51 protein-coding genes and 4 tRNA genes (1 of these 55 cut by a window edge) are annotated in these 54,958 nt (G+C 73.6%); 24 read left to right on the top strand and 31 right to left on the bottom strand.

Annotated elements, in window-relative coordinates; translation table 11 throughout:
* The 12 genes from AB0J53_RS04760 to AB0J53_RS04705 form a co-directional block, all read right to left on the bottom strand.
* Positions 1–1,443, bottom strand: partial view of an FAD-dependent monooxygenase gene (locus tag AB0J53_RS04760; RefSeq protein WP_364168630.1) — the 5' portion only. The gene continues 138 nt to the left of window position 1, outside the view; 1,443 of the gene's 1,581 nt are visible here — the first part of the coding sequence; it begins with the start codon at positions 1,441–1,443; its stop codon lies beyond the left edge, outside the window.
* Positions 1,440–2,039: a 2OG-Fe dioxygenase family protein gene (locus AB0J53_RS04755; protein ID WP_364168629.1), complete on the bottom strand. Its 600-nt coding sequence runs from the start codon at positions 2,037–2,039 to the stop codon at positions 1,440–1,442. The genes AB0J53_RS04760 and AB0J53_RS04755 overlap by 4 nt, the downstream gene beginning before the upstream one ends.
* On the bottom strand, positions 2,039–2,791 hold the full coding sequence (locus AB0J53_RS04750; RefSeq protein WP_364168627.1) for a cyclase family protein: 753 nt from the start codon (positions 2,789–2,791) through the stop codon (positions 2,039–2,041). The genes AB0J53_RS04755 and AB0J53_RS04750 overlap by 1 nt, the downstream gene beginning before the upstream one ends.
* Positions 2,788–3,276 (bottom strand): aromatase/cyclase, encoded by a 489-nt coding sequence (locus AB0J53_RS04745; protein ID WP_364168625.1) that lies wholly within the window; start codon positions 3,274–3,276, stop codon positions 2,788–2,790. Before AB0J53_RS04745 ends, AB0J53_RS04750 begins: the two co-directional genes overlap by 4 nt.
* 21 nt (positions 3,277–3,297) lie before the next feature.
* A complete protein-coding gene (locus AB0J53_RS04740; RefSeq protein WP_219509739.1) occupies positions 3,298–3,618 on the bottom strand; it encodes a hypothetical protein in 321 nt (106 codons plus the stop codon).
* 53 nt (positions 3,619–3,671) lie between these two features.
* Positions 3,672–3,914 carry an acyl carrier protein gene (locus AB0J53_RS04735; protein ID WP_219509741.1) on the bottom strand — a complete coding sequence of 81 codons (243 nt, stop codon included), beginning with the start codon at positions 3,912–3,914 and terminating at the stop codon, positions 3,672–3,674.
* Complete coding sequence (locus AB0J53_RS04730) at positions 3,911–5,224, bottom strand: ketosynthase chain-length factor (RefSeq protein ID WP_364168623.1); 1,314 nt, start codon at positions 5,222–5,224, stop codon at positions 3,911–3,913. Before AB0J53_RS04730 ends, AB0J53_RS04735 begins: the two co-directional genes overlap by 4 nt.
* Before the next feature lie 4 nt (positions 5,225–5,228).
* The gene (locus AB0J53_RS04725) at positions 5,229–6,494 is read right to left on the bottom strand and encodes a beta-ketoacyl-[acyl-carrier-protein] synthase family protein (protein ID WP_219509743.1); all 1,266 of its coding nucleotides are present in this window, start codon (positions 6,492–6,494) and stop codon (positions 5,229–5,231) included.
* A gap of 108 nt (positions 6,495–6,602) precedes the next feature.
* Positions 6,603–7,442, bottom strand: a complete 840-nt coding sequence (locus tag AB0J53_RS04720; protein ID WP_364168621.1) for a hypothetical protein — start codon at positions 7,440–7,442, stop codon at positions 6,603–6,605.
* Positions 7,439–8,368 (bottom strand): ATP-binding cassette domain-containing protein, encoded by a 930-nt coding sequence (locus AB0J53_RS04715; RefSeq protein ID WP_364168619.1) that lies wholly within the window; start codon positions 8,366–8,368, stop codon positions 7,439–7,441. The genes AB0J53_RS04720 and AB0J53_RS04715 overlap by 4 nt, the downstream gene beginning before the upstream one ends.
* 95 nt (positions 8,369–8,463) lie before the next feature.
* Positions 8,464–9,132, bottom strand: a complete 669-nt coding sequence (locus AB0J53_RS04710) for a response regulator transcription factor (RefSeq protein WP_364168617.1) — start codon at positions 9,130–9,132, stop codon at positions 8,464–8,466.
* The gene (locus AB0J53_RS04705; protein ID WP_364168615.1) at positions 9,110–10,177 is read right to left on the bottom strand and encodes a histidine kinase; all 1,068 of its coding nucleotides are present in this window, start codon (positions 10,175–10,177) and stop codon (positions 9,110–9,112) included. Before AB0J53_RS04705 ends, AB0J53_RS04710 begins: the two co-directional genes overlap by 23 nt.
* Before the next feature lie 450 nt (positions 10,178–10,627).
* Here AB0J53_RS04705 and AB0J53_RS04700 point away from each other — a divergent pair, with 450 nt between their 5' ends.
* Entirely contained in the window at positions 10,628–11,413 is a 786-nt protein-coding gene (locus tag AB0J53_RS04700; protein WP_364168613.1) for an AfsR/SARP family transcriptional regulator, read from the top strand.
* Between the two features lie 153 nt (positions 11,414–11,566).
* On the opposite strand, the gene AB0J53_RS04695 is transcribed toward AB0J53_RS04700, so the two are convergent.
* Complete coding sequence (locus tag AB0J53_RS04695) at positions 11,567–12,265, bottom strand: response regulator transcription factor (protein WP_364168611.1); 699 nt, start codon at positions 12,263–12,265, stop codon at positions 11,567–11,569.
* A 139-nt stretch (positions 12,266–12,404) separates the two neighbouring features.
* Between AB0J53_RS04695 and AB0J53_RS04690 the strand changes: the two genes are divergently transcribed.
* The 3 genes from AB0J53_RS04690 to AB0J53_RS04680 all read left to right on the top strand — a co-directional run bounded on the left by AB0J53_RS04690 (position 12,405) and on the right by AB0J53_RS04680 (position 14,850).
* Positions 12,405–13,379, top strand: coding sequence for an acyltransferase domain-containing protein (locus AB0J53_RS04690; protein WP_364168609.1), 975 nt, complete (start codon positions 12,405–12,407; stop codon positions 13,377–13,379).
* Positions 13,376–14,467: a hydrolase gene (locus AB0J53_RS04685; protein WP_364168608.1), complete on the top strand. Its 1,092-nt coding sequence runs from the start codon at positions 13,376–13,378 to the stop codon at positions 14,465–14,467. The genes AB0J53_RS04690 and AB0J53_RS04685 overlap by 4 nt, the downstream gene beginning before the upstream one ends.
* Positions 14,468–14,776: 309 nt before the next feature.
* Positions 14,777–14,850 (top strand) — tRNA-Leu (locus AB0J53_RS04680).
* 66 nt (positions 14,851–14,916) lie between these two features.
* On the opposite strand, the gene AB0J53_RS04675 is transcribed toward AB0J53_RS04680, so the two are convergent.
* Positions 14,917–15,618, bottom strand: coding sequence for an SDR family oxidoreductase (locus AB0J53_RS04675; RefSeq protein ID WP_364168607.1), 702 nt, complete (start codon positions 15,616–15,618; stop codon positions 14,917–14,919).
* A gap of 79 nt (positions 15,619–15,697) precedes the next feature.
* Here AB0J53_RS04675 and AB0J53_RS04670 point away from each other — a divergent pair, with 79 nt between their 5' ends.
* A complete protein-coding gene (locus tag AB0J53_RS04670; RefSeq protein ID WP_364168605.1) occupies positions 15,698–16,066 on the top strand; it encodes a MerR family transcriptional regulator in 369 nt (122 codons plus the stop codon).
* A gap of 87 nt (positions 16,067–16,153) precedes the next feature.
* Positions 16,154–16,402: a hypothetical protein gene (locus AB0J53_RS04665; protein ID WP_364168603.1), complete on the top strand. Its 249-nt coding sequence runs from the start codon at positions 16,154–16,156 to the stop codon at positions 16,400–16,402.
* Between the two features lie 75 nt (positions 16,403–16,477).
* Here AB0J53_RS04665 and AB0J53_RS04660 read toward each other — a convergent pair whose 3' ends face one another.
* A complete protein-coding gene (locus tag AB0J53_RS04660; RefSeq protein ID WP_364168601.1) occupies positions 16,478–16,777 on the bottom strand; it encodes a hypothetical protein in 300 nt (99 codons plus the stop codon).
* A 16-nt stretch (positions 16,778–16,793) separates the two neighbouring features.
* Positions 16,794–18,029: a glucose-1-phosphate adenylyltransferase gene (gene glgC, locus AB0J53_RS04655; protein ID WP_219509755.1), complete on the bottom strand. Its 1,236-nt coding sequence runs from the start codon at positions 18,027–18,029 to the stop codon at positions 16,794–16,796.
* 167 nt (positions 18,030–18,196) lie between these two features.
* Between glgC and glgA the strand changes: the two genes are divergently transcribed.
* Together glgA and AB0J53_RS04645 are read left to right on the top strand one after the other, a co-directional pair.
* A complete protein-coding gene (glgA, locus tag AB0J53_RS04650) occupies positions 18,197–19,369 on the top strand; it encodes a glycogen synthase (RefSeq protein WP_364168599.1) in 1,173 nt (390 codons plus the stop codon).
* A 55-nt stretch (positions 19,370–19,424) separates the two neighbouring features.
* Positions 19,425–20,903: an Nramp family divalent metal transporter gene (locus AB0J53_RS04645; protein WP_357587642.1), complete on the top strand. Its 1,479-nt coding sequence runs from the start codon at positions 19,425–19,427 to the stop codon at positions 20,901–20,903.
* A 7-nt stretch (positions 20,904–20,910) separates the two neighbouring features.
* Here the strand turns inward: AB0J53_RS04645 and AB0J53_RS04640 are convergent, their stop codons facing one another.
* Positions 20,911–21,315: a nitroreductase family deazaflavin-dependent oxidoreductase gene (locus tag AB0J53_RS04640; RefSeq protein ID WP_364168596.1), complete on the bottom strand. Its 405-nt coding sequence runs from the start codon at positions 21,313–21,315 to the stop codon at positions 20,911–20,913.
* A 156-nt stretch (positions 21,316–21,471) separates the two neighbouring features.
* Here AB0J53_RS04640 and AB0J53_RS04635 point away from each other — a divergent pair, with 156 nt between their 5' ends.
* On the top strand, positions 21,472–27,657 hold the full coding sequence (locus AB0J53_RS04635; protein WP_364168594.1) for a CHAT domain-containing tetratricopeptide repeat protein: 6,186 nt from the start codon (positions 21,472–21,474) through the stop codon (positions 27,655–27,657).
* A 40-nt stretch (positions 27,658–27,697) separates the two neighbouring features.
* Here AB0J53_RS04635 and AB0J53_RS04630 read toward each other — a convergent pair whose 3' ends face one another.
* On the bottom strand, positions 27,698–28,156 hold the full coding sequence (locus tag AB0J53_RS04630; protein ID WP_364168592.1) for a hypothetical protein: 459 nt from the start codon (positions 28,154–28,156) through the stop codon (positions 27,698–27,700).
* A gap of 61 nt (positions 28,157–28,217) precedes the next feature.
* On the bottom strand, positions 28,218–29,174 hold the full coding sequence (locus tag AB0J53_RS04625; protein ID WP_364168590.1) for a YafY family protein: 957 nt from the start codon (positions 29,172–29,174) through the stop codon (positions 28,218–28,220).
* A gap of 43 nt (positions 29,175–29,217) precedes the next feature.
* Here AB0J53_RS04625 and AB0J53_RS04620 point away from each other — a divergent pair, with 43 nt between their 5' ends.
* Complete coding sequence (locus AB0J53_RS04620) at positions 29,218–30,345, top strand: epoxide hydrolase family protein (RefSeq protein ID WP_364168588.1); 1,128 nt, start codon at positions 29,218–29,220, stop codon at positions 30,343–30,345.
* Between the two features lie 6 nt (positions 30,346–30,351).
* Here AB0J53_RS04620 and AB0J53_RS04615 read toward each other — a convergent pair whose 3' ends face one another.
* The 3 genes from AB0J53_RS04615 to AB0J53_RS04605 all read right to left on the bottom strand — a co-directional run bounded on the left by AB0J53_RS04615 (position 30,352) and on the right by AB0J53_RS04605 (position 33,248).
* The gene (locus AB0J53_RS04615; protein WP_357587633.1) at positions 30,352–30,900 is read right to left on the bottom strand and encodes a GNAT family protein; all 549 of its coding nucleotides are present in this window, start codon (positions 30,898–30,900) and stop codon (positions 30,352–30,354) included.
* A gap of 59 nt (positions 30,901–30,959) precedes the next feature.
* Entirely contained in the window at positions 30,960–31,727 is a 768-nt protein-coding gene (locus tag AB0J53_RS04610) for a hypothetical protein (protein WP_308125981.1), read from the bottom strand.
* A 213-nt stretch (positions 31,728–31,940) separates the two neighbouring features.
* The gene (locus tag AB0J53_RS04605) at positions 31,941–33,248 is read right to left on the bottom strand and encodes an MFS transporter (protein ID WP_364168586.1); all 1,308 of its coding nucleotides are present in this window, start codon (positions 33,246–33,248) and stop codon (positions 31,941–31,943) included.
* A gap of 90 nt (positions 33,249–33,338) precedes the next feature.
* On the opposite strand from AB0J53_RS04605, the gene AB0J53_RS04600 reads away from it, so the two are divergent.
* From AB0J53_RS04600 to AB0J53_RS04590, 3 genes are all read left to right on the top strand, one after another.
* Positions 33,339–34,019 (top strand): GntR family transcriptional regulator, encoded by a 681-nt coding sequence (locus AB0J53_RS04600; protein WP_308125982.1) that lies wholly within the window; start codon positions 33,339–33,341, stop codon positions 34,017–34,019.
* 9 nt (positions 34,020–34,028) lie between these two features.
* Entirely contained in the window at positions 34,029–34,487 is a 459-nt protein-coding gene (locus AB0J53_RS04595) for a DUF2203 domain-containing protein (RefSeq protein WP_364168584.1), read from the top strand.
* 101 nt (positions 34,488–34,588) lie between these two features.
* Positions 34,589–35,224 carry a hypothetical protein gene (locus AB0J53_RS04590; RefSeq protein WP_364168582.1) on the top strand — a complete coding sequence of 212 codons (636 nt, stop codon included), beginning with the start codon at positions 34,589–34,591 and terminating at the stop codon, positions 35,222–35,224.
* An 85-nt stretch (positions 35,225–35,309) separates the two neighbouring features.
* Here the strand turns inward: AB0J53_RS04590 and AB0J53_RS04585 are convergent, their stop codons facing one another.
* Entirely contained in the window at positions 35,310–36,080 is a 771-nt protein-coding gene (locus AB0J53_RS04585) for a VOC family protein (protein WP_357587627.1), read from the bottom strand.
* 141 nt (positions 36,081–36,221) lie between these two features.
* On the opposite strand from AB0J53_RS04585, the gene AB0J53_RS04580 reads away from it, so the two are divergent.
* Positions 36,222–36,842 (top strand): alpha-ketoglutarate-dependent dioxygenase AlkB, encoded by a 621-nt coding sequence (locus AB0J53_RS04580; RefSeq protein ID WP_364168580.1) that lies wholly within the window; start codon positions 36,222–36,224, stop codon positions 36,840–36,842.
* 78 nt (positions 36,843–36,920) lie between these two features.
* On the opposite strand, the gene AB0J53_RS04575 is transcribed toward AB0J53_RS04580, so the two are convergent.
* From AB0J53_RS04575 to AB0J53_RS04550, 6 genes are all read right to left on the bottom strand, one after another.
* Complete coding sequence (locus tag AB0J53_RS04575; RefSeq protein ID WP_364168578.1) at positions 36,921–38,033, bottom strand: oxidoreductase; 1,113 nt, start codon at positions 38,031–38,033, stop codon at positions 36,921–36,923.
* A gap of 213 nt (positions 38,034–38,246) precedes the next feature.
* Positions 38,247–38,990 (bottom strand): hypothetical protein, encoded by a 744-nt coding sequence (locus AB0J53_RS04570; RefSeq protein WP_357587623.1) that lies wholly within the window; start codon positions 38,988–38,990, stop codon positions 38,247–38,249.
* Between the two features lie 134 nt (positions 38,991–39,124).
* Positions 39,125–39,199: transfer RNA gene (locus tag AB0J53_RS04565), tRNA-Val, on the bottom strand.
* Position 39,200: 1 nt separating this feature from the next.
* Positions 39,201–39,274, bottom strand: a tRNA-Cys gene (locus AB0J53_RS04560).
* A 17-nt stretch (positions 39,275–39,291) separates the two neighbouring features.
* Positions 39,292–39,363: transfer RNA gene (locus AB0J53_RS04555), tRNA-Gly, on the bottom strand.
* 46 nt (positions 39,364–39,409) lie between these two features.
* Positions 39,410–40,048 (bottom strand): ACT domain-containing protein, encoded by a 639-nt coding sequence (locus AB0J53_RS04550; protein WP_219509773.1) that lies wholly within the window; start codon positions 40,046–40,048, stop codon positions 39,410–39,412.
* 82 nt (positions 40,049–40,130) lie between these two features.
* Here AB0J53_RS04550 and dusB point away from each other — a divergent pair, with 82 nt between their 5' ends.
* Positions 40,131–41,240, top strand: a complete 1,110-nt coding sequence (gene dusB / locus AB0J53_RS04545; protein WP_364168575.1) for a tRNA dihydrouridine synthase DusB — start codon at positions 40,131–40,133, stop codon at positions 41,238–41,240.
* A 67-nt stretch (positions 41,241–41,307) separates the two neighbouring features.
* Here dusB and AB0J53_RS04540 read toward each other — a convergent pair whose 3' ends face one another.
* Positions 41,308–42,096, bottom strand: a complete 789-nt coding sequence (locus tag AB0J53_RS04540) for a phytanoyl-CoA dioxygenase family protein (protein WP_219509774.1) — start codon at positions 42,094–42,096, stop codon at positions 41,308–41,310.
* Positions 42,097–42,152: 56 nt separating this feature from the next.
* Between AB0J53_RS04540 and AB0J53_RS04535 the strand changes: the two genes are divergently transcribed.
* Positions 42,153–43,247 (top strand): AraC family transcriptional regulator, encoded by a 1,095-nt coding sequence (locus AB0J53_RS04535; protein ID WP_364168573.1) that lies wholly within the window; start codon positions 42,153–42,155, stop codon positions 43,245–43,247.
* 112 nt (positions 43,248–43,359) lie between these two features.
* Here AB0J53_RS04535 and AB0J53_RS04530 read toward each other — a convergent pair whose 3' ends face one another.
* The gene (locus AB0J53_RS04530) at positions 43,360–44,514 is read right to left on the bottom strand and encodes an ROK family protein (RefSeq protein ID WP_364168572.1); all 1,155 of its coding nucleotides are present in this window, start codon (positions 44,512–44,514) and stop codon (positions 43,360–43,362) included.
* 166 nt (positions 44,515–44,680) lie between these two features.
* On the opposite strand from AB0J53_RS04530, the gene AB0J53_RS04525 reads away from it, so the two are divergent.
* From AB0J53_RS04525 to AB0J53_RS04490, 8 genes are read left to right on the top strand one after another with little or no spacing between them, the layout of a single operon-like run.
* Positions 44,681–45,988 (top strand): glycoside hydrolase family 36 protein, encoded by a 1,308-nt coding sequence (locus tag AB0J53_RS04525; protein ID WP_364168570.1) that lies wholly within the window; start codon positions 44,681–44,683, stop codon positions 45,986–45,988.
* Positions 45,985–46,860, top strand: a complete 876-nt coding sequence (locus AB0J53_RS04520) for a sugar ABC transporter permease (protein WP_364168568.1) — start codon at positions 45,985–45,987, stop codon at positions 46,858–46,860. The genes AB0J53_RS04525 and AB0J53_RS04520 overlap by 4 nt, the downstream gene beginning before the upstream one ends.
* Before the next feature lie 7 nt (positions 46,861–46,867).
* Positions 46,868–47,677, top strand: coding sequence for a carbohydrate ABC transporter permease (locus tag AB0J53_RS04515; protein WP_219519362.1), 810 nt, complete (start codon positions 46,868–46,870; stop codon positions 47,675–47,677).
* A gap of 12 nt (positions 47,678–47,689) precedes the next feature.
* Entirely contained in the window at positions 47,690–49,006 is a 1,317-nt protein-coding gene (locus tag AB0J53_RS04510; protein ID WP_364168566.1) for a sugar ABC transporter substrate-binding protein, read from the top strand.
* A 15-nt stretch (positions 49,007–49,021) separates the two neighbouring features.
* A complete protein-coding gene (locus AB0J53_RS04505) occupies positions 49,022–50,566 on the top strand; it encodes an alkaline phosphatase D family protein (protein WP_219519367.1) in 1,545 nt (514 codons plus the stop codon).
* A gap of 10 nt (positions 50,567–50,576) precedes the next feature.
* Positions 50,577–52,523: an NPCBM/NEW2 domain-containing protein gene (locus tag AB0J53_RS04500; RefSeq protein ID WP_364168564.1), complete on the top strand. Its 1,947-nt coding sequence runs from the start codon at positions 50,577–50,579 to the stop codon at positions 52,521–52,523.
* Positions 52,524–52,536: 13 nt separating this feature from the next.
* Positions 52,537–54,141: a beta-N-acetylhexosaminidase gene (locus AB0J53_RS04495; RefSeq protein ID WP_364168562.1), complete on the top strand. Its 1,605-nt coding sequence runs from the start codon at positions 52,537–52,539 to the stop codon at positions 54,139–54,141.
* A 28-nt stretch (positions 54,142–54,169) separates the two neighbouring features.
* The gene (locus AB0J53_RS04490; RefSeq protein WP_219519214.1) at positions 54,170–54,739 is read left to right on the top strand and encodes a hypothetical protein; all 570 of its coding nucleotides are present in this window, start codon (positions 54,170–54,172) and stop codon (positions 54,737–54,739) included.
* Positions 54,740–54,958: the final 219 nt, after the last annotated feature.

Here is a 54,958-nt window from a genome sequence, read left to right as displayed (position 1 = left end):
GGTGACGACCGCGACCCGGTCGGCCCACGGCGCCGCCGCGGCGCGCACCTCGGCGCGGTCCGCCTGGTCGAGCAGGACGCCGCGGCCCCGGCCCAGGTGGTCGAAGAGCCGCTTGCCCGTCGACAGCTCCAGGTCCGGCAGCAGCGTCCCGGCCAGCGGATGCTGCTCGCCCAGGTCGTAGCGGACGGACAGGCCGGTCACCATGTCGTAGACGCGCCGGTTGACCACGTCGAGGCCGAGCACGCCCGCGAACAGCTCGCGCAGCGCCCGGCTCTGCGGGTCCGGCCGCATGAGCGCCGTCTGGGCGCGGGTGTTGTCCAGGAGCCGCGCCGCCACCGGGTGCCGCTCGGCCGTGTAGGAGTCCAGCAGCCCCTCCGGGGCCCGCCCCTGGACCTGCGCGGCCAGCTTCCAGCCCAGGTTCGCGGCGTCGACCAGGCCGACGTTGAGCCCCTGGCCGCCGAACGGCGGGTGTACGTGCGCGGAGTCGCCCGCCAGCAGCACCCGGCCCAGCCGGTACGTGGCCGCCTGCCGGGTGTGGTCGGTGAAGCGGACCCCGGACAGCAGCCGGTCGACGGCCGCCTCGGTCCCGCTCACCCGGCGCACGCTCTCCTGGAGCTCCTCGGCGGTCAGCGGCGCGTCGCGGTCCTGCGGCGGGCCGTCGAACTCCACGGTCGCCACCCGGTTGGCGCCGAAGGCGGCGAACAGGTAACCGCCCCGATCGGTCAGGTTGAAGCCCGGCCGCAGCCCGCCCGCGCCGGCCATGCGGACCAGGCCCTGCCTGCCGGTGAGGGTCGGATCGGTGCCGTCGAAGGCGAAACCGGCCAGCTTGCGCACGGTGCTGCGGCCGCCGTCGCAGCCGGCCAGGTAGGCGCAGCGCAGCCGCAGCGCGCCGCCCGGGGTGGCGACCTCGACGCTCACGCCGTCGCCGTCCTGGGACAGGCCGGTGACCGTGTGCTCGTGCCGCACGTCCACGCCGAGCCGGCCGGCGTGCTCGGCGAGGATGCGGTGCAGGGTGAGCTGGTCCACCCGGACCCGGCGGCGGCCGGGGTCGGACGACAGCGCCGCGTCGAGGGGCAGCCCGGCGAAGTGCTCCGGCGGCCCCGCGTGCCCCGGCGCCCGCCCCCCGGGAGCTCCCGGGGGCCCACCCCCCGGCGGGCCACCGCCCGGCCGTCCGGCCGGGGCGGCGGACAGGAGCTTGGCCAGGATCTCCTCGTCGCGCCTGATCGCCTCGGCCTCGGCCTCCATCAGCGCCTCGCCCAGCCCGAGCCGGGCGACGGCCTCGGCCGCCAGCGGCCCGATGATGCCCGCCTTCGGCATCGGGTCCGGCTCGGGATCGCGTTCGAGGACGAGCACCGGCACGCCCGCCGAGCGCAGCTCGCAGGCCAGCATCATCCCCACCGGCCCCGCGCCCGCGATCACCACCTCGTGGAAGCCCCCGGTCATGACCGCCCCTCGCCGTCCGTGCGGGTCAGCGACACGACGAGCACGTCCCGCTGCGCCCGGCCGCCCGCCTTGGGGGTGAACGGCGTGCAGTGGTGGGTCAGCGCCCGGTCGTCGAGCAGCAGTGTCTCGCCCGGGTTCAGGCGGCGCTCGAAGACCAGCGAGGTCTCGTCCTCGGCGGTGGCCAGCATGTGCACGGCCCCGTTGACGTTCTCCTCGGCGACGACGGTGACGAGCACGTGGTCGCCGCCGCCCTGGTGGAAGCCCTGGGACGGGCGCGCGTTCTGCTGGTCGTCGGCGTAGTTGCGGACCTGGAAGACGGTCAGCGCGAACTCCTCGCCCGGCAGCCACGCGCGCACGCGCGGGTCGCCGACCTGGGCGGCGACGAAGCCGCGCACCGCGGCCCCCAGCGGGTCGTACGGCGAGCCGCCGTCGCCCTCGTGCCAGGTGACGGCGGTGCCCTTGACCTGGCCGGTGCCGGTCGCGACGTGGCGGACCACCTCGTCGTCCTTGAAGCCGACGTTGGCCGACAGGCCGGAGAAGCTCGCCACGAGCCCTTCGGTGATCTTGTCGATGCTGCTGAACGTGCGATAGAACATCAGCTCTCCTCCATGATGGCGACCACCCGGGTCCAGCCGGCTCCCGCGCCCGCGATCGACACCGGGAAGCACGAGACGTCGAACCCGGTGGCGGCGGGCAGCGTCCCGAGCCCGGCCAGCTTCTCCAGCTGCAGATACTCCTTGCGCCGCCCGTAGACGTGGGCGGGCCACAGGCACGCCTTGTCCCCGGTGCGCTTGTAGTCCTCGACCATCGCGCGCATCGGCCGGTCCAGCCCCCACGCGTCGATGCCGATGACCCGTACGCCGCTCTCGACCAGGAACTCGGTGCCCTCGCCGGACAGCCCGGCGTAGTCGGTCAGGTAGCGGGCGCTGCCCCACAGCGCGTCGGCGCCGGTCCACAGCAGCACGATGTCGCCGGGGGCGAGCCGGTGCCCGGCCGCGTCGAGCGCCGCCGTGAGCCGTTCGACGGTGACGGCCTCGCCCGCGGGGACGTCGCGCACGTCCAGGCGGACGCCGGGCCCGTGACACCACTCCAGCGGCACCTGGTCGATGCTCCTGGCGGGCCGGCCCGCCGTCAGCGGGCCGTAGTGCAGCGGCGCGTCCATGTGCGTGCCGGTGTGGGTGGTCAGCGTGACCGTCTCGTTGGAGATGGCCATCCCGTCGGGGAAGTCCTCGGGGCTCAGCCCGAGGACGATCGCGCCCGTACGGTGGTCGAGCAGGTCCACCGTCACCGGCGTGGCCTCGCTCGGCGTGTCGCGGGTGGCGACGCTCAGGTCGTAGAACCGCTTCATGCGACCGCGCCGGCGGCGAGCCGCTCGGCCTCCGACTTGACCGCGCCGAGGTCGGCCACGCTGTTGCGCTCGACGGCCGCGCGCAGCATCGTGTCGGCCTCCTCGGGCGTGAACCGGCCCGCGACCTTGCCGCCGACCGGCTCGCGCGCCTCGAAGTCGTGCGTCAGCACGAGCTGGGTGCGGTCCTCCCCGAACGGGAAGGCCCGCCACTCGCCGCCCATCCGCCCGACGATCGGCGCGGTCTCCAGCTGCCGGTAGGCGATGACGCGCCGCCCGGCGTCGATGTCCCTGCGCGACACCCAGGTCGCAAGCTCCCCGCCGACGTCCACCAGGAACCGGGCGATCTGGTACGTGTCGTCGCCCTCCAGGATCGTGACCTCCTGGGTGGGCGGGAAGATCCTGGCGTACCCCTCCACGTCGACCAGCAGGTCCCAGACGACGCTGACGGGGGCGTCCACGGTCACGGTGTGCTCGGCGTACGGCATGGCGCTTCCTCCTTCGCTGGGTCAGACCGACAGGGGCTCGTGGTTGGCGTAGGCCGCCTCGAACCGGAGCTTCTGCTTCCACTGCGTGGTGAAGTCGTAGACCTCGGGGATCTCGGAGAACGTCTTGAGGTCCTCCAGCGTCTCGGTGGTGAACTGGGCGATCTTCGAGGCGGTGATGCCCCGGGAGCGCTCGTCGGCGGGCAGCCACAGGTGCGGCCGGTAGTCGAAGCCCTTGACCAGCGGGTTGCGGTCGAGCAGCTCCTTCATCGCGGTGAAGAACTCCTCCTGGTCGCCCTCGGTCGCGGAGGCGGGGAAACGGTAGATCAGGGTGTGCACGATCATGACGTGGTCCTTCCGGAGGTCAGCGGAACAGGGACGGAACGGGCGGCGCGCGGTCAGGGGACGGTCACGCCGGAGACGAAGTCGAGCAGGGCGCGGGGCGTGGTCAGCTCGGCCACCTGCTCGTCGGGGATCCGCACGCCGAACTCGGTCTCGATCCGGGCGGCGGTCTCCATCAGGGCCAGCGAGTCGTAGCCCAGGTCGGTGAAGAGCTCGTCCAGGATGTCGCCGCCGAGGTCGACGTGCTCGTCCTCGCCGGCGCAGGCCACCATGATTCTGCGAAGGTCGTCGAGAGTCATTTCTCCTCTTTCCGAGGTACGGCTTCCGGATGTTCGGGCTTGCGAAGGACGACGGCGGCGTTGAAGCCGCCCTTTCCGCGCGCCAGGACCAGCGCGTGGGTGAGCGCCGCGCTCCTCGGCTCGGCGCCGCGCACCAGGTCGATCCGGTACGCGGCGGGCACCTCCCCGGCGTGGGGCACGGGCGGGATGACCCCGTCGCGCAGCGCCAGCAGCGCGCACACCACGTCGAGCGGCCCGCTCCCGGCGTACAGGCGGCCGGTCAGCGCCTTGGGCGCGGTCACCGGGACGCCCCCGGGGCCGAAGACGGCGGAGATCGCCGCGGCCTCCTCCCGGTCCAGGAACGGCACCCCGGCGGCGTCGGCGAAGACGACGCCGATCTCCCCGGGCTCGGTCCCCGCGTCGGCGAGCGCCTTGCGGATGGCCTGCTCCAGGCCGGGCGGCCGACCCGAGCCCGGCCGCGGGTCGAAGGTGGCGGCGTACCCGGCGACCTCGCCGTAGACCTTGGCCGCGCCGCGCCGCAGCGCCGCCTCCCGGTCCTCCAGGACGAGGATGGCCCCGCCCTCGCCGGGCACGTAGCCGTCCGCCTCCCGGGTGAAGGGCCGGTAGGCCAGCTCGGGGACGGGCTCGCGGCTGAGCCTGCCGCTGGCGATGTGGCTCACCCAGCCCCACGGGTCGAGCGAGGACTCCACGCCGCCCGTCACGATGTGCGGGGTGCCGCGGCGCACCGCCCGCCGGGCGTGGCCGAGCGCGTCCAGGCCGCCCGCCTGCTCGGCCACCAGCACCCCGCCGGGGCCGCGCATGCCGTGCCGGATGGAGATCTGGCCGGTGTTGACCGCGTAGAACCAGGCGAAGGACTCGTACACGCTGACCGTCTGCGGGCCCTGCGTCCAGAGCTTCTGGATCTCCCGGTGGGTGAACTCGAAGCCGCCGGAGGCGTTGGAGGTGACCACGCCCATGCTGTACTCGGGCAGCTCGGCCGGGCGCAGCGCGGCGTCCTCCAGCGCCCACTCGGCCGCCGCCAGCGCGAGCCGGGTCACCCGGTCGGTCTGCGGCATCAGCCTGGAGGGGATGTGCTCCTCGGCGACGAACCCCCTCACCTGCCCGGCCAGCGTCACCGGGTAGCGGGGGCCGCCGCCCCGGGGGTGCCCGCCGGCGTGCAGCGGCCGGATGCCGCTCTCCCCGCGCAGGGTCGCCGCCCAGAACTTCTCGGCGCCCAGCCCGTTGGGGGCGATGACGCCCAGGCCGGTGATGACGGCCGTGGCCGGCCCGCCGGTCCGCTCGCCGGGCGCGGCGATCGTGGTCTGCGTCATGGCGTCAGCTCCCGTTCCCGGCGCGGCTGAGCAGCATGGCGCTCTGGAAGCCGCCGAAGCCGCTGCCCACCGACAGCACCGTGTCCACCCGCTGGTCGCGCGCCTCGATCGGCACGTAGTCGAGATCGCATTCGGGGTCGGCCTCCGTCAGGTTGGCGGTGGGCGGCACCATGTCGTTCTCGATGGCCAGGGCGCAGGCGACGAGCTCGATCGAGCCGATCGCGCCCAGCGAGTGGCCGATCATCGACTTGATCGAGCTGACCGGCGTGCGGTAGGCGTGCTCGCCGAGCGCCCGCTTGAACGCGGCGGTCTCGTGCCGGTCGTTCTGCTTGGTGCCGGAGCCGTGCGCGTTGACGTAGTCGACGGCGTCGCCGTCCATGCGCGCCTCGGCCAGCGCCGCGTTGATCGCCTCGGCCATCTCGCGGCCGTCGGGCTTGAGCCCGGTCATGTGGTAGGCGTTGCAGCGGGTGGCGTACCCGTTGATCTCGGCGATGATCCGCGCGCCTCGCCGCCGCGCGTGCTCGTACTCCTCCAGCACCAGCATGGCCGCGCCCTCGGCGAGCACGAAGCCGTTCCTGGTCCGGTCGAACGGGCGCGAGGCGTGCTCGGCGTCGTCGTTGCGCGGCGTGGTCGCCTTGATCGCGTCGAAGCACGCCACGGCGATGGGGGAGATGGGGGCGTCGGTCGCGCCGGCGAGCACGACGTCGGCGCTGCCCTCCTTGATCAGCTGGTGGCCGTACCCGACGGAGTCGAGGCCCGAGGTGCAGCCGGAGGAGACGATGGCCGCCGGGCCCTCCGCGCCGGCGATCCAGGCGACCTCGGCCGCGATGGCGCTCGGCACGAAGTAGTCGAACAGGTGTGGCGAGGCGTACCCGGGGTCGACGAACCAGTCGTGGCCCGTGTCCGACAGCACCAGGTACTCGCGTTCGAGGCTGGTGGTGGCGCCGACGGCGGTGCCGACGCTGACCGCCACCCGGCCCGGGTCGAGGCCGGCCGCCTCCAGCCCGCTGTCGGCGACGGCCTCACGTCCGGCCACCACCGCGAGCTGGGTGGCGCGGTCCATCCGGCGGATCTCCCGGCGCGTCAGCCCGGACGCCTCGGGATCGAAGTCGCACTCGGCCGCCACCTGGGACCGGAAGGGCGAGGGGTCGAAGAAGGAGATCCTGCGGGTGGACGTCCGCCCGGAGGACAAGAGCTCGAAGAAAGACTTCGTCCCCGCACCACCGGGCGCGCGCACGCCCATTCCGGTGATCACGGTTCGTCGGTCCATGAGACGCACACGCTCCTTTTGCGACATCGGCTGTCGCAGGTGAACATGTGCGACGGTCCTCGAGCGCCGCTCGAGGACCGTTGGGGTCCCAGCCTGGCGTTCCGCCGGTCAGGCGTCGCGCCGGCGCAGCGTCCAGGCGGCGAGCCCGAGCAGCGCCACGAGGTACGCGCAGAACACGAGGAAGCCCGGCAGCGGCGCCAGCACCCCGTCGGCCTGCGTCTCGGCCATGAACGCCTTGCCCGCGGTGGCCGGCAGGTAGGGCGTGACCGCGTCGGCGACGCCCTCCGGCAGCAGCATCCCGGCCAGCGAGTCGAGCAGGAAGACGGCGAACGACACGACGGAGACCGCCATCGCCGTGCTGCGCATCAGCGTGGCCAGCGCGATCGCCATCACCCCGACCCCGGTCAGGTACACCGGCGCGGCCAGCACCGCCCGCAGCACGCCCGGGTCGCCCAGCGACGGCGCGACGCCGTGCGCGCCGAGGAGCGCCGACCCGGCCAGGAACGACACCAGCGAGGAGAGGAGCATCAGGGCGAGCACGACCCCGGCGAAGACCACGCACTTGGCCCACAGCACCGGCAGCCGCCTCGGCACCGCCGAGAACGTGGCGCGGATCAGCCCCGTCGAGTATTCCGACGACACGTACAGCACGCCGAGCGCGCCGATGAGCAGCTGGGCGAAGGCGACGCCGCCGAGGGTGGCGCCGGTCGGGGTGCTCGGCTGGAACGGCGGCCCGTCCGGCTCCAGCGTGCCCGCCGCCAGCGGCTCGGCCATGGCGCCGGCGGTGATCAGCCCCACGCCGACGAACACGACGACCGACAGCAGCAGGGCGACGGTGGTCGAGCGCACCGACCTCAGCTTGATCCACTCGCCGTTGACCGCGCGGGCCAGGCTCACGCCGGGCACCGCCGCCGCGGCGCTCGCGGGATGACTCACGGGCCGGCTCATGACGCGATCCCCACGCCGGTGGGCGCGCGGAACTCCACCGACAGGCCCGTCAGCTCCATGAACGCCTCCTCCAGCGAGGCCCGCGCGGTCGTCAGCTCGTGCAGCGGCAGGCCGCACGCCGCCGCCTCGTCGCCGATCCGCTCCGCCGGGACGCCCTCGATCTCCAGCAGGTCGTCGTGCCGCCGGGTGATGGTCACGCCCGCGCGCTGGATCAGGTTGCACAGCCGCACCGGGTCCGGAGTGCGCACCAGCACCCGCATCCGGCGCTCCGACACCGACCTGATCAGCTCGCCGACCGGCTCGTCCGCGATCAGCCTGCCCTGCCCGATGACCACGACCTGCTCGGCCGTCTCGGCCAGCTCGCCCATCAGGTGCGACGACAGGAACACCGTCCGGCCCTCGGCCGCCAGCCCCTTGAGCAGCCTGCGGATCCACACGATGCCCTCGGGGTCCAGGCCGTTGACGGGCTCGTCCAGCACGACCGTCGCGGGGTCGCCGAGCAGCGCCGCGGCGATGCCCAGCCGCTGCGCCATGCCGAGGGAGAAGCCGCCCGCCCGCCGGTGCGCCACCTCGCTCAGTCCGACCAGCTCCAGCACCTCACGGACGCGCCGCCGGGGGATGCCGTTGGTCGCCGCCAGCGCCGCCAGATGGTTGAACGCCGACCTGCCCGGGTGGGCCGCCTTGGCCTCCAGCAGCGCGCCGATCTCGCGCAGCGGCGCCGTGTGCTCGAGGACGGGCCGCCCGTTGACCAGCGCCACGCCCTCCGTGGGCGCGTCCAGGCCGAGGATGAGCCGCATCGTGGTGGACTTGCCCGACCCGTTGGGCCCCAGGAACCCGGTGACGACGCCGGGCCTGACAGTGAAAGTCAGGTCGTCGACCGCCAGCGTGTCCCCGTAGCGCTTCTTCAGGTTGGTGACCTCAATCATGGTCCCACGATGCAGCAGCCGCGACCTCGTCCGCGTCGTCCGATCGCAGTATCCGCGAGATCATGCGTCCGTACGAGACGGCCTTGACAGCGGTGTCAGGCGCTCGCCACCGTTACCAGGCCGGCCTGGTAGGCGGTCACCACGAGCTGCGCCCTGTCCCGCGCGCCCAGCTTCGCCATCGCCCGGTTGACGTGCGTCTTCACCGTGTAGGGGGACAGGCACAGCTCCTCGGCGATCTCCTCGTTGGAGGCCCCGGTGGCCACGTGCACGACGATCTCCAGCTCGCGGGCCGTCAGCGCCTCCAGTACCCCGCCCGCCTCGGTGTCGGCCTTCACCGGCTGGTTGAGGAAGCGGGTGATCAGCCCCTTGGTGGCCTTCGGCGACAGCAGCGCCTCCCCGGCCGCCACGACGCGGATCGCGGCCAGCAGCTCGCCCGGCTCCACGTCCTTGCCGAGGAAGCCGCTGGCGCCCGCCCGCAGCGCCTGGAACACGTACTCGTCGATCTCGAACGTCGTCAGCACCAGGATGCGCACCCCCGACAGGCTCTCGTCGGCGGTGATCTCCCGGGTGGCCGCCAGCCCGTCCATCTCCGGCATCCGGATGTCCATGAGGATCACGTCGGCGCGGGTCTCGCGGGCCAGCCGCACCGTCTCCAGCCCGGTCTGCGCCTCCCCGACCACGCACAGGTCGGCGGCCGTCTCGATGAGGGAGCGGAATCCCTTGCGGATCAGGGTCTGGTCGTCAGCGAGCAACACGCGGATCATCCTGGTTCCTCTCGGTGAGTTGGCTTCCCGTCAGCGGCAGCCGGGCCACCACCGCGAACTCCCCGCCCCGGGCGGGCCCGGCGCTGAGCACGCCGCCGACGGACGCGACGCGCTCGCGCATGCCGATCAGGCCGTGCCCGGTGCCAGGATCGGCGGCCCCGGCGGTCCCGGCCCGCTGGTTGCGCACGTCGATGGCCAGCTCGCCGGCGGTGTAGGCCATCGTCATCCGGACGTGGCCGCGCCCGTACTTGCGGGCGTTGGTGAGCGACTCCTGGATCGTCCGGTACGCGCACAGGTCGACCGCCGGCGGGAGCGGCACGGCCAGGCCCGAGACGGTCCGGTCCACCTTGAGCCCGGTGCGGGCGAACGACTCCAGCAGCGGGTCCAGGTCGGCGAGCCCCGGCAGCGGCTCCAGCGGCGCCCGCGCGTCGCCCGACCCGCGCAGCACGTCGAGCACCGCGCCGAGCTCGTTGAGCACGGTGCGGCCGGCCGCCCGGACGTGCGCCAGCGCCTCCTCGGCCGCGTCGGGCCGGTGCCGCAGCAGGTGGGCGGCCACCCCGGCCTGCACGTTGACGACCGAGATGTGGTGGGCGACCAGGTCGTGGACCTCGCGCGCGATGTGCATGCGCTCCTCGACGACCCGCCGCCTGGCCTCCTCCTCCAGTGCCAGCTCCGCCCGCCGGGCCCGTTCCTCCAGCGCGGCGACGAGCTGGCGCCGCGTCACGGCGGCCTGTCCCACCGCGCCGCCCGCCAGCGTCGCGGCGATGAACGGCGGCGGCCCGCTCTGCGCGTCCGGCCAGGTGGTCCCCTGGACGAGGAAGTGCACCGCGACCAGCAGCACCGACCCGCCGGCCGCCACCGCCACGGCGGTCCCGCGCTCACTCACCGCCCCCACCGTGTACGCGGTCAGCAGGATCGCGGCCATGGCCGGCTCCACCACGTCGAGCGGGTCGGCCAGCGCCGAGGCCAGCAGGGTGAGGAACAGCGCGGGCACCGGCACGACCCGCCGGACGGCGACGGCGGCGCCCATGAGCACGGTCAGCACCGGTAAATGCCGGGCCGCTGGTTCGGGCGTGTCCAAATACGGTGCGAGAAGCGCCGAAATACTCACCGCGGCGCCGGCGATCGCGTCGACAACGAGAGCGGGGAGTCGGGGAATATGGCGCCTTATACCTCGTTGTCTCACGTCGCCACAATAACGGGTGCGCCGCCAATCGGCCTACTGCAATTGCAGTAGGTGGCGGTTACCGCGCATGCGGTAGCGTGCGCTTACCACATGTAGTGATAAGACATTAAACGGTTGCGAAGTGAACCATTTACCTGCCCGTCCATCAATGTCCGCCTCGTCGCAGCGGCGAATTACATGCGGGCGGCTCACCTTCGATGGAGCATACCTCTTTAGAGGCACGACATTCGAGACATGTTCCATCTTGCTATATTCTCGCCGGGTATTAGGGGTCGCCGCATGTCGTGTTCCATCAACTGACGGGGAGACATGATGCCCAAAACCAATTTCTCGGTGCTTGGACCGATGGAGGTGGTGCATGCCGGCCGGGCCTGCACGCCAAGTGCGCCCAAGGTTCGCCAGGTGCTCGCGCTGCTGCTCGTTTCCGCCAATCGCCTGGTGCTGGTCGATTCCATCATCCGCGAACTGTGGGACGACAACCCGCCCAAGAGCGCCCTCACCACCACCCAGACCTACATCTACCAAATACGCAACCTGATCCAGCGCGAGCGCCTCAGCGGCTCCGGGCGCGAACTGCTGCTGACCAAGCCGTTCGGCTACACGCTCCTGGTCGACCAGGACCAGCTCGACCAGGACCGCTTCGACCACCTGGTCACCCGGGCCGAGGGCTTCGCCCGCGCCGGGCAGCACGAGGCCGCCGCCGCCGACCTGCGCCAGGCGCTGGGGCTGTGGCAGGGGCCGCCCCTGGCCAACGTGACCCAGGGCCCCCTGCTCCGCTCCCACGTCGTCCACCTGGCCGAACGCCGCACCCACGCGCTGGAGCTGCGCATCGAGGCCGACATGCACCTCGGGCGGCACCGGGAGCTGATCGGCGAGCTGCGCAGCCTGATCGCCGAGAACCCGCTGCACGAGTGGCTGCACGCCCAGCTCATCACCGTCCTCAGCCAGGCGGGCCGGCGCGGCGAGGCGCTGGCCGCCTTCCAGGGCCTGCGCGAGGTCCTCGACCGCGAGCTGGGCCTGGACCCGTCGCCGGCGGTCCAGCGCCTGCACCGCGAGGTCCTGCGGGGCGGCCGCGTCCTGGCCATCCCCGCCTGACCCGCCCGGGCCCATCCACCGGGCCCATCTGACCCGGCCCGTCCACCTCAAGGCCCGTTCACTACAAGGCCCGCCCCACTCAAGGCCCGTCCACCCCGGCCCGCCCAGCGGCTGCGGCGGACCGACGGGCCCCGGCGCGGCCGGCCGGGCGGTTCAGCGGGCGCCGAGGCAGTGGGCCTGCCCGGAGGACGCCGCCCGCGCGGTGGGGAGGCCGGCCGCCTTGTTGACCGCGTCGATGCGCGACACCGCCCCGAGCTTGCCGTAGATGTTGCGCAGATGCCGCTTCACCGTCCCCTCGGTGATCGACAGCCGGGCGCCGATCTGCGCGTTGCTCAGCGCCTGGGAGACCAGGTCGAGCACCTGCCGCTCGCGGACGGACAGGCGGGCCGTCCAGCGCGGCCCCGCCTCGGCGTCGGCCTCGCGCCGCCGCTCGCACCCGGGCCGGCGCGGCGACGGGCCGGGCTCCAGCCGGGTGAGGTTGCGCAGCACCAGCACGAGGTCCGCCCGCGTGCTGGTCGCCGGCAGGCACCAGTGCGCGCCGTGCCCGGCCAGCTCGCCCAGGTCGACGGTGTGGCTCAGCGCCACCACCACGATCTTGACGTCCGCCAGGTGCCGACGGACCTGCCGCAGCGCCCGCCACTCGGCCTCCTGCGGGCCGCCGCCCGCCCCGGCCAGCACCACGTCCGGCCGCACCCGCGCGGCCACCTGCGGGACCTCGGCCGGCGAGCGCGCCTCCCCGACGACGCTGATGCCGTGCAACCTGCCGATCCAGTCCCTCAGGCACTCCCTGAAGATCACATGATCCGTACCGAGAACGACGCCGATCCCCCCGGCCGCGTCCGTACCTTCCACGGAATCCACCCCCTTCTTGCCGACGTGCGGTTCCGACCCTGCTGGACGGACCTGTCATGGCCCGCACACGGCTCTGTCATCGACTACGTATCGAGGCAGCCTCGAGCCCGGCTCAAGATCGGTCACGCACGCTGGCGGCATGCGACAGACCGAGAGGCGCACGGTGCTGCTCCTGCCGGGGCAGGGCGCCCAGTACCCGCGCATGGCCGCCGAGCTCTACCGCGAGCAGCCGGCCTTCACGGCGGCCATGGACGAGTTCTTCGACGCCTGCGGCCGCCGGGGCTGCGAGCTGCGCGACGACTGGCTGTCGGCCGCGCCCCGGGTGCCGATCGACGACGTCACCCGGGCCCAGCCCCTGCTGTTCGCGGTGAATCTGGCGATCGGCCGGGCCCTCGCCGACGCGGGCAGGCCGGTTGACGCGCTGCTCGGGCACAGCGTGGGCGAACTGGCCGCCGCCGCGCTCGCCGGCGTGTTCAGCCCGGCCGACGGCGCGGAGCTGATGTGCCGCCGGGCCGACGCGGCCCGCCTGATGCCCCCGGGCGGCATGCTCGCCGTGGCCGCCACCCCGGACGACATCGCCCCCCACCTGTCCGGCGGCCCCGGCGGGGAGCTCGGCGGGGTCGTGGTGGGGGCCTGGAACGCGCCCCGGCAGTGCATCGTGTCCGGGCCCGATCCGGCGCTGGAGGCCGCCGAGGAGACGTTGCGCGGCAAGGGCTTCATGTGCCGCCGGGTCCGGGCGCTCCAGCCGTTCCACAGCCCGGTGCTGCGGCCGGCCGCCGAGGAGCTGGTCCGCTGCCTGGAGGGGATGCGCCTGAGCCCGCCCCGCGTCCCGGTGCGCTCGTGCCGGACCGGGCGGTGGGTCACCGACGAGGAGGCGGTCACGCCCGAGTTCTGGGCGCTGCAACTGGCCGAGCCGGTGCTGTTCTGGCCCGCACTCGACGGCCTGCTCACCGACCGGCCCGAGGGCGGCTGGACGCTCGTCGAGGCCTGCCTCTCCCAGCTCGCGCCCCTGGCCAGGCGGCACCGCGCCGTGGCCCGGGGCGACGCCGAAGTGATCACGATCGGCCCCGGTGAGTTCCCCATGACGGCATCCGTACGAAGGAGTGGATCATGACCGACCACGAGGCCACGGGCCTGCTCGAAGCGGCGGACGCCGTCGCCAAGCTCGCCGGCGAGCGGGCCGCCGAGGCGGAGGCCGCGCGGCGGCTGCCGGAGGACGTCGTCGCGGCGATCCTCGACGCCGGGTTCGCCCGCCACTTCGTCCCGCGCGGGCACGGCGGGCACGAGGCGGCGTTCACCGAGCTGCGGCGGGCCCTCGCGACGGTGGGGGAGTCGTGCGCGTCCGCGTCGTGGTGCGCGCTGATCGTGGCCACCTCGGGCCGCATGGCCGCCTACCTCCCGGCCGAGGGGCAGGCGGAGGTCTGGAGTGAGGGGCCGGACGCGGCGATCTCGGCGGCGCTCGTCCCGTCGGGCACGGCCGAGGAGACGTCCGGCGGGTGGCGGCTCTCGGGGGAGTGGCACTTCCTCAGCGGCGTCGACTTCTCCGACTGGGCGCTGCTGTGCGCGCCCGCGCCGGACGGGCCGAGGTTCTTCGCCGTGCCGCGCGGCGACTACCGGATCAGGAACACCTGGTTCACGCTCGGCATGCGCGGCACCGGCAGCAACACCGTGGTCGCCGACGGCGTCCTGGTGCCCCGCCACCGCGCGGTGGCGCAGGGCGCGGTGTTCCGGGGGCACAGCGAGCACTCGGCCGCGCCGTGCCACCAGACGCCGCTGGCGGCCGTGGCGGGCGCGCTGTTCGCCGCGCCCGCGCTCGGCTCCGCCACCGCGATGCTGCGCGCGTGGACCGCGCAGCAGACGGCCAAGGGGCCCGGCCTGCCGCCGCCCGCCCAGCTGGAGCTGGCCCGCTCCAGCGCCGAGCTGGACGCGGCCCTGCTGCTCACCGAGCGGGCCACGGCGATCGCCGACCTGGGCCGCGTCGCGCCCGCGACGGCCGCGCGCAACGCCCGGGACGCCTCGCTCGCGGCCCAGCTCGTCCGCGCCGCCGCCGCCCGGCTCTTCGAGTCGGGCGGCAGCCAGGCCCAGCGGGACGACAGCGACCTGCAGCGCTACTGGCGGGACGTGCAGAGCGCCACCTCCCACGCGGCGCTGCGCTTCGAGCGCACCAGCGGCCCGTACGCGCAGTCGCTCGGCGCGGGCTGACCGGATATTCGGTGGCGTCCCGCACGATCTCCGGGCTACCTTGAAGCTGTCCGGAACGACGTACGAGAAGGAGGCGAGCGGTGACATCCCTGGCACTGGCGCCTCCGGCCTCCGGGTGACCTGACGAGGACACCAGGACGGCCGCCCGGGCTCGACCCCGAGGCGGCTTTTTCATGCGCGTCACCAGGATCCAGCGGCCCTGAAGGGATAGGCGCCGCGAGCAAGGCCTGCGCGGCGGGGCTGGCGGCCCCCGGGCGGACCGAGCTCATGCCCCGGCCCGGGCCTCCCGCCGGCCCGTCCGGGGCCCACGCCGCTCTGGCCCAACTGGCAGAGGCGCCGCCCTCAGGAGGCGGAGGTTCGGGGTTCGAATCCCTGGAGCGGCACCGGGTTCAACTGCACCGGGTTCAACAGCACCGGGTTCAACAGCACCGGGTTCAACAGCACCGGGTTCACAGCACTCCCGGGTAGAGGGCGGCGGGGTCGGCCGACAGGGCGGCCTTGATCCGGGCGGTGCCGTCGTCGGCGACGACCTCCGCCCGTCCGGCCTCGACGCCGTCCAGCGCGGCCCGCACGACGTCGGCCGGGTCGTTCTTGGGCACGTCGTAGCCGGCCATCATGTCGGTGTCGGTGCTCGCCATGAGCAGCCCCGTCACCTGGGTGCCCTGCCCGGCGAGCTCCAGCCGGGCGCCGTTGGTCAGGCTCCACGCGGCGGCCTTCGACGCGGCGTACGCGCCCGACCCGGGGTAGGACACCCACGACAGCGCCGACAGCACGTTGAGCACCGCGCCGCCCCCGTTGGCGGCCAGCACCGGCGCGAAGGCCCGGATCATGGCCAGCGGGCCGAAGAAGTTCGTCTCCATCTCCAGCCGCACCCGGTCCGGGTCGCCGCCCACCAGGTCGTGGCCGGTGGAGACGCCCGCGTTGTTGACGAGGAAGGTGACGTCGCGGGCGGCCCGCGCCGCCGCCGCGATCGTGCCGGGGTCGGTGACGTCGACGCGCAGCACCTCCGCCCCGGGGACGTCGGCGGTGCGCGGGTCGCGTACGGCCGCGTACACCTTGGCCGCTCCCCGCTCCAGCAGCTGCCGGGCGAAGTGCCGCCCGATGCCCCGGCCGGCCCCGGTGACGAGGGCGACGGAACCCGTGATCTTCATGATGTGCCTCCGATGTCGTCGGTCGGGGCTACGCTAAAACCTGACGTTGACGTCAGAGGCAAGCCGGAGGGGAGCGGGCATGCGCATCGGGGAGCTGGCCGCCGCGACCGGCGTGAGCGTGCGGGCGCTGCGCTACTACGAGGAGCAGAGCCTGCTCGCCGCCGCGCGCAGCGCCTCCGGCCAGCGCCACTACCCGACCGCCGCCGTGGAGCGCGTCCGCCTCATCCAGGAGCTCTACGCCGCCGGGCTGTCCAGCCGGACGATCGTGGAGCTGCTGCCGTGCATCGAGTCGGAGGAGGTCAGCGAGGGGCTGCTCGACCGGCTCGCCGCCGAGCGCGACCGCATCGACCGGCAGATCCGCGACCTGACCGGCACCCGCGACCGGCTCAACGCCGCCATCGCCACCGCCTCGCTCGCCCGGGAGGCGGGCCGCCCCTGCCCGCGCTGAGCGCGGCCCGCGTGGCGTTCCCCCGCCCGGCGGCTGGCTCCGTATAGTGATGCAGCGATGACACTTCGTGATCACGGGGGGAATATCATGAAAGCCATCCTTGCCGCCGCCGGCGGCGCCGTCCTCGCCGCGGCCGCCCTGACCGCGACCCTCGCGAGCCCGGCCGCCGCCGACAAATGGCCGGGCTGCGACGGGAAGAGCGCCACCTGGCAGAAGATCCACGACGACGACACCGTCTCGTCCGGCACGTACGACGAGACCGACTGCGACGACCACCACGGCTGGTGGGGCAGCGACTACCACCGCAGCGGCTGGCTCTACACGCTGGCCGACTGACCCGGCGTCACCACGGTCCCGGAGCTCGCCCGCCGAGCCCGGGGCCTCGCCATGTCCGCCCCGACCGGCTGCCGGTCAGCCGCCCGCCTCCCACACGGCCTCGAACGCCGGAGCGCTGATCTCGGCCAGCTCCCAGATCTCCAGCGCCTGATCGGTCAGGAAGCCGTGCTCGTCCTGCAGGTGCCGCCACCAGTAGCGGTGCACCTGACGCCCGGCGCGGATCTCGATCTGCCGGATCGCCCACTGCTCGCCGTCGCCCTCGACGCTCTCGAACAGCCACACGCCGCCGTCCTCGTCGTCGCCCCGCCAGTGCCGGCGGGGCAGGTCGGACTCGCTCAGGTCGCGGATCAGCGGTTGGCGGAGATCAGGCTGCACCCCCACACTCTACGGCTCACCGGTCGACGATCTCGTTCTTGCCGATGACCACGACGCCGCCGCGGGTCAGCGCGAACCGGGTGCGGTCGTAGTCCAGGTCGAAGCCGATGCGGGCGCCGTCGGGGATGACGACGTTCTTGTCGATGATGGCCTTGCGCACGATCGCGCCGCGCCCCACCTTGACGTTCTCCATCAGCACCGAGTCCTCCACCAGCGAGTGGGAGTGCAGCACGACCTTGGGCGACAGGATCGAGCGGTAGGCGGTGCCGCCGGAGACGATGACGCCGGGCGAGACCAGCGAGTCGATGGCCCGGCCGACGCGGTCGCCGTCGTTGTGCACGAACTTGGCGGGCGGCAGCGGGTCGTGCCCGGTGTGGATGGGCCACTTGTCGTTGTAGAGGTTGAAGACCGGATGCGCGGCGATCAGGTCCATGTGCGCCTCGTAGTAGGCGTCGAGCGTGCCCACGTCGCGCCAGTAGCCCCGGTCGCGCTCGCTCGAACCGGGCACCACGTTGTTGGCGAAGTCGTACACGTCGGCCCCGCCGGACTTGACCATCATCGGGATGATGTTGCCGCCCAGGTCGTGCTTGCTGGTGGGGTCGAGGGCGTCCTCGCGCAGCGCGTCGATCATCGCCTGCGTCTTGAACACGTAGTTGCCCATCGAGGCGTAGACCTCGTCGGGCGAGTCGGCCAGCCCGACGGCGTCCTTGGGCTTCTCCCGGAACGCCACGATGCGCCGGCCCTCCGGGTCGGTCTCGATCACGCCGAACTGGTCGGCCAGCGACAGCGGCTGCCGGATGGCGGCCACGGTCACGTCGGCGCCGGAGTCCTCGTGCTGGTCGACCATCTGCCGCGGATCCATGCGGTAGATGTGGTCGGCGCCGAACACGATCACGTGCTCGGGCATCTCGTCGTAGATCAGGTTCAGGTTCTGGAAGAGCGCGTCGGCCGAGCCGGAGAACCAGCGCGGGCCCAGCCGCTGCTGCGCGGGCACCGGCGTCACGTAGTTTCCGAGCATGGCCGACAGCCGCCAGGTGCGCGAGACGTGGCGGTCGAGGCTGTGGTTCTTGTACTGGGTCAGTACGACGATCTTCAGATAGCCGCCGTTGGCGAGGTTGGACAGCACGAAGTCGATGAGCCGGTACATCCCGCCGAACGGCACCGCCGGTTTCGCCCGATCCGCCGTGAGAGGCATGAGCCTCTTTCCCTCTCCACCTGCCAGCACGACCGCAAGCACCCTCCGGGACCTCATGTCCTGGACGCTACCCTCAATCGGCCGATCTATCGACGAATGCGCGTCCGGCTCCCTCCCGTCGTGTCCCGTTCTCTCGGGTTATGTACGCCATACGACGGGCGGTCGTTCCGCATGTCGGGCTTGTCGCCGTGTCGCGGGGAGGCACTTCCTCGTATGGTCGTGTCATGCGTGTTGATCTGCTGAGCAGGGAGTACCCACCGGAGGTCTACGGCGGGGCCGGCGTGCACCTGGAGTATCTGGCCAGGGAGCTGCGCGAGCTGGCCGACGTGCGGGTCCGCTGCTTCGGCGCGGACCGGGACGAGCCGGGCGTGTCGGCATACCGTACGCCCGCCGGGCTGGGGGCGGCGAACGCGGCCCTCCAGGTGCTCGGGGTGGACCTGGAGATGGCCGCCGCCTGCGCGGGCGCGGACGTGGTCCATTCGCATACCTGGTACGCCAACTTTGCCGGGCATGTCGCGAAGCTGCTCCACGGCGTGCCGCACGTGGTCACCACGCACAGCCTCGAACCGCTGCGGCCGTGGAAGGCCGAGCAGCTCGGCGGCGGCTACGCGATCTCGTCGTGGGCCGAGCGCACCGCGCTGGAGGCGGCCGACGCGGTGATCGCGGTGTCGGAGGGCATGCGCCGCGACGTGCTGTCGGCCTATCCGGGGATCGACCCGGCCAAGGTCACGGTGATCCACAACGGCATCGACACCGCCGAGTACGCCCCGGACACCAACCAGGATGTCCTGAAAAAGTATGGGATAGACCCCGACCGGCCGTACGTGATCTTCGTGGGCCGGATCACCCGCCAGAAGGGGCTCGTCCACCTCCTGCACGCGGCGTGCGCCCTCGACCCCGGCGCGCAGCTCGTGCTGTGCGCGGGCGCGCCCGACACGCCCGAGATCGAGGCCGAGGTCACCGCGCTGGTGCGCGGGCTGGACCGCGAGGGCGTGTTCTGGATCTCCGAGATGCTGCCCAAGCCCGAGGTCATCCAGCTCCTCACCCACGCGGCCGTGTTCGTGTGCCCGTCGGTCTACGAGCCGATGGGCATCGTCAACCTGGAGGCGATGGCCTGCGAGACCGCCGTGGTCGCCACCGCCACCGGCGGCATCCCCGAGGTCGTCGCCGACGGCGAGACCGGCCTGCTCGTCCCGATCGACCAGGGCCCCGACGGCACCCCGCACGACCCGGAACGCTTCGCCGGCGACCTGGCCGCGCGCGTCAACGCCCTGCTCGCCGACCCCGCCCGCGCCGCCGCCCTCGGCCGGGCCGGCCGCGCCCGCGCCGTCGAGCACTTCTCCTGGGGCACCGTCGCCCGCCGCACCCTCGCCCTGTACGACTCGCTCACGCGCTGATTGGGCCTTGCCGACCCTCCTGCCCCGGCTCACGCTGGGGGCAGGAGGCGAGGACATGGCGCACCCACTCGGAGTCAGCCGCCCGGATCTCGGCGTCACCGACCTGCCCACGCCGGAGGAGGTCTTCAAGGTCTCCCGGATCGGCCCGGCGCAACTGTTCAAGTACGCGGTCGGGCCCAGCCTGATCGCCCTCGGCATCTCGATCGGCAGCGGCGAATGGCTCCTCGGCCCGCTCAGCGTCGGCCAGTACGGCTTCGTCGGCGTCGGCTGGGTGATCCTCGTCTCGGCGCTGCTCCAGACGTTCTACAACGTCGAGTGCTCCCGCTACGTCGTCGCCACCGGCGAGGCGCCGGTCGTCGCCTGGGGGCGGGTGCCGCCCGGCCGGCGGCTGTGGGTGCCGCTGTCGGTGCTGATCGTCCTGTTCTCCTTCATCGCCGGCGGCTGGGCCGCCTCGGCGGGACAGGGCGTGTACGCGCTCGTCCACGGCCGCATCCCGCCCGCCGGGGCCGAGGAACCCCGGCTGTGGGCCATCGCGCTGCTCGTGGTCGTCTTCCTGATCACCGCGCTGGCCCGCCGGATCAGCCGGGCGCTGGAGCTGGCCAACTGGCTGCTCGTGTCCGTCATCCTGCTCGCGCTGCTGGCCATCGACCTGCTCGTGGTGCCGTGGGAGCTGTGGTGGGAGGGCATCCGCGGCTTCGTCACCCCCGCCGCCCCGCCCGCCGGCATCACCGCCACCCAGCTCGGCGCGCTGGCCGGCTTCACCGCGCTGGCCTCCGGCCTCAACTGGTACGTCATGGGGCACTACCGGGACAAGGGCTACGGCATGGGCCACCGCACCGGGTTCATCTCCGGGCTGCGCGGCGACCGGCGCGAGATCCTGGCCAGCGGCGTCACCTTCCCCGACGACGAACGCAACCGGGGACTGTGGCGGCGCTGGTACCGGCTGCTCATGGTCGACATGTGGGGCGTGTTCTTCGTCGGCGCCATCCTCGGCATGCTGCTGCCCACGATCCTCATGTCCCAGGCCGTCGCGCTCTCCGGCGAGCGGCCCACCAGGGCCGACGTGCCCACGTTCGTGGCCGTCGCGCTCGGCGACGAGTACGGCGGAGCCATGTTCGCCGTCGCGCTCGTCCTCGGCGTGCTCGTGCTGTTCTCCACCCAGCTCGGCATCTTCGAGGCCATGGTTCGGGTGACCACCGACGCCGCCCACGCCACCAGCCCGCGCCTGCGCCGGCTGGTGGAGGGCGACCCGCGCCGGTTCTACTACCCGTTCATGATCGTCCTGCTGGTGGTGATCTCCGTCGTCATCCACCTCAGCCTGCCCGTCGCGCTGGTGGAGTGGTCGGCCAACATGTCGAACCTGGGCGCGCTCATCTACCCGTTCTTCCTCATGTACCTCAACAGCAAGCTGCCCAGGCCCGCCCGGCCCCGCCCGTGGCACTACGCCGTGCTCGGGCTCAACGTCGTCTTCTTCGGGTTCTTCTTCGTCAACTTCATCGCCGACTTCCTCGGCGACCCGCTGGTGACTTTCTGACCCCCGATCAGCGGGTGCGCTCCAGCACCACGATCGGGATCTCCCGGTCGGTCTTCTTCGTGTACTCGTCGTAGTCGGGCCACGTGGCGGCCATCAGCCGCCACAGCTCCGGCCGCTCCTCAGGGGTGGCGGTACGGGCCCGGGCCTTGAACCGGTCACCCTTGACCTGCGCCTCCACCTCAGGCTCGGCCAGCAGGTTCTTGTACCAGTCGGGATGGTCCGGGTCGCCGCCCTTCGAGGCGACGAGCACGAGGTCGTCGCCGTGCCGCTGGTAGATCAGCGGCGTCGTGTACGGGTCGCCCGACGTGCGGCCCTTGGTGGTCAGCAGCAGCACCGTCGTGCCGTTCCAGTCGTGTCCCTCGGCGCCGTCGGTCTCACGGTAGCGCCGGACGTGTTCCTTGCCGTAGAGCATGCCTGCATGCCTACCCCCCGGACAGGCTTCTCACCTGGGCCTGTACGACAGTGGAAGTCCCGTGGCACACACCAGAACTGTAAGCGCTTACCTACCGGCGCCCCCCGGCAGGGGCGGTCCTGTACGCCGGCGCGCACCAGTGAGAGTGTTGCCTTCATGAACGATCCGGCCTGGGCTCTCGCCTCCCGCATCGCGGCGTTCGACCGGGACGCCGACCCCGGGCCGGTGCGGGACGAGACGGCGCTCGCCGAAGCCGAACGGGCCATGCTCGCCTGCGACGGCGGCCCCGCCGACGCCGTCACCTGGCGGCTCATCGGCATGCTCCACCTGGCCCGCTACCGCCTCGACCCCGGAGAGGGCGCCGAAGCCGCCGTGGCCGGCGTGTTCTTCGCCGCCGTGGCCGTCGTCGACCCGCGCGGCCTGCCCGAACGGCTGCGCGGCCCCGGCGCCGCCGACACCCCCGAGACCTGGGCCCGGCTCGTCGAAGAGCTCTTCCGCCACGTCGACCCCGGCGCCCACCCCCATGTCGCCCTCCTCCTGCACACCCTCGTCCGCCGCGCCCTCGCCGAACCGACCCCCGAGGTGTGCGACCGGCTCGCCCAGGTCCTCCTCCAGGAGGCCGACGGCGCCTGGGCGCCCCACGCCCTCGCCCTCCTCGGCGACGGCCTCACCCGCCTGCACCGCGCGACCGGCCGGCCCGAAGCGCTCGACGACGCCGTCCACGTCCTCTTCCGCGCCGCCCTCGGCGACCCCCGCCACCTCGGCGCACTCGCCGCCGCCCTCGGCCGCGCCATGCCCGGCGACGACGAGCTCACCCGCGCCCACCTCACCGCCGCCTGGCGGCCCGACGGCCCGGAACGCTCCCAGGCGCTCCTCGCCCTCCTGGAGCTCGCCGGACGGCGCGCCGCCCAGTCCGCGCACGACGCCGACCTGCTCGCGTTCATCCGCACCGGGCAGGCGGCCCTCGACTTCTGGCACGAGCCCCGCGCCGCCCACCCCCGCGTCCTCGCCGCGTACGCCTCCGGGCTCGTCGAGTGGTACGCCGTCACCGGCGACGAACGCTCCCTGGAGGCCGCCCGCGAAATGCTCGCCGCCCTCGGCGAACCGCCCGGCGACATCCCCGCCGAGCTCGGCCGCGACCCCATCGCCCGGCTCGACCTCCTCGCCGGCCGCCGCTGGCGCCGCTACCGCGCCACCGGCCACCCCGCCGACCTGGACACCGCCCTGCACGCCCTGCGCCACGCGGCCACCCGCGCCTATCCCGGCCACCCCGACCGCCCCCGCCTCCTCGCCAACCTCGCCAACGCCCTCACCCACCACGCCACCCCTGAACCCGCCCTCAGGGGCCCGAGCGGCCCTCTCAGCGAGGACGCCACTACGGCGACGGGCTCCGGCGGCGTATCCGCTTTCGGGCGGCAGAGCGGCACCCCGGGCGGCGCGCCCGCCGCTGGAGGGCGGGGCGACGTGGGTTCTCGTGGGGCGGCCCCTGAACGGGCGGCACGTCCGTACGGTGCGGTGGGGCGGCCTCACGGTCAGGACGCCATCGGGGTCGTGGGAGGGGAGCGGGACGCCCGGGCGGACGAGGCGATCACGGCGGCGCGGGAAGCCGTGGCGGCGTGTTCCGGCGCCGACCCGATGCGGCCCCGGGCGCTCCTGCTGCTCGCCCGGGCGCTCCGGCTCGACCCCGGCCTGCCCGCCGCCGACGAGGCGGTGACCGCCTTACGGCAGGTGATCGACGCCGGTGAGGAACCGGCGGAGGCGTACGCGCTGCTGTCCCTCATGCTGCGCCGCCGCGCTCTGGCAGGCCAGGGATGCCAGGACCTCGACGACGCCGTGCAGGCCGCCCGCCAGGCCGCCGAGACGGCCGCCAAGACGCTGCCCGACCAGCCCGCCGTCCCGGCCCCGCTGGCCGAGGCGCTGCTGCTGCGGTTCGGCGTGCTCGGCGACCCCGCCGACCTGGCCGAGGCCCTGACCGTGCCCGCCACCGCCCTCGACCCCGCCCTGCACGCCCACCTGGCCCGCACCCTCGCCCGGACTCTCGCCCGCCTGCCCGAGCAGCCGTCGCCCCCGGCCGCGGCGGGGCCAGAGCTGGCGGAGGCCGCCGCGCGGCTCGCGCTGGACGTCGACGACGACCTGACCCGCGCCCTCCTGCCCCTCGCCGAACGGCCCGGCCCGGCCCCCGCCGAAGAACCGGACAGCCTGGCGACCCGGCTGCTCGGCATCGCCGGCCTGTTCGCGGACCGGGGCAGGCATCGCATCGCCGCCGAACTGCTCGTACGTGCCGAACGGGCATTCACCGACGCGGGCGCCCCGGCCGGCGCCGCGCGGGCGCGTTCCCTGATCGGCCGCTGCCACGAGGAGCTGGGCGAGTGGGAGGCGGCGCTGCGCTCGTACGAACAGGCCGCGATCACGTACCGCGACCTGGGCGACGCGCACGCGGAGGCGGCGGAGACCGGCCGGATGGGCGCGGCGGCGAGCGGCGGGAACGATCCGGCCCGCGCCGCCGCCCTGCACCTGCGTGCCGCCGACCTCTGCCGCCAGGCGGGCCTGGCCGAGGCGGAGGCGTCCCAGCAGGAACAGGCCGCCGCCGCGCACCTGGCCGCGGGCGACCCGGAGGCCGCGCTGGAGCGTTCGGGCCGCGCCCGCGAGCTGTACCTGGCGCTCGGCGAGAGCGTACGCGCCGCCCGCGTCCTCATCGTCAGCGCCCGGTGCGGCGCCGAGCTCGGCCATCTGCCCGCCGCCGCCGAGGTGATCACCACCTGCGCCGCCGAGCTGGAGGCGCACGGCTCCTGGGACGACGCCTGCCAGGCGCTCGACGCCCACGCGCGGCTCCTTCACGCCCTCGGCCACGCCGGCCACGCCGCCGCGTGCGAGACGGCCATCGTCGAGATCGTCCGCCGCCGGGGGAACCGGCGCGACCCCGCCGACGAGTGGTACCGGATCGCCCGCCGCCGCCGCGCCCGCGGCGACCTGCCCGCCGCCCGGCAGGCCTTCGAACGGGCCGAACGCGCGTACAACGCGATCGGCCACCAGGACGGCCTCGCCGCCGTCCGCCACCAGCTCGGCACCCTCGCCTACGCCGAGGGCGACCCGGACCAGGCCGCCCAGGACCTCGCCACGGCCGCCGACGCCTACGCCCGCCTCGGCGCCCCGTCCCGCGAGGCCGCCGCCCGCACCCTGCGCGGCGCCTGCCTCGGCGGCCTGAACCGGCCTGACGACGCCCGTACGGAACTCGCCCGCGCCTTCGAGCTGGCCGCCTCCGAGGGGGACCTGGAGGCGCTGTTCTCCGCCACGCTGGCGCAGGCCGACCTGGCGCTCCACCCGGCCTCGGCATCGACCGGCACCCCTTCCCGCCCCGAGGCGGGGGGAGGCCGGTCCTCGCGAGCAGCGGCGGAACTGGCTGCCGGGTTCGGGAACGCGCCGGGCGCCGCTTTCGAGGATCGCGGGGGAGCCGGTGACGGGTGGCTCGCCGAGGTGCGGCGGGGGCTGGCGGCCAAGGCTCCGGACAGTGCCGGGGCCCGGGGCGCGTGGGCGGTCGCGGCGGGGGAGCTGCTGGAGTCGGCCCTGGGGATGGCAGCGGGTGACCCGGTGCGCGAGGCGATCGTCCAGGACCGCCTGGCGGTGCTGGCCGCGCGTACCGGTGACGCGGACGGGGAGATCGAAGCGCTCGAACGGGCGGCGGCGGGGCTGCGTCACACGGGCCGTCCCGGCGCGTTCGCTGCGGTACGGCTCGGGTTCGCGCTGGAGGCGCGCGGGGCGCTGGTGCGTGCCCGTTCCGCCCTGGAGGAAGGGCTGGCGGCCCTGGCCGACGACCCGGCCCCCCAGCCGGCCGAGCCGTCGTACGGCCATCGCGCCCCGACGGAGGGCACGGCGTGTTCAGGCGATGGGCCGGCGGGGGCAGAGGCGCCGTACTGGCTGATGGCGGGGCAGGTCGAGGCGGCGGCGCTGATCCGGGTGGCGGAGCTGCAGTTGGCGCTCGGGGAGCGGGCGCGCGGGCGGGCGGCGCTGGCGCGGGCGGTCGCGGGGCTGCGGCGGGAAGGGGACCCGGCGGAGGCGCCGGCCGAGTGGCTGCGCATTGAGGAGGCCGAAGCGGCGGCAGACCTGGCCGGGGCGCTCGCGCCGGCCCGGCAGGCGCTCCAGGTGAACGACGACCCGGGACGCCGCTCGCGGCTGCTGGCGAAGCTGGCCGAGCTGGCGCTGGAGGCGGAGGAGCCCGCGGTGGCGCACGACTACGCCGCCCAGGGGTGCGAGCTGGGTGACGCCCGTCTGGTGGAGCATCTGCGCAACCTCGGCGCGGCGGCGCTGGCGCAGGGGCGGGCCGCCAAGGCGGTCGATCACCTGACCCGGGCCTCCCAGCTCGCCCGCGAGCCCGTCCGGGCGACCCAGGCGGCAGGCACGGCAAGCACGGCCGGCTCGGCGGGGGCGGCGTTGCCGGTGCGGCTGGTGCGGGTGCTGGCCGTGCTGGGGGCGGCGCTGGTCGAGGCGCGGCGGCTCGCGGAGGCCGGAGCGGTGCTGGCCGAAGGGCTGGCGCTGACGGGCGGGCCGGCGTGGCGGGTGCCCAGGGCCGAGCTGCTGGTGGCGCGGTCCCGGCTGCGGCTGGTGCAGGGCGAGCCGGGGGAGGCGGTCACGGGCTGCCTGGAGGCCCTGGTGCTGGGCGAGGCGGCAGGCGACGACAGGCTCGTCGGGGCGGCCTGCGACGGCCTCGCGGAGGCGTACCGGGAGCTGGGGGAGACGGCGCGGGCGCGGTCGTTCGGGGCGCGGGCGGTGGAGATCGACCGGGCCCGGGGGCGGCGGCGGGCCGTGGTGCTGAGGTTGATCCGGCAGGCGACCTTGCCAGCCCAGGGGCTCGGGGCGGGGGAGTCGGAGGCCGTGGCGGGGCTGGAGGAGGCGCTGGGGCTGGCGCGGCGGATCGGGTTCGCGGCCGGGGAGGGGCTGGCGCTGGGCAGGCTGGCCGCGCTCGACGTGCGGGCCGGGGAGCACGCGCGGGCGCGGCAGCGCGCCACGGAGGCCATCGCGCTGCTGCGCGGCACCGGGCAGGAGGAGGCGCTGGGCCGCGCGTACCAGGACAGGGCGGTCGCCTCGGAACGGCTCGGTGACCTGGCGGCGGCGCTGGCGGACGCCGAGGCGGCCGGTGAGCTGTCCGAACGCGCCGGCGACGGCGCCGCCGGGGCGCTGCGTGACAGGGCCGTCGAGCTGGCCGTGCGGCTGGGGCGGGGCCGGACCGCGTGGGCGCACGCCGAGCGGGCGAAGGCCAGGCTCCTGGCCGTCCAGCTCGACCCCGTGGGCCGGGCCGACGGGCCAGGCGCGGGGTGGCGTGACGAGGGCGCCGTGGCCGAGGCCGTGGAGGCGATGGCCGGAGTGCTCGGGACAGCCGAAGCAACCGGGGCAACCGGGGCAACCGGGGCAGCCGAAGCAGCCGGGGCGCGCAGGGGCGCGGGGGCGACCGGCGTGCTGGGGTTCTACCTGAGCGGAGGCCGGGTGCTGGTGCTCGCGCACCGGACCGGGTGGGCGCAGCCGAGGGCGTTCGGCACCCGGGTGGGAACGGAACTGCTCGCGGCGGCGGGCGGCGAGGGCCGGTGGGGCGACGACTGGGCGCTGCTCGGCGACCTGCTCCTGGGCGACGCCCTCGACGCGCTCGGCGACGACCTGGACGTGCTCTACCTCGTCCCCTACGGGGAGCTGGACCGGTTGCCGCTGCACGCGCTGGCCCCCGGCGGCCGGCTGCTGCTCGAACGCTGCCCGGTGGCCTACGCGCCGTCGCTGGCCATGCTGGGCGGCCTCGCCCGGCGGCAGGCGGCGCGGGAGCGGGGTTCGCTGGTGGTCGGCTACGCGCAGGACGCGGTGGCGCGGGTCGCGTACGAGAACGAGGCCGCGGAGATCGCCCGCGACGGCGGCCAGGGCGCGCACACCGGGCCGGACGCCACGGCCGCGCTGCTGGAAGGCGACTGGGACCGGATCCACCTGGCCTGCCACGGCTCCTACGACGGGGAGGACCCGTTCGGGTCGGGCGTCAGGCTGGGCGACGGGCTGCTGACCGCGCGGCGGATCGCGGGGATGCGGATCGGGGCCGGGCTGGTCGTGCTGGGCTCGTGCGAGAGTGGCGGCGCGGCGGTGCTGGGGCAGGCGCTGCTGCGCGCGGGGGCCGGGGCCGCGGTGGCGCCGATGTGGCCGGTCGGCGGGGAGGTCAGGCGGGCGGTGACGCGGCGGCTGCACGCGAGGATCCGCGACGGCGCCGGGCGGGCGCAGGCGCTGCGCGAGGTGACCCTGGAGGCACGCGACAGGCACGGCGCCACCAGGCCGGACCTGTGGGCCGCGTACGTGCTGATGGGCCTGGCCGCCTGAGCCGCGTCGCGCCAGGGCGGGAAACGGGGACGCGGGCCGGTCAGCGGTGCGCGGTGAGCAACGCGTCGACGGGGACGGCGTCGACGGGGAGGGGGTCGACGGGGAGGGCGTCGTCGGGGGTGCGCTCGCGCACGTCGCTGTCGCGGATGGCGAAGACCGCCGGCAGGACGCCCACGTCACCGTAGCGGCCGGTCACGGCCGCGCCGACGGCGCGGCGGACGTCGGCGACCACCTGGCGCGAGGTGCGGCCCGCGCCGGGCACCGTCACGTGGCCGAGCAGGCCGGCGAAGCGCGACTCCGACACCGCCGGGGGATGCTGGCCGGGCGCCACGGGCCGGTCGAGCCAGAACACCTTGCCCGACAGGACGGCGTCATAGCCCGCGCCCTCGCCGCCCAGCGTGCGCGCGGACTCGGCGAGCAGCCGGCCGAACCCGGCCAGGTCGGCGTCCGGCGGCAGGTCGGTGGTGACGAACAGCGGCACGATCAGCGTGTCGAGCATGGGCCATCCCTCCTGTGAGGAGCCTCATCGTAGGGGCCGCCACCGACAATTTCCGGCCGGCTCACTGGCCGCCCGCCGCGCCGGCCAGCCGCGCCGCCAGCACGCGCAGGTGATCGGCCAGCTCCGGCGGCTCGTGGACCTCGAACGGCACGCCCAGCGACACCAGCCAGGACGCCATCTCGTCCAGCGAGTCGCCGCCCGCGGTCATCAGGCAGGAGGCCGGGCCGAGCGGCTCGACGGCGGCGGCGGACGGGGACAGCCGCTCGGCGACCGCCTCGGCGGGGGCGTGCACGGTGAACCGGCCCCGGAAGCGGTACGGCGCCTCGGCGATCCGGCGGGAGGCGTAGCCCGCCAGATCGGTGTCGGGCGGGCGGCGCGGGGTGAACCTCGGCCCGTTCGGCGTCCGCAGCCGCACCCGGTCCACCCGGAACAGCCGCCAGTCGTCACGGCCGGGGTCGAAGGCGACCAGGTACCAGCGCCGCCCGGTGGCCACCAGCCGGTGCGGCTCCACGACGCGCGTGGTCACGGCGCCGCCCGCGCCGCAATAGTCGAACCGCAGGGTCTCGTGGTCACGGCAGGCCGCCGCGATCGCCGCCAGCGCGTCCGGATCGACCGCGGGCGCCCGCCCCGTCATCGGCACGGTCATCGACTGCACCGCGTTGACCCGGCGCCGCAGCCGCGACGGCAGCACCCGCTCCAGCTTGGCCAGGGCGCGCAGCGATGTCTCCTCGATGCCCGCCACGCTGCCCTGGGCGGCGGTGCGCAGCCCGACCGCCACGGCGACGGCCTCCTCGTCGTCGAGCAGCAGCGGCGGCAGGTCGCCGCCCGCGCCCAGCCGGTAGCCGGGCGCCCCGGCGGTGGCGTGCACCTGGTAGCCGAGCTCGCGCAGCCGCTCCACGTCGCGCCGCACCGTGCGCGCGGTGACGCCGAGCCGCCCGGCCAGCTCCGGCCCGGACCACTCGCGATGGGTCTGCAGCAGGGACAGCAGTTTGAGCAGCCGCGCCGACGTCTCCAGCATCCTAGGACCCTACCTGTCCTAGGCCGGTCCTAGCGTGGTGGTCATGAAGCCCTTCCGCATCGACATCCCGCAGGCCGACCTCGACGACCTGCGCGAACGCCTCGCCCGCACCCGCTGGCCCGACGAGCTCGACGGCGCCGGCTGGTCGTACGGGGTGCCGGTCGCGTACGCCAGGAGGCTGGCCGAGCACTGGCGCACCCGCTACGACTGGCGCGAGCACGAGGCGGCGCTGAACGCCCACCCGCAGTTCGTCACCGGGATCGACGGGCAGGACGTGCACTTCCTGCACGTGCGCTCGCCGGAGCCGGACGCGCTGCCGCTGCTGATCACGCACGGCTGGCCGGGGTCGGTCGTCGAGTTCATGAAGGTCATCGGCCCGCTCACCGACCCGCGTGCGCACGGCGGCGACCCCGCCGACGCCTTCCACCTGGTGGCCCCGTCCATCCCGGGCTTCGGCTTCTCAGGCCCCACCCGCGAGCGCGGCTGGGACGTGGCCAGGGTCGCGCGCGCCTGGAAGGAGCTGATGAGCCGCCTCGGCTACGACCGCTACGGCACGCAGGGCGGCGACACCGGCGCGACGATCTCCCCGATGGTCGGCAGGCTCGACCCGGATCGCGTCGTGGGCGTGCACGTCAACGGCGGCCTCGGCCATCCCACCGGCGACCCCGCCGAGCTGGAGGGCCTCACGGAGGCCGAGCTGTCCAGGATGAGCCTGTACGCGGACGAGGACGGCCGCGGATACGCGATCATGCAGGCCACCCGGCCGCAGACGCTCGCCTTCGGCCTGCACGACTCCCCGGCCGGGCAGCTCGCCTGGATCGCCGAGAAGTTCAAGGAGTGGACCGACCCGGCCCGCGAGCTGCCCGAGGACGCCGTCGACCGCGACCAGCTGCTCACCAACATCAGCCTCTACTGGCTGACCGGCACCGCCGCCTCCTCCGCCAGGCTCTACAAGGAGAGCGCCGCCTCCTGGTTCGGCCGGCCGGAGCCGTCGCCGATCCCGCACGGCGTGGCCGTCTTCCCCGGCGACCCCGGCATCCGGCGCTTCGCCGAGCGCGAGCACCACGTCGTGCACTGGTCGGAGTTCGGCAGGGGCGGCCACTTCGCCGCGATGGAGGCGCCCGACCTGCTGGTGGACGACGTGCGCGCGTTCTTCAGGCTGGTGCGGTGAGCCCGCTCAGCGGTCGGTCCACTCGTCCTCCAGGGCGGCGTGGATGACCGAGTCGCGCCAGCCCCACGGCGTGGACACGTGGTGGCGCAGGACGCCCTCCTCGACCATCCCTGCCGTGAGCATCGCGAGCTGCGCGGGCAGGTTGGCGGGGGAGCGGGCGCCCCAGATGCGGTGCAGGCCGAGCTGCTTGAATCCGAACTTCAGCAGCAGTCGCACCAGGTCGGTGCCCATGCCGCGGCCCCAGTGGTCGGGGCGCAGCCCGAGGCCGATCTCGGCGCTGTGCGGATGCTCGGCGTCGACGCGCAGCCGCGCCACGCCGATGGCCTCCGGCTCGCCGGGTTCGAGCACCGCCAGCACGTAGAGCCTGCGCGGCTCGGCCGCCGCCGCCCGCACCGCCTCGTCGACGAGGCCGGCCACCTGCGGCAGCGACAGCGGCGCGAACGGCATGTGCTGGGTCGCGCCCGGGTCGCCGTAGACGGCGTGCAGCGCGGCGACGTCGGCTTCGGTGACCTCACCGAGCCACAGCCGCCCGCCCTTGCACACCACCCGGCGCATGCGGAGAAGGTAACGCGGGCGGGCCGATCTTCACAAGGACGCCGGGTCCGACAAGTACGTCAGGTGGCGAGCTGACTGCCGTAGGCGCGCGCGACCAGCTCGGCGATGGCGCCGTGCGAGCCGAGCGGCTCGGCGTGACCGGCGTCGACCGACGCGGCGGCCCGCTCGACGAGGCCGGCGGGCGCCTCGTGGCCGATCAGGCAGGGCGCGATGGCCAGCCGCTCGGCACCGGCGGCGCGCAGCCGCTCGGCGGCCACGGGCACGCCGGGGTCGCTGTCGAGGGAGGCGGCGACGACCGGCAGCGTGAGCCGGGAGGCCAGCAGCACCGCCGTGGCCTGCACGGCGTGCACGGCCCGCTCGCCGCCGACGGTGCCGAGGATGACGCCGTCGACCGGGCTGGAGACGTTGAGCAGGCGGACGCGGTCGGCCCTGGCCAGGCCGCGCTCGGCCAGCCGGATGTGCAGCGCCTCGGCCAGCAGCGGGTGGGGGCCGAGCGCCTCGGTCATCACGGCGGGGGCGCCGCTCTTGGCCACGGACTCGGAGATCTCGGTGAGCACGACCGGGTCGTCCCACGTCAGCAGGGGGACGACGACGGAGTCGCGGTCGGCCGGCAGCGAGGCGGCCAGCTCGTCCACGGCGGTGAGCCGTACCTCGATCTGGGGGTTGTCGACCCGCACGACGGCGGCGATCTCGGCCGGCACGCCTGAGGTGCCGCCCGGCGCCGCGAGCACGAGGACGGGCGCGTCCGGGGGCAGGGACGTGGGGACGGGACGGCGGTGGCGGCCGCCGCCCGGCCTGGGGGACCGTGCACGTACAGGGAGGCTCACAGGCGCGCAGTTTATGCGTAAACCGTGTCCGGCGTTCCGGGAATCGGCGGCGATTCCGTTACAACGCCCGGCCTGTGATAGAGATCACATCGGCGGACCGGCCCGGCCCCCGTGGCCTGGCGGGCCGGCCCGACGGCGAGCCCGGGTCCGCCCGCGCGGGCGGCGGTGGCAGCCGCCGCCCGCGGCTTTTCGCGGCGGACCGGGGAGCGGGGGTCAGGCGCGCTGCGGCTGCGTGCCGGGGTCGGAGGCCAGGTCGAGGTCGCGGGTCTCCGGCGCGATGGCCAGGCCCACGGCGGTGACGGCGAGCGCGGCCACCACGTACAGCGACACCGCCAGCGTGGTGCCGAACGCGTCGAACAGCTTGATCGCGATGATCGGGGCGAGCGCGCCGCCGACGATCCCGGCCACCTGGTAGCCCATCGAGGCGCCGCTGTAGCGCAGCCGGGTGCTGAACAGCTCGGCGATGAAGGCGGCCTGCGGGCCGTACATGGCCGCGTGCGTGATCAGCGCCACGACCGCCGCCAGCGCGATCAGCGGGAACGAGCGCGTCTCCAGCAGCGGGAAGAACGCGAACACCCACACCGCGGCGCCGATCACGCCCGCCAGGTAGACCGGGCGCCTGCCGTAGCGGTCGGACAGGGCGCCGAACAGCGGGATCAGCGCGAGCTGCAGCGCCGAGCCGATGAGGACCGCGTTGAGCCCCACCGACCGGTCCAGCCCGAGCGGGCCGGTCAGGTGGACGAGGATGTAGGCGGTGAAGGTGTAGAAGGCGACGTCCACGCCGATGCGCGCGGTGAAGGCCGACAGCAGCGCGCGCGGGTGTGTGCGCAGCACCTCGACCAGCGGCATCCGCGCCTTGGCGCCCTGCTGCTCGACCCGCTCGAACAGCGGCGACTCGGTCACCTTCAGCCGCACCCACAGGCCGACGAGGACCAGCACCCCCGACAGCAGGAACGGCACCCGCCAGCCCCACGACAGGAACGCGGCGTCCGGCAGGGCGAACGACAGCACGGCCAGCGTGCCGGTGGCCAGCACGTAGCCGGCGGGCACGCCCACCTGCGGCCAGCTCGCGTTGAAGCCGCGGCGGCGGGGGTCGCCGTGCTCCAGCGACATGAGCACCGCGCCGCCCCACTCGCCGCCCAGCCCGAGGCCCTGGACGAAGCGGAGCAGGGCCAGCATGACGGGTGCGAGCACGCCGACGCTGTCGTAGCCGGGCAGCACGCCGATGAGGAACGTGGCGGCCCCCATCAGCAGCAGCGTGACGACCAGCACGGTCTTGCGGCCGGCCCGGTCGCCGAAGTGGCCGAACACGATGCCGCCCAGCGGCCTGGCCACGAACGCGACCGCGTTGGTGGTGAGCGCCAGCAGGGTCCCGCTGAGCGGGTCGAACGTCGGGAAGAACAGCTTGCCGAAGACCAGCGTCGCGGCCGTGGTGTAGAGGAAGAAGTCGTACCACTCCAGCGACGTGCCGATCAGGCTGGCGAGGATCACCCGCCGGGTCTGTTGCGTGGAGCTTGACATCAGCATCGCTCCTTCGTCAGGGGGTTGGTATCAACATAAGAATCGTTGAACGATTCGACAAGAGGTTTGTTTGATGATTTCCTGTTGCCTGTGGACGAAGCTCTCGTGGATCTCGTACGGGACCGGTCCCGCCTCGGGCGCAGCAGCACCGCCGAGCGCGTCGCCGACATCCTGCGCGACCGCATCATCGAGGGCATGTTCAAGCCCGGCGACCGGCTGTCGGAGGAGACGATCTGCGAGCGGCTGGAGGTGTCGCGCAACACGCTGCGCGAGGCGTTCCGGCTGCTCGGCCACGAGCGGCTGCTGGAGCACCGGCTCAACCGCGGAGTGTTCGTACGCGTCCTGTCGGCCGACGACGTGGCCGACCTCTACCGGGTGCGCCGGGTGCTCGAAGGGGCCGCCGTGCGGCGCGAGCCGACCGCCCGGGCGCTCGCCGTCATCCGCGAGGCGGTCGCCGACGCCGAACGGGCCGCCGCCGCCGGTGACTGGCACGCGGTCGGCACCGCCAACATCCGCTTCCACCAGGCCCTGGTGACGCTCAACGACAGCCCCAGGCTGGACGAGGCCATGCGGCAACTGCTGGCCGAGCTGCGCCTCGTCTTCCACGTCATGGAGAACCCCCGCGCCTTCCACGAGCCGTTCGTGGCGCGCAACCGCGAGCTGCTCGGCCTCATCGAGGCCGGCGAGCCCGACCGCGCCGCCGCCTGCCTCGACGCCTACCTCGACGACGCCGAACAACTCCTCGTCCACGCCTACGAGCCCAGCCGATAGCGTTCCGGCATGGAACACGGCAGCGAGTACGGCGGCGCGTACGGCAGTGGGCCCGGCAGTGGGCCCGGCAGTGGGCCCGGCAGTGGGCCCGGCAGGGCGCACGGCGGCGAACGGACCTTCACCCCCGGCGAGGCGCGGGCCCTGATGCCGGCCATCCTGCGCGAGGCCGCCACCCTGGTCGTCGCCCGCGCCGACCTGGCCGAGATCGCCTACGACCGCCGGACGACCGGCTCCTCACCCCTCGGCGGCGTGCCCGAGCTCAAGGCCGTCGAGGCCCGCATCGAGGAGATCGTCAGCACCTGGACCGGGCGCGGGCTGGAGGTCAAGGGCATCGCGCCCGTCCTGCTCGACTTCCCCGCCGAGCTCGACGGCGTCTCGGTACGGCTGTGCTGGATCGAGGGCGAGCCGGAGCTGCGCTGGTATCACCGCACCGACCTGGGCTTCGCCGGGCGGCGCCCGCTGCCGTAGAGGCTGGGCGCAGGAACTGTGCAGCCGTGGCCAACGACGTCCCGGGGGGCCGTCCGGCAACCTGATCTCCGTCTGACCCCCGTCTTTCAGGAGAGCAGAACATGTCCTCGATCAGCAGGATCGCCACGATCGCGATGGCCGCCGTGGCGCTGGCCGGCGGCACCGCCCTCACGGCGCCCCCCGCCCAGGCCGCGAGCTGGAACTGCCATGCCTCGTGGAACGAGAAGAGCTTCAACCTCCCCGGCAAGCCGGACATGACCGTGTGGGCGCGCTCGTGCGTCTACAAGGACGGCAACACCCGGCGGGCCCGCATCGAGCTCAGGTGGGACCAGGCCGAACCGGTCTACGGGGAGAGCTTCGACAAGTTCGCCGTCCAGGTGCGCCTCGAACGCGACGACACGGTCATCACCTCGGGGTGGTGCGAGTTCAAGCAGACACTCAACGACAACCCGGACGGCTTCGGCTCGTGCACCTCCCGGTATGTGACCAGCAGCGCCCAGTACGGCTGGACCGGCGACGGCAAGGTCGTCTACAACATCAACAACGACGGCAACGGCGACTACACCTGGAACCTGCACGGCTCCGGCGAGGTCAAGATCGCCCCCAACGGACTGGAGGTCGGTGACGAGCCGGAGCCGGAGCCGCTGCCCGACCCCGCCGACACACCCGAGCCCGCCGACACACCCGAGCCCGCCGACACACCCGAGCCCGCCGGCACGTCCGAGCCCGTGCTGTGACGAACCCCCCCGCCCCGGGCCGGGGACCGCTAAAAGGGGCGCGGGGGACTCCATCGCCCTCGCCGGCTGCGGCGGCTGACCCCGGTCAGGCCGCCGCGCTGGTGATGACCGCGAACCGGGCGCCGTGCGGATCGGTCAGGAAGGCCATCCGGCCCACGCCCTCGATGTCCGTCGCCGCCTCCGCCACGGTGCCGCCCAGCTCCTGGCACCGGGCGACGGTCGCGTCGCAGTCGGGCACCTCGAAGTAGAGCAGCCAGTGCGGCCGGCCACCGTCACGCAGCTCGACCAGGCCGGCCATCGCCGTGTCGGCCTGGTCGCCCTCGGCCGGCGAGGCCACCGGGTAGGTGTAGTCGCCCATCGGCATGTCCTCGAACCGCCAGCCGAACACCGTCCGGTAGAAGCCGCGCATGCCCTCGACGTCGGGCGTGTAGAGCTCCACCCAGCCGAGTGAGCCGGGGTCGGTGACCAGGTCGAGCCCGCGCAGGCCGCCCGGCTCCCACAGCGCGAACTCCGCCCCGGACGGGTCGGTGAGCTGGGCGAAGCGGCCCTGCCCGCCGATGTCGCCGGGCCCGGACCGGACCGTGCCGCCCGCCTGCTCGACGGCCTTGACGGCGGCGTCGCAGTCGGTGGTGGCGAAGTAGAGCATCCAGGCGGGCGAGTCGCCCTCGTCGGTCAGCGTGCCGATCGCGGCGACGGTCTTGCCGTCGGCCCGGCACACGCCGTACTCCATGTCGGGTCCGAACGACTCGAACCGCCAGCCGAACAGGCCGGTGTAGAAGGCGGCCGTGGCCTCGAGGGCGGGGCTGCCGTAGTCGATCCAGCACGGGGTGCCCGGCAGGAACTGGGTGGTGAGCATGACGTGCTCCTTCACGCGGTGTGCATGGGTGGCCCCGTCTCCACGGCGACGCCGAATCCGAGCCTCGCACGCCCCGGCCCGCGATGCCGGGCACGACACGCAGTCGAATCTTTGTTTGAACAATAACGTACACTCGACGCCATGAGCGCGGTATTCCAGGCATCTCTGCTCGGCATGGACGAGGAGCTCGGGCTCGGCCCGCTCGGCTCGACGGTCCGCCGCACCGATCTCGGCCGCGGCGCGTGGCTCGACGTGCGTCCCGGCTGGCTGTCGGGGGCCGATCTGCTGTTCGAGCGGCTGGCCGAGCGGGTGCCGTGGCGGGCCGAGCGGCGCCGGATGTACGACCGGGTGGTCGACGTGCCCCGGCTGCTGAAGTTCTACGAGGAGGGCGAGACGCTGCCCGACCCGGTGCTCGCCGACGCCATGCGGGCGCTCGACGAGCACTACGCGGCCGACCCGTTCCGCACCGCCGGCCTGTGCTTCTACCGCGACGGGCGCGACAGCGTGGCCTGGCACGGCGACACGATCGGCCGGGGCGCGACCGAGGACACGATGGTGGCGATCCTCTCGGTCGGCAGCCCGCGGCCGCTGATGCTGCGCCCGCGCGGCGGCGGCCCCTCCCTGCGCCACGACCTCGGCCACGGCGACCTCGTCGTGATGGGCGGCAGTTGCCAGCGCACCTGGGAGCACGCCGTGCCCAAGACCGCCCGCGCGACCGGGCCGCGGATCAGCGTCCAGTTCCGCCCGCGCGGCGTCCGCTGACGGCCTGTCCGACCGGCCGACCCACCGGGCGGCCTGTGGTGGCCCGGTCCGCGCCGGGCGGCCGTTGACCGACCGGGGCTAGCGGTGGCCGATCCTGAGCCGGGCGACCCGGCCCTGCTCCCCGGCGGCCCAGCATGACAGGTCGCGGGTGCACGACACGGTGTCGTACGAGCCGGTGTCGAACGTCCGCCACGTCCGCCCGCCGGTGTAGGTGATGTCGCTGCCGGTCGGCCCGACCGCGACGGCCGCGAACGGCAGGTGGGGCAGCCACGTCACCCCCGACCTGTAGGCGGGCGGCGGCGTCGAGGCGGTCCGCCAGGTGCGCCCGCCGTCCCGCGTCACCGCGCCCGCGCTGGGCGAGGGCTCGCCCGGACGGTAGTCGCCGCCCACCGCGAGCCCGTGGCGGGGGTCGCGGAAGGCCAGCGCGAACACGCCGCGCGCCGGGTCGCCCGCCGGGATCGGCGTGTCCGCCACGGTCCAGGTGCGGCCCCGGTCGCGCGAGTGGAAGACGCGCGCCCGCTCGGCCCCGCCGGCGGCCAGCCACACGTCCCGGCCGCCGGCCGTCACCAGGCACTGCCCGCTCGCCGCGAACCCCGCCTCACCCGGCAGCGCCGGCGGCATCCCGTCGGCGGGCAGCACCTGCCAGCTCCGCCCGCCGTCCTCGGTCGCCAGGATGCGGAACCGGCCGTCGACCGGGTCGCTCATCGCCAGCCCGCGCCGCCGGTCGAAGAACGCCACGCAGTCGTAGAACGCCTGCGGTTCGTCGTTCCTGAACGTCTCGGTCCAGGTACGCCCGCCGTCCTCGGTCCGGTAGATCCGCGAGTCGGCGCCCGCGCCGATCGACAGCACCACGGCCCGGTGCGCGTCGAACGCCTCCACGTCCCGGAACTGCAGCGCGCCGGTGCCGGGCGGTGACACGTTCTCCCAGCTCCGGCCGCCGTCGACGGTGCGCAGCACGGTGCCTTCCGACCCGGAGGCCCACACCACGTCCCGGCTCACCGGCGCGAGGCCGCGCAGCCGCGCGGTCACGCCGGTCTCCTTCAGCTCCCAGCGCGGCAGCTCCCAGCCCGGCAGCTCCCAGCCCGGCGCTTCCCCACCTGGCGACGGGACCACGGCGTGGGCGGGCGCGGGCGCGGCGGCGAGCACGCAGGCGGCGGCCGACAGGGCGCTGATCGCGAAACGAAGCCTCATGCCGCGCAAACTAACCCAAAGGATCACAGCCGTCCATGCCCGAGTCAGGAAAGAACACGCGCCCCGCCCGCCTCGGCGGTGACGCCGCCGCCTTCATCGGACCCGGCCACCGACGGCGGCCAGGTGCGGCCAGGTGTGGCCGGGTGTGGCCGGGTGCAGCCTGGTGTGGCCCGATGCGGCCCGGTGCAGCCTGTGGCGGCCCGGTGTGGCCGGTCAGGCGACGGCCGCCACCAGGTGGCGCAGGACGCGGCGGGTCTTCGACTCCTCGCCCGAGCTGATCTCGACGCCGTGGCCCCGGACCAGCTCCTCCAGCGACGCCTGCGCGGCGACGGCGCTCTCCGGGGAGACGCGCAGCGACAGCTCCAGGAAGTCGAGCTCGTCGCCGACCACCCACCGCTCGGCCAGCGCGGTGAGCTTGCGGCCGGACGCGTCGAGCTCCAGCGGCCCCCAGCGGGTCGCCTCGACCGGCGGCAGCAGCCGCAGGGTGCGCAGGTTGACGTGCAGGCCCGCGCACGTCCTGAGGAAGCGTTCCTGCTTGTCGGTGAACAGCCCCTTGATCGACCGGTTGCCCGTGTAGACGGCCTCGATCCGTTCCGGCGACCGGCGCGCGGTGCACGAGGCGGTGAGCACCTTGCGCGGCCCGGACCAGTCGGCCTCCAGCTTGAACTCCCATCCGTCGCCGTCGGTCGCGCCGAGCCAGTAGTCGTTGAGCTGTGAGCGCCGGCAGGGGCGCAGCTTGATGGTGGAGTCGCTCTTGCGGTTGCCGGTGTCGCGCACCCGCAGCACCACGCCGGCGTCGAGCAGCGGGGTGCCGGGGGCGAGCCCGTCGGCGGTGTCCTCGCAGAAGTAGATCTTCAGATCCTGCCCGTCGTCCGGCTCCAGCCCGAACGCGCGCATGGCCGCCCGGACCCGGGGGCCGTCAACCGTTAACTTGATCTCCACTGTGTTGGGTCGCATGCATGCAACAATCCCCCTCCACCGCGCGCTGACACCGCCGCGCGCCTCACTGAGAGGTCCGAAACATCGGAGGTCTGGTCGCTCGCGGCGACGATCCCGCTCCCGGGAGCCCGCATGACCGGGCATGAAGATGGTGGTGGACGATACTGGGATTGAACCAGTGACCTCTTCCGTGTCAGGGAAGCGCTCTCCCGCTGAGCTAATCGTCCTTGGAGGTGGAGACGGGATTTGAACCCGTGTGGACGGCTTTGCAGGCCGCTGCCTCGCCTCTCGGCCACTCCACCAGGAGAGTAGAACTCCGAGCGGAAGACGGGATTCGAACCCGCGACCCTCACCTTGGCAAGGTGATGCTCTACCACTGAGCCACTTCCGCGTTGCCCGCCCAACTCTAGCGGGTTTTCCGAGCGGATGCTCACCCGTCAGCTCTTGCGGAGCTGACGGGCGACGCTGCGCTCGGTCGCCGGGAGGCTGAGGAAGATCTCCAGGATGCGCGTGAGGCGGTGGACCTCGGTGCGGTGGAACGCCGGTCCCTCGGAGCGGGCCAGCATCAGCGTCAGGGCCAGCGGCGGCAGCGGCGCGTGGATGAGGTGCGGGCCGCCGTCGAGCGTGACCGCCGTGGGACGGACCGGGATGAGCTCCGGGAGCGTGATCTCCTGCGGAGCGCGCCAGCTCGCGTAGACGACGCCGCGCTCGGTGGCCGTCGCCGCCCAGTCGGCGCTGAACAGCACCGGCAGCGAGTCGACGAGCGTGGTCAGCGCCCGGTCGCCCGCCGTGGTGATGTACTTCAGGATCTCCAGCTCGGGATAGGTGCCCGGGGCCTCGCGGGTGGTCCAGACGCCCTCGACCGTCACGTCCGCGACCGACTCCAGGCTCTCGCGGAGCTCCGGCTTGGAGATGTCCTCGGGACAGAAGAGCGTCAGGTCGTCGACGGCCATGCCCGCGCCCCTGTCGAGAACCGTCACCTGGGTGATGTCCGCCCCCGCGGAGCCCAGGACCGTGGTGATCTGCGCGAGCGAACCCGGCTTGTCGGGCAGCGCCAGGCGGACTCGAAGAAGCATCCATCACTCCCCACGCGAGATGCCGTGTCACAGACTATCCGCGAATACCGCTCCCGGCCCGACCTGCGCTACAACTGACGGGATGAAGATTGGGCCCATCGGGGTGTGGCCGCCCGTCGTGCTGGCGCCGATGGCGGGCATCACCAACGCGCCGTTCCGGGTGCTCTGCCGCGAGCAGGGCGCCGGGCTGTTCGTGTGCGAGATGATCACGACGCGGGCGCTGGTCGAGCGCAACCCCAAGACGCTGCGCATGATCAGGTTCGCGGAGTCGGAGAAGCCCAGGAGCATCCAGCTGTACGGGGTCGACCCGGCGATCGTCGGCCGGGCGGTCCGGATGATCGCCGAAGAGGACCTGGCCGACCACGTCGACCTCAACTTCGGCTGCCCGGTGCCCAAGGTGACCAGGCGCGGCGGCGGCTCCGCCCTGCCGTACAAGCGCAACCTGCTGCGGCGCATCCTGCGCGAGGCCGTCGCCGGGGCGGGCGCGCTGCCCGTCACGATGAAGATGCGCAAGGGCATCGACGACGACCACCTCACCTACCTCGACGCCGGCCGCATCGCCGTCGAGGAAGGCGTCGCCGCCATCGCCCTGCACGCCCGCACCGCCCGCCAGCACTACGGCGGCGTCGCCGACTGGGACGCCATCGCCCGCCTCAAGGAGGCCGTGCCCGAGATCCCCGTGCTCGGCAACGGCGACATCTGGTGCGCCGACGACGCCCTGCGCATGGTCGCCCGCACCGGCTGCGACGGCGTCGTGGTCGGCCGCGGCTGCCTGGGACGGCCGTGGTTGTTCAAGGACCTGGAGAACGCCTTCCGCGGCAGCGCCGAACGCACCCGGCCCACTCTCGGCGAGGTGGCCGCCGTGATGGCCCGCCACGCCGAAGGGCTCACCACCTGCTTCGACATCGAGCGCTACGCGATCGCCGACTTCCGCAAGCACGTCGGCTGGTATCTCAAGGGCTTCACCGTCGGCGCCGAGCTGCGCCGCGAGCTCGCCACCGCCGAGTCGCTCGACGGGCTGCGCGCGAGCCTCGCCAAGCTCGACCACGACCAGCCGTGGCCGCCCAACACCGACACCCCGCGCGGCAAGTCCGGCGAACGCACCAAGGTCCAGCTGCCCGACGGCTGGCTCGACGACCCCTGGGACACCGTCGTCCCCGAGGACGCCGAGTCCGACCACTCCGGAGGCTGATCCGGCTCCCGGCCGGCCTGGCCCCGACTGGCCCGGCTCTGACTGGCCCGGCTTCGACTGGCCCCCGCTAGTGCGGGCCCGCGGGCGCGCCCGCCTCGGTGCCGCACGGGCCGCCGCCCGTGGCCGCCTCCAGCGTGACCGGCTCGCCCGACATGGTGAGCGTCGGGTAGTAGGCAGCGATCCGCTCCGCCGAACGGCCGACGTAATGGCAGATGAAGCTGCGGCGGAACCGGTCGGCCGTGCTGTTCGGCTCCGAGCCGTGCACCAGGCTGCCGTTGAAGAACAGCACGTCACCCGGCTCCATGTCGACCGGTACGCGCTCCAGGCCGGGCGGCGGCGGCACGTACTCCCTGGTGAAGGAGACGTCGTGGTCCGCCTCCTCCGGGCAGAACAGGTCCATCAGGTGCGTGCCCGGCACCACCTCCAGGCCGCCGTTCGCGCGGTCCACCCGGTCCAGCGCCACCCACGCCGCCACGCACGTGCCCGGCTCGACCCGCAGATAGAAGTTGTCCTGGTGCAGCGCCTGCCCCCGGGCGCCCGGCGGCTTGAAGTAGAACATGCTCTGGGCTGCTATCGGCTCCTCGCCCAGCAGGTCCGCCAGGATCGCGCCGATGCGCGCGTCCAGCAGGTAGCGCAGCGCCACGTCGTTCACCTGGTGCGGGTGCATCACGCGGGGATAGTCGCGCAGGATGTCGTACGGGCCGCCGGGCTCCTGCGGCGTCGGCGTGAAATGCCCGGGAATCGGGCCCGCGGCGTGCAGCGCCATGAACTCGTCACGCAGCTCCGCCACCTCCTCCGGAGCCAGCAGCGCGGGGACGATGACGAAGCCCCGGTCGTGGAAGTCGTTGAGGTTCATGCCGTTCACGCTAGGCGGCGGGGGCGTGCGAGGGTATGACGGTGACCGCTGACGACATGACTGTTCCTGCTGCCGAGCTGATCGTCCTTGGACACTACGACCAGCCGCTCGGCTACGCCACCCGCCGGGCCGCCGGGGCGCCCAGCTGGCTGCTCATGTGGACCCAGGCGGGGGAGGGGCTCGTCGAGCAGGGCGGGGCGGCGCTGCGTGCCGGGCCGGGGTCGCTGGTGGTGCTCGCGTCGGGGGAGCCGCACCACTACCGGGTGGCGCCCGGGGCCCGGCGGTGGCGCTTCTGGTGGGTGCACTTCCAGCCGCGCCCGTCGTGGACCGGCTGGCTGGCGCCCCACGCCCTCGCACCGGGCTGCCACCTGGTCGCCGACGTCCCCGAGGCGGTACACGACCGCATCGACGCCGCCTTCCGCCGCGCCCTGCACGACTCCCGCTGGCTCCCCCCGGCCTCCTACGCGCCGGCCCCTGCCACCGCGTCCCAGGAAGGGCCCCGGAGCCCGTACGACCCCCAGGACCCCGCCCCGACGCTGACGGACGCACCAACGGCGACCGGCGAGACGGCGCTGCGTGAGGCGATGGGCGGCGGGACGCGCCCGGCCGAAGTGCAGGAGGCGGTGGAGTGGGTGAGCGCCGCCCCTGCACCGGAGGACGCACCCGAGGGGAGCGGTGGGACGGCGGCCGCCGTCCGGGCGGGCGAGATGGCGGCCGGGGAGGTGGCGGTGGTGGCGGGGGTGGGGGCGGCGCGGGAGTTGGTGATGGGGGCGGTGGAGGAGGTGCTGGTCGTGGCGACCGCGTCGGTGCGGGCGGGGGAGGAGGGCGGCGACGGGCGGGTGCGGCGGGCGCTGGCGTTGATCGCGGCCGAGCCGGGGGCGCCGCACACCGTGGGCTCGCTGGCGCGGGCCGTCGCGCTGTCGCCGTCACGGTTCGCGCACCTGTTCGCGGAGGAGACGGGGCGGACGCCGATGCGGGCGGTGCGGGAGGCTCGGCTGCGGCATGCGGCGATGCTGCTGGAGGCGACGGACCTGGACGTGGGCCGGGTGGCGGCGGCGTCGGGCTTCGTCAGCCCGTTCCACTTCAGCCGCGCCTTCCGCAGGGAGCACGGGGTGCCGCCGCGCGCCTACCGGGCGCGCGTGCGAGGGTGAGCGGCGCACCGCCGCGGCGACCGGACGGCGTGCGGTCGTGAGGGGGCGCGCCGACGGAGGACGCATGCGGCCGTGAGCGTGCGGCGGCCGGCGCCGCGCGCGGGTGGGTGGGTCAGCGGGAGAGGGGGAGGGGGCCGGCCTCGGGGGTGAAGAAGCGGCGTTCGACGTGCTCGACGGCGTAGTCGATGGCGCCGACCACCACGCATTCGTCGCCCAGCGTGGAGGCGCGGATCTCGGGGGTGCGGATGCAGCGGCGTTCGAGGCGGTCGCGGAGGGGGCCGAGGAGGACGTCGGCGGAGCGGGAGAAGCCGCCGCCGAGGACGACGAGCTGGGGGTCGAGGAGGAGGACCATGGCGGCGGTGCCGACGGCGAGGTCGTCGAGGTAGCGGCCGACGGCTTCGAGGGCGACGGGGTCGCCGTCGCGGGCGGCGGCGAGGGTGTGCCCGGCGGCGTCCTCGGGCGGGGTGCCGGGCGGCACGGCGGCGCTGGTGTTGAGGTGGTCGGGGGCGTCGAACCAGCGGGCCTCGGGCAGCATGGAGATCTCGCCGGCGGCGGCGCCGAAGCCGCGGTGGACCTTGCCGTCGATGATGAGCCCGGTGCCCATGCGCCTGCCGACGTGCAGGAAGACGACGTCGCGGGCGTCGCGGGCGACGCCGCGGCGGGCTTCGGCCAGGGCGGCGAGGCGGCTGTCGTTCTCGACGAGGATCTCGCACGGGAACATCTCCCGCAGGCGGCCGGCCAGGTCGAGGCCGGTCCAGGCGGGGACGGCGGCCGAGAAGGAGATGCGGCCGTCGGGGCTGATCGCGCCGGTGGTGCCGGCGGCGAGGACCCACAGGTCGTCGGGGGTGCGGCGGCTGAGGGTCAGGCAGCCGGAGACGGCGCGTTCGATGGCGGCGAGGCGTTCGTCGAGGGGGGCGTCGGGCTCGACCGGCTGCCGGGTCTCGGCGAGCACGCGGCCGTCGAGGTCGGACAGGGCGGCGCGGACGTTGTGGCCGCCTATGTCGACGCCGACGAGGTGGCCGTTCTCGGCGCGGAAGCGGTAGCGGCGCGCGGGGCGGCCCATGGTGCCGGGGCTGGGCGGCACCTCCTCCACCCAGCCGAGGGAGCTGAGCTCGTCGACGACCTCCTTGGTGGAGGGGCGGGAGAGCCCGGTCCGTTCGGCGAGGGCGGAGAGGGCGAGCGGGCCGGTCTCGCGCAGCGCCCGGATCGCGGTCAGCGAGTTGAGCTGCCTGAGCCGGGACAGGTCGCCGCCGCGTAGGTCTGCCAACGCCCCGTCCTTATGTAGGTCTCCTTTGTATGCGCCGATTATGCCAGCCGCCGGGCAACGGCCAGACCATCAAGAACCCCCACATGACCCGGTAATCCACCATTGACCCACAGAACTCAACACTGCTACTAATGAAGCGCTCCTTCGTAAGTGAGATGAGGTTCGAGTGTCTTTCGCAGACATCGGCGAGGTCGCGTGCGCGCCGGAGAAGGCTCGGGTGTTCGAGCACGGCTGGCAGTCGTGGAGCCCCACCGGCGCATACCGGCTGGACGACACCCCTCCCCGCCCGGCCGACGGCAACATCCAGACCCTCTGCTACCGCCCCGGGACGCCGGTCCCCGCCGGCTCGTTCCAGGGCGAGGGCCTGCTCGCCGTCGACCCGGGCGACGGCGGCCCGGTCGAGCTGTGGTCGGCGCCCGGCCCGCTCGCCGTGCCCTCCATCCGGGCGCGGCCGGTGGACGGCCGGCTGGTGATCTCCGCCGACGGACCCGTACGGCACGAACGCGTCGAGGGCGGCCTGGACCGCGCGCTGCGCCACTGGGCCGACAGCCTGGCCCCGGGCCGCGCCTTCCCGGCGGTGCCGCCGATGTGGTGCACCTGGTACGGCTACTTCGACAAGGTCACCGAGGCCGACGTGCTGGAGAACCTGGCGCTGGCCGCCGAGCACGAGCTCGGCGCGGACATGTTCCTCATCGACGACGGCTACGAGGCGGGCATCGGCGACTGGCTCGACCCCAGGCCGGGCTTCGGCTCGCTGGAGCGGGCCGTCGGCAAGATCACCGCGACCGGCGCCCGCGCCGGGATCTGGACCGCGCCGTTCCTCGCCGGGCACGACAGCCGCCTGTTCCGCGAGCACCCCGACTGGCTCGTCGGCGGAGCGCACGCCGGGCACATGTGGGACCAGGACCTGGCCGTGCTCGACGTCACCCACCCCGACGCGGCCGCGTACCTGGTGGGGGTCTTCGCGCGGTTCGCGGAGATCGGCATCAGCCACTTCAAGCTCGACTACCTCTACGCCGGCGCGCTCGCCGGCCGCAGACACGACGCCGGCCTCGACCCGATCGCCGCCTACCGGCGCGGCCTGGAGCTCGTCCGCGAGGGCGCCGGCCCGGACGCCACCCTGCACGGGTGCGGCGCGCCGATGCTGCCGAGCATCGGCCTGGTCGACATCATGCGCGTCAGCCCCGACATCGCGCCCACGCTGCACCCGAGGAAGGGCGACATCAGCCAGCCGTCGCAGCTCGGCGCCCGGCTGACCGGCGCGGCCCGCGAGTTCCTGCACGCCCGCTGGTGGGTCAACGACCCCGACTGCCTCATCGTCCGCCCCGAGGTGGAGGCGCGCGAGGAGTGGGCCGCGCACGTCGGCGCGACCGGCGGGCTGCGCGGCTCCAGCGACCCGATCGCCGCCCTGGACGCGTGGGGCCTGGAGACCACCCGGCGGATCATGAGGCCCACCAGCACGGAGCCGTCGTGAGGCGCCGCGGCTCCTGGTACGCCTACCTGTTCGTCGGGCCGAGCCTGCTGGGCGTGGTGGCGTTCCTGCTGCTGCCCGTGGTCATCGTCCTGGTCCTCAGCTTCTTCGACTGGGAGCTGCTGTCGGACCCGTCGTTCGCGGGCCTGGACAACTACGCCCGGCTGCTCGGCGACGGCGAGGCGTGGCACTCGCTCTGGGTGACGGTCCTGTACGTGGCGCTGTGCGTGCCGTTGCAGACGGTGATCGCGCTGGGCGCCGCCATGCTGCTCAACCAGCGGGTCAAGGGCGTGCGGTTCTACCGGTCGCTGTTCGTGGTGCCGTGGATGGCCACCCCGATCGTGCTCGGCCTGGTCTGGAACTGGATCTTCGATCCGCGTGACGGCGCCATCAACCGGGCGCTGTCGACGGTGGGAATCACCGGGCCCGACTGGCTGTCGGACTCGGCGTGGGCGATGCCGGCCGTCGCCCTGGTCACCGTGTGGCAGTACAGCGGCTACAACATGCTGTTCTTCCTCGCCGGGCTGCAGGGCATCCCGCAGGAGCTGTACGACGCGGCGGCCACCGACGGCGCCACCCCGCGCCAGCGGTTCTGGCGGCTGACGCTGCCGCTGCTCAACCCCACGATGTTCTTCGTCATGGTGACGAACATGATCGGCGCCTTCCAGGTGTTCGACACCGTCTACGTGATGACGAACGGCGGCCCCTCGGGCAGCACCGCCGTCCTCAACTTCACGATCTTCGAGACCGCCTTCCGGCAGTTCGACTTCGGCTACGCCTCCACGCTGTCGATGCTGCTCTTCGTGATCATCCTGGTGGTCACGCTGGTGCAGGTCAGGTTCTTCGGCAAGCGCACCACCTACGACCTGAGCTGAGAGACAGATGACGAAGCGGATCCTGCTCTACGCCGCGCTCGTGGCGGGCGCGTTCATCTCGGTCTTCCCCTACCTGCTGGTGGTGCTGACCGCGTTCAAGACCAAGGCGCAGCTCAACTCCACCGAGCCGTGGCTGCCCGGACTGCCGCCGACGCTGGACAACCTGGGCCAGATCCTCGGCGGCGACTTCCCCCGCTACATCCTCAACACGCTCGTCATGACCGTGCTGCTGACGCTGGGCCAGCTCGTGTTCACCACGTTCGCCGCCTACGCCTTCGCCCGGCTGAACTTCCGCGGCAGGGACGTGCTCTTCTGGCTGTACGTGGCCACGATGATGGTGCCGAGCGCGGTGACGATGATCCCGCTGTTCCTCATCATGCGCGAGCTCGACCTGGTCAACACCTGGTACGGGCTGCTGGCCCCGTACATCCTGGGCACCCCGTACGGGATCTTCCTGATGCGGCAGTTCTTCAAGGGGCTGCCCGCCGGGCTGGAGGAGGCCGCGCGGATCGACGGCGCGGGGCCGCTGACGGTGCTGGTGCGCATCCTGCTGCCGCTGTGCAAGCCCGCGATCGGCACGCTGACGATCATCACGGTGATCTCGTCGTGGAACAGCTTCCTGTGGCCCCTGATCATCACCAGCGGCGACGGCACCAAGGTCATCACGGTGGCCATCGCCGCGCTCAAGGTCGGCATCGGCGTCGACCACAACCTCATGATGGCCGGCGGCCTGATCGCCCTCGTCCCCATGGTGGCGATCTTCATTTTCTTCCAGAAGTACATCGTCCGGTCGGTCGTCCTCACCGGCCTCAAGTAGGAGAGCCCCATCATGCGAACCCCCCGAACCCGCCAGGCCGCCCTGCTGGCCGCCGCCGCCCTGCTCACCCTGACCGCCTGCGGCTCCGGCGACGCCGGTGGCGGCGACGGCGGCGGCGGCGAGAAGGTCACGCTCACCTACCGGCTCTGGGACGAGCAGCAGAAGGCCGGATACGAGAAGGTCATGGCCGCCTTCGAGAAGGCCAACCCGACCATCGACGTGCAGATCGAGCTGCTGCCCTACGACCAGTACTGGACCAAGCTGACCGCCGACGCCGTGGCGGGCAGCGCGCCCGACGTGTTCTGGATGACCCCCACCCAGTTCCCCGAATATGTCACCAAGGGCGTGCTCGCCGAGGTCAAGGTCGACGCCTCCAAGTATCACCCGACCGTCGTCGGCTCCTTCACCTACGAGGGCAAGCTGTACGGCGTCCCGAAGGACTGGGGCACCGTCGGCCTGCTCTACAACAAGGACCTGTTCAAGAAGGCCGGCGTCGAGATGCCGGACAAGCTCACCTGGAGCCCCGACGGCGGCGGCACCCTCCTGGAGGTCGCCCGCAAGCTGACCGTCGACGAGGCCGGCAAGCACCCCGGCGAGGACGGCTTCGACCCGGGCAAGGTCAAGACGTACGGGTTCGGCTCCTGGAACCACTACCAGACCCAGTGGATGAACTGGGTGAACTCCAACGGCGGCAAGCTCCTGGACAAGCCGTTCGGCAAGTACACCTTCAACGACGAGGCGTCGGTCCAGGCCCTGCAGTGGGGCGTCGACCTGGTCAACAAGCACCACGTGTCGCCGCCCGCCAGCCAGACGAACCCGCCCACCGGCAAGATCACCGACATGTTCACCGCCGGTGAGGTGGCGATGTTCCCGGCCAACAACGCGCTGCTGCCGTTCGTCGCGCCGGGCGCCGGGTTCGAGATGGGCGTCGCGCTCATGCCGGAGGGCCCGCAGGGCCGCTCGGTCAACCTCAACGGCCTGTCGGAGGCCGTCTACGCCAAGAGCGAGCACCCCGAGGAGGCCATGAAGCTGGCCGCCTACCTCGGCACCGAGGAGCCGCAGAAGCTCATGGCCGACGGCGGCTACGTCTTCCCCGCGATCAACGGCCTCGCCCAGGGCTACGTCGACTACTGGAAGGCCAAGGGCCTGGACGTCTCCCCGTTCCTGGAGGAGGCCGAGGGCACGACCTTCCCGCTGCCGGTCACGACCGGCTTCACCGGGTTCGAGACCAAGCTGAACCAGATCTTCAACGAGATGTACCTCGGCAAGCTCACCCCCAAGCAGGCCGCGGACCAGGCGGTCGCCGAGGGCAACGCCACCATCCAGTAGGGAGCCCCCCACCCCATGATCACCCGGCGTGCGTTGTTCGCCGGGGGCGCGAGCGTGGGCCTCGCCGCCGCACTGGGCCCCGGCCCGGTGCGCGCGGCGGCCGCTCGCACCCCCCTGTCCGACCCCTTCCAGCTCGGCGTCGCCTCCGGCGAGCCCGCCTCCGACGGCGTGGTGCTCTGGACGCGGCTCGCCCCCGACCCCCTCGCCCTCGACGGCTTCGGCGGCATGCCGTCCCGTCCCGTCCCCGTCCAGTGGCAGGTCGCCAAGGACGAGAACTTCAAGCACGTGGTGCGCCACGGCGTCGAGATCGCCCGCCGCGAGGAGGCGCACAGCGTCCACGTGGAGCTCGACGGCCTCGACTCCGGCGCCGAGTACTTCTACCGCTTCCGCACCGGCGGCGAGATCTCCGAGACCGGCCGCACCGTCACCGCCCCGGCCCCCGGCGGGCGCAGCCGCGACCTGAACCTGTCGTTCACCTCCTGCGCCGACTACCAGAGCGGCTGGTTCACCCCCTACCGCAGGATGGCCGAGGACCAGCCCGACCTGATCGCCTTCCTCGGCGACTACATCTACGAGTACGGCGACTACAAGTACCCCGTCCGCGACCAGGCCGGCGGCGAGTGCCTGGACCTGGCCGGCTACCGGCTGCGCCACGCCCAGCACAAGGCCGACCCGGAGCTGCGCATGGCCCACGCGATCGCCCCCTGGGTGGTGGTGTGGGACGACCACGACATCGAGAACGGCTGGGCCGGCGACGTCCCCGAGCAGCCCGACCCGCCCTTCCTCAAGCGCCGCGCCGAGGCCTTCCAGGCGTACTACGAGAACATGCCGCTGCGCCGCGCCCAGCGGCCGGACGGGTCGTCGCTGCGCCTGCACCGCTCGATCCGCTGGGGCGCCGTGGCCAACCTGCACCTGCTCGACACCCGCCAGTACCGCGACCTGTACGCGTGCACCGGCCGCAGCGGCACCGTCGGCCCCGACTGCGCGGAACGCTTCGCGCCCAACCGCACCATCCTCGGCCAGGAGCAGGAGGCGTGGCTCGACGGCGAGCTGAAGGGCTCGCGGGCCACCTGGGACCTGCTCGGCCAGCAGGTCTTCATGATGGAGATGGACTGGACGAACGGCGAGGGCAAGGGCTACTCCAACGAGGGCTGGGACGGCTACGTCGCCTCCCGCGACCGCCTGGCCGCCGCCGTCGACACTTACGGGCGCAACGCCGTCGTGCTCACCGGCGACGTGCACTCCCACTGGGCGGGCGAGATCAAGCGCGACTACCGCGACCCGGAGTCGAAGTCCGTCGCCGTCGAGCTCGTCACCACCTCGGTCACCAGCGCCGGCAACGGCATGGACGAGTACCCCGACACGCGGAACCTGCTCGCCGAGAACCCGCACGTCAAGTTCTTCAACGGCCGCCGCGGCTACGTCCGCACCCGCATCAGCGAGCGCGAGATGAAGGTCGACTTCCGCTCGCTGTCGCGCGTGACCGAGCCGTACGCCCCGGCCTACACCTCCGGCTCCTTCGTCATCGAGCCGGGCACCCCCGCACTCAACCCGACCTGACGGGACCCCCATGCGCACCGCACCGGCCGCCCTCGCGGCGGTCCTCCTCACCATGCTCTCCGTCCCCTTACCCGCCGCCGCCCAGGCTCCCGCGGCGGGCCCGCCGATGGGCTGGAGCAGCCGCTCGCTCGGCTGTTCGGTCTCCGAGACGTCCGTCAGGGCCGCCGCCGACGCGCTCGCCCCGCTCGCGCCGCTCGGCTACCGGTACGTCATCCTCGACGGCTGCTGGCTGGCCCCGCAGCGCTCCGGCGGCGCGCTGGCCGCCGACCCGGCCCGCTTCCCCTCCGGCATCGAGGCCCTGGCCGCGTACGTGCGCGGCAAGGGGCTCGACCTGGGCGTGAGCCTGTCGGCGGGCACGAAGGCGTGCGCCGGCGGCGGCCCGGGCTCCTACGGCTCCGAGGCCGCCGACGCCGCCCAGGTCAAGGCGTGGGGCGTCGGCTACGTCAAGTACGACTGGTGCGACATCCCCAAGGCCGACTTCCCCGGCCAGAACGTCGAGCGGATCGCCCGGACGCTCTACCCGCGCATGCGCCAGGCGCTCGGCGACGGTGTCGTGTTCGCGATGAACAACGAGGACGGCAGCACCGTCCCGTGGCTGTGGGGCAAGGAGGCCGGGGCCACCACCTGGCGGACCAACGTCTTCAACCGGCCCATCGCCGACAGCTACGCGACCATGGTCGACATCTGGGAGTTCAACCAGCTGCGCGCCGAGTACGCGGGCGCGGGGAGCTGGGCCGACCCCGACCTCATCCAGGCCGGGCTGGGCGGCATGACCGCCACCGAGTACCGCGCCCAGTTCTCCCTGTGGGCGATCGGCGCGGCCCCGCTGATCCTCCAGGCCGATCCCGCCAGGGCACCGCGCGAGATCGTCGCCGACCCCGAGGTGATCGCCGTCGCCCGGGACCCGCTCGGCGCGCACGGCGCCCTGGCCCGCTCCGACGGCTGGTACCACGTGCTGGTCAAGCCGCTGGCGGGCGGCGACCGGGCGATCGTGCTGTTCAACGAGAGCGACCGGGCCGCGACGATCTCCACGGACCTCGGCCCCGGCCACCACCGGATCGAGGACCTGTGGACCGGCGCGGTGACCGGCAGCACCGGCGAGCTGGCCGCCCAGGTCCCCGCGCACGGCGCCGCCATGTACCGGGTGTCGGACGGCCGCGCCGGTACGCCGCTGGTCACGTTCGAGGTCGACCCGGCCGCGCTCGGCGACGACCGGCCCTCCGTGCTGGAGCCCGGCGTGACCGGGGAGATCGTCACCCGGGTGGTCAACACCGGCGCCACCGGCGCGCTGCGCGACCTGACCGTGACGCTGGCCGTACCCGAGGGATGGCGGGCCGAGGCGCGCACGCCCGCCGCCACCGGCAGGCTGCGCGGCGGCGAGACGTTCACCGTCACCTGGGCCGTCACCCCGCCCGGCGGCGCGGCGCTCACCGAGCACCGGCTCACCGCCGTCGCCGCCTTCGCCGGCGGCCGGGTGCCCGGCGAGGCGGTCGTCAGGGTCGCGCGCGCTCCGGGCGCCGGCACCACCCACCTCAGCGACCTGACCTGGACGGCGGCCAAGAACCACTTCGGCCCCGTCGAGAAGGACGCCAGCAACGGCGAGCGCGCCGCCGGCGACGGCCGCCCGCTCACCATCGAGGGCGTCCGGTACGCCAAGGGGCTCGGCGCGCACGCGCCCGCCGAGATCGAGTACTACACCGCGGGCCGCTGCGCCACGGTCCGGTTCCTGGGCGGCGTCGACGACGAGGTCGGCCAGGCCGGCTCGGCCCGCTTCGAGGTGTGGGCCGACGGCGGGCGCGTCGCCGCCTCCGAGCTCGTCACCGGCGCCGACCCGGCCGTCGAGGTCACCGCCTCCGTCGAGGGCGCCCGCCATGTGCGGCTGGTCGCCACCAACGGCGGCGACAACGCCTACTCCGACCACGTCGACTTCGCCGACGCCACCGTCACCTGTCACTAGGGGGAAACCGTTCATGATCGTGCCCAAGCCCGTCCACTGCCAGGTCCTGCCGGGACGCTTCGTCCTCGGCCCGGACACCGCGCTCGCCGCCGATCCGGCGCTGCGCGCGGCGGCCGCCTGGCTGCGGAGCGAGATCGGCCCCGTGACCGGCGGCGACCTGCCGCCCGCCGCCCCGGGGCCGGGCACGATCACGCTCGCCCTGGCCGATCTGCCGCCCGAGGCGTACCGGCTGACCGTCGGCGAGGACGGCGTCCGGATCGCCGCGGGCGGCCCCGCCGGGGCGTTCTACGCGGCGCAGACGCTCAGGCAGCTCATGCCCCCGGCCGCCTTCCGCAAGGCCGGGCCCGGCGGCGAGCTGGAGATCAGGGCCGCCCACGTCGAGGACGAGCCGCGCTTCGGCTGGCGCGGCTGCCTCCTCGACGTGGCCCGGCATTTCATGACCAAGCAGGACCTGCTGAGGTTCGTCGACCTGATGGCTTTGCACAAGCTCAACGTGCTCCACCTGCACCTGACCGACGACCAGGGCTGGCGGGTGGAGATCCGCCGCCACCCCCGGCTCACCGAGGTCGGCGCCTGGCGCACGCAGAGCCAGACCGGCTGGAACGGGCCGTTCGACGGCCGCCCGCACGGCGGCTACTACACCCAGGACGACATCAGGGAGATCGTCGCCTACGCCGGGCAGCGCAACATCACCGTCGTCCCCGAGATCGACCTGCCCGGACACACCCAGGCCGCCATCGCCGCCTACCCCGAGCTCGGCAATCTGGACACGCCGCTGGAGGTGCGCACCGGCTGGGGCATCGGCACGAACGTGCTCAACGCCGAGGAGAGCACGATCCGGTTCTTCGAGGACGTCTTCGACGAGGTCCTGGAGCTGTTCCCGAGCCCGTACGTGTGCGTCGGCGGCGACGAGTGCCCCAAGCAGCAGTGGCGTGACAGCCCCGCCGCCCAGGCCCGCATCCGCGAGCTCGGCCTGGCCGGGGAGGAGGAGCTGCAGAGCTGGTACATCCACCGCTTCGACACCTACCTGAGCGCCCGCGGGCGGCGGCTCGTCGGCTGGGACGAGATCCTCGAAGGCGGGCTCGCGCCCGGCGCGGTCGTCGCCTCCTGGCGCGGCGACCTCGGCGCGGTCACCGCCGCCAGGAACGGCCACGACGTGATCAGCACCCCCAACACGTCGGTCTACTTCGACTACCGGCAGGGGCCGGGCGAGGACGAGCCGGTCCCGTTCGGCACCGTGCTCACGCTGGAGGACGTCTACGCCTTCGAGCCGATCCCCGCCGAGCTGCGCGGCGAGCCCGCCGCCGAGCGGGTGCTGGGCTCGCAGTGCGCCGTGTGGACCGAGCTCATCGACTCGCCCCGGCAGGTCGACTACATGGCCTTCCCGAGGCTCGCGGCCTTCGCCGAGACCGTGTGGAGCCCCGCCGACCGGGACCTGCCGGACTTCCGCCGGAGGCTGGCCGCCCACCTGGAACGGCTGGACGCGATCGGCGTGGAGTACAGGCGCGAGAGCGGGCCGCTGCCCTGGCAGACCCGCCCCGGCGTGCCGGGCAGGCCGGAGACCGTCGACGGCTGGCAGTCGCAGCTCGACGCCTGGACGGCCAACCTGCGCCGCTAGACGTCAGGCGTTCGTACAATCTTGGCTCATGGTCTCCATTGTGGCGTTAACCGCCGCCCTCGCCCTGGGCATCCCCGGCGGCTTCATGCTGTACGAGAAGGACGCGGCCAAGCACGACCCGAACCCCGAGCACAGCTGGCAGGTCAGCGGCAGGACGAGCGCCCGGCTGGTCGTCAACCCGTGCCAGAAGGCCACGCTGGGCCGCGCCGGGCGCACCGCCGCCAAGACGCTCACCTACACGGCCGTGCCCGACTACTCCAAGTCCGAGCAGGTCATCCTCTACGGCTCGGCGGGGGCGGCGAAGAAGGCCGTGCGCGACCTGCGCGCGGCCGTGCGCGCCTGCGGCACCGCCGACTACCGCTACTCCTACCGTCCCGTACGGCTCGGCGACGAGGGCGTCTCGATCACCGGCCAGGCGTACCAGAGCAAGAAGCCGGCCATCGGCGGCGAGCGGGCCGTCGTGACGCGCCGCGCCAACGCGCTGATCGTCTACACGGTGTCGGGGGAGTGGGGCAAGCCCGCCGCCGCCGACTTCAAGCAGCAGACGAAGGACGCCAAGCGGATGCTCGGGAAGATTTGCCGCATCGCCGCCTGCTGACGGGAAATGTCCCGATCTTGAGACATTGTCATGACGCGTTGCCGAAGTACGCGACCGGAGAATAAGAGAACAGGCGTGTGCCGGAGCGCCCTTGCCAGTCCGTTCCGGCACACGGCTATCTCCCCTAGGAGCTGTTTGGGGTTCGGATCATGTGGTTCAGGTGAGGACCTTCACCCACATGATCGAGCCTCGAAGAAAGAGCCCAGCCTCGTAGTTCTC

This window comes from Nonomuraea sp. NPDC049725, assembly GCF_040674795.1.
Classification (GTDB): Bacteria; Actinomycetota; Actinomycetes; order Streptosporangiales; family Streptosporangiaceae; genus Nonomuraea; species Nonomuraea ceibae.
This window is presented reverse-complemented; position numbering and strand designations above follow the sequence as displayed.

What these genes read in the sequence shown, in the direction of transcription:
- AB0J53_RS04690 (WP_364168609.1), top strand. Translation starts at nt 12,405, where the DNA reads ATGCGACAGACCGAGAGGCGCACGGTGCTGCTCCTGCCGGGGCAGGGC.
- AB0J53_RS04595 (WP_364168584.1), top strand. Translation starts at nt 34,029, where the DNA reads ATGGAACACGGCAGCGAGTACGGCGGCGCGTACGGCAGTGGGCCCGGC.
- AB0J53_RS04585 (WP_357587627.1), bottom strand. Translation starts at nt 36,080, where the DNA reads ATGCTCACCACCCAGTTCCTGCCGGGCACCCCGTGCTGGATCGACTAC.
- AB0J53_RS04630 (WP_364168592.1), bottom strand. Translation starts at nt 28,156, where the DNA reads ATGCTCGACACGCTGATCGTGCCGCTGTTCGTCACCACCGACCTGCCG.
- AB0J53_RS04725 (WP_219509743.1), bottom strand. Translation starts at nt 6,494, where the DNA reads ATGGACCGACGAACCGTGATCACCGGAATGGGCGTGCGCGCGCCCGGT.
- dusB (WP_364168575.1), top strand. Translation starts at nt 40,131, where the DNA reads ATGAAGATTGGGCCCATCGGGGTGTGGCCGCCCGTCGTGCTGGCGCCG.
- AB0J53_RS04515 (WP_219519362.1), top strand. Translation starts at nt 46,868, where the DNA reads ATGACGAAGCGGATCCTGCTCTACGCCGCGCTCGTGGCGGGCGCGTTC.
- AB0J53_RS04710 (WP_364168617.1), bottom strand. Translation starts at nt 9,132, where the DNA reads ATGATCCGCGTGTTGCTCGCTGACGACCAGACCCTGATCCGCAAGGGA.
- AB0J53_RS04490 (WP_219519214.1), top strand. Translation starts at nt 54,170, where the DNA reads ATGGTCTCCATTGTGGCGTTAACCGCCGCCCTCGCCCTGGGCATCCCC.
- AB0J53_RS04500 (WP_364168564.1), top strand. Translation starts at nt 50,577, where the DNA reads ATGCGCACCGCACCGGCCGCCCTCGCGGCGGTCCTCCTCACCATGCTC.
- AB0J53_RS04590 (WP_364168582.1), top strand. Translation starts at nt 34,589, where the DNA reads ATGTCCTCGATCAGCAGGATCGCCACGATCGCGATGGCCGCCGTGGCG.
- AB0J53_RS04540 (WP_219509774.1), bottom strand. Translation starts at nt 42,096, where the DNA reads ATGAACCTCAACGACTTCCACGACCGGGGCTTCGTCATCGTCCCCGCG.
- AB0J53_RS04685 (WP_364168608.1), top strand. Translation starts at nt 13,376, where the DNA reads ATGACCGACCACGAGGCCACGGGCCTGCTCGAAGCGGCGGACGCCGTC.
- AB0J53_RS04535 (WP_364168573.1), top strand. Translation starts at nt 42,153, where the DNA reads ATGACTGTTCCTGCTGCCGAGCTGATCGTCCTTGGACACTACGACCAG.
- AB0J53_RS04625 (WP_364168590.1), bottom strand. Translation starts at nt 29,174, where the DNA reads ATGCTGGAGACGTCGGCGCGGCTGCTCAAACTGCTGTCCCTGCTGCAG.
- AB0J53_RS04495 (WP_364168562.1), top strand. Translation starts at nt 52,537, where the DNA reads ATGATCGTGCCCAAGCCCGTCCACTGCCAGGTCCTGCCGGGACGCTTC.
- AB0J53_RS04735 (WP_219509741.1), bottom strand. Translation starts at nt 3,914, where the DNA reads ATGACTCTCGACGACCTTCGCAGAATCATGGTGGCCTGCGCCGGCGAG.
- AB0J53_RS04700 (WP_364168613.1), top strand. Translation starts at nt 10,628, where the DNA reads ATGATGCCCAAAACCAATTTCTCGGTGCTTGGACCGATGGAGGTGGTG.
- AB0J53_RS04635 (WP_364168594.1), top strand. Translation starts at nt 21,472, where the DNA reads ATGAACGATCCGGCCTGGGCTCTCGCCTCCCGCATCGCGGCGTTCGAC.
- AB0J53_RS04720 (WP_364168621.1), bottom strand. Translation starts at nt 7,442, where the DNA reads ATGAGCCGGCCCGTGAGTCATCCCGCGAGCGCCGCGGCGGCGGTGCCC.
- AB0J53_RS04510 (WP_364168566.1), top strand. Translation starts at nt 47,690, where the DNA reads ATGCGAACCCCCCGAACCCGCCAGGCCGCCCTGCTGGCCGCCGCCGCC.
- AB0J53_RS04740 (WP_219509739.1), bottom strand. Translation starts at nt 3,618, where the DNA reads ATGATCGTGCACACCCTGATCTACCGTTTCCCCGCCTCCGCGACCGAG.
- AB0J53_RS04620 (WP_364168588.1), top strand. Translation starts at nt 29,218, where the DNA reads ATGAAGCCCTTCCGCATCGACATCCCGCAGGCCGACCTCGACGACCTG.
- AB0J53_RS04575 (WP_364168578.1), bottom strand. Translation starts at nt 38,033, where the DNA reads ATGAGGCTTCGTTTCGCGATCAGCGCCCTGTCGGCCGCCGCCTGCGTG.
- AB0J53_RS04670 (WP_364168605.1), top strand. Translation starts at nt 15,698, where the DNA reads ATGCGCATCGGGGAGCTGGCCGCCGCGACCGGCGTGAGCGTGCGGGCG.
- AB0J53_RS04550 (WP_219509773.1), bottom strand. Translation starts at nt 40,048, where the DNA reads ATGCTTCTTCGAGTCCGCCTGGCGCTGCCCGACAAGCCGGGTTCGCTC.
- AB0J53_RS04675 (WP_364168607.1), bottom strand. Translation starts at nt 15,618, where the DNA reads ATGAAGATCACGGGTTCCGTCGCCCTCGTCACCGGGGCCGGCCGGGGC.
- AB0J53_RS04715 (WP_364168619.1), bottom strand. Translation starts at nt 8,368, where the DNA reads ATGATTGAGGTCACCAACCTGAAGAAGCGCTACGGGGACACGCTGGCG.
- AB0J53_RS04640 (WP_364168596.1), bottom strand. Translation starts at nt 21,315, where the DNA reads ATGCTCTACGGCAAGGAACACGTCCGGCGCTACCGTGAGACCGACGGC.
- AB0J53_RS04730 (WP_364168623.1), bottom strand. Translation starts at nt 5,224, where the DNA reads ATGACGCAGACCACGATCGCCGCGCCCGGCGAGCGGACCGGCGGGCCG.
- AB0J53_RS04570 (WP_357587623.1), bottom strand. Translation starts at nt 38,990, where the DNA reads ATGCGACCCAACACAGTGGAGATCAAGTTAACGGTTGACGGCCCCCGG.
- AB0J53_RS04665 (WP_364168603.1), top strand. Translation starts at nt 16,154, where the DNA reads ATGAAAGCCATCCTTGCCGCCGCCGGCGGCGCCGTCCTCGCCGCGGCC.
- AB0J53_RS04750 (WP_364168627.1), bottom strand. Translation starts at nt 2,791, where the DNA reads ATGAAGCGGTTCTACGACCTGAGCGTCGCCACCCGCGACACGCCGAGC.
- AB0J53_RS04605 (WP_364168586.1), bottom strand. Translation starts at nt 33,248, where the DNA reads ATGTCAAGCTCCACGCAACAGACCCGGCGGGTGATCCTCGCCAGCCTG.
- AB0J53_RS04505 (WP_219519367.1), top strand. Translation starts at nt 49,022, where the DNA reads ATGATCACCCGGCGTGCGTTGTTCGCCGGGGGCGCGAGCGTGGGCCTC.
- glgA (WP_364168599.1), top strand. Translation starts at nt 18,197, where the DNA reads ATGCGTGTTGATCTGCTGAGCAGGGAGTACCCACCGGAGGTCTACGGC.
- glgC (WP_219509755.1), bottom strand. Translation starts at nt 18,029, where the DNA reads ATGAGGTCCCGGAGGGTGCTTGCGGTCGTGCTGGCAGGTGGAGAGGGA.
- AB0J53_RS04755 (WP_364168629.1), bottom strand. Translation starts at nt 2,039, where the DNA reads ATGTTCTATCGCACGTTCAGCAGCATCGACAAGATCACCGAAGGGCTC.
- AB0J53_RS04615 (WP_357587633.1), bottom strand. Translation starts at nt 30,900, where the DNA reads ATGCGCCGGGTGGTGTGCAAGGGCGGGCGGCTGTGGCTCGGTGAGGTC.
- AB0J53_RS04580 (WP_364168580.1), top strand. Translation starts at nt 36,222, where the DNA reads ATGAGCGCGGTATTCCAGGCATCTCTGCTCGGCATGGACGAGGAGCTC.
- AB0J53_RS04745 (WP_364168625.1), bottom strand. Translation starts at nt 3,276, where the DNA reads ATGCCGTACGCCGAGCACACCGTGACCGTGGACGCCCCCGTCAGCGTC.
- AB0J53_RS04645 (WP_357587642.1), top strand. Translation starts at nt 19,425, where the DNA reads ATGGCGCACCCACTCGGAGTCAGCCGCCCGGATCTCGGCGTCACCGAC.